Source organism: Glutamicibacter uratoxydans (assembly GCF_050753455.1).
GTDB lineage: Bacteria > Actinomycetota > Actinomycetes > Actinomycetales > Micrococcaceae > Glutamicibacter > Glutamicibacter uratoxydans_A.
Map to the genome: position 1 here is coordinate 799,154 of NZ_CP192736.1, position 57,671 is coordinate 856,824.

Annotated in this window: 47 protein-coding genes and 1 tRNA gene (2 of these 48 running past the window's edge); 26 read left to right on the forward strand and 22 right to left on the reverse strand. The window is 59.2% G+C overall.

Annotation, left to right across the window (positions count from 1 at the left end; all coding sequences use genetic code 11):
- Both ACQQZ8_RS03775 and ACQQZ8_RS03780 read right to left on the reverse strand, forming a co-directional pair.
- On the reverse strand, nucleotides 1-1,073 hold the 5' portion of the coding sequence (locus ACQQZ8_RS03775) for a DUF58 domain-containing protein (RefSeq protein WP_431711364.1). 256 nt of this gene lie to the left of the window's left edge; 1,073 of the gene's 1,329 nt are visible here — the first part of the coding sequence; it begins with the start codon at nucleotides 1,071-1,073; the stop codon falls past the left edge of the window.
- Nucleotides 1,074-1,076: 3 nt separating this feature from the next.
- Complete coding sequence (locus ACQQZ8_RS03780) at nucleotides 1,077-1,976, reverse strand: AAA family ATPase (RefSeq protein WP_431711365.1); 900 nt, start codon at nucleotides 1,974-1,976, stop codon at nucleotides 1,077-1,079.
- A gap of 285 nt (nucleotides 1,977-2,261) precedes the next feature.
- Here ACQQZ8_RS03780 and ACQQZ8_RS03785 point away from each other — a divergent pair, with 285 nt between their 5' ends.
- The 6 genes from ACQQZ8_RS03785 to ACQQZ8_RS03810 all read left to right on the forward strand — a co-directional run bounded on the left by ACQQZ8_RS03785 (nucleotide 2,262) and on the right by ACQQZ8_RS03810 (nucleotide 8,740).
- Complete coding sequence (locus ACQQZ8_RS03785) at nucleotides 2,262-3,233, forward strand: TatD family hydrolase (protein ID WP_431712125.1); 972 nt, start codon at nucleotides 2,262-2,264, stop codon at nucleotides 3,231-3,233.
- A 261-nt stretch (nucleotides 3,234-3,494) separates the two neighbouring features.
- Complete coding sequence (locus ACQQZ8_RS03790) at nucleotides 3,495-4,664, forward strand: transglycosylase family protein (protein WP_431712126.1); 1,170 nt, start codon at nucleotides 3,495-3,497, stop codon at nucleotides 4,662-4,664.
- A 99-nt stretch (nucleotides 4,665-4,763) separates the two neighbouring features.
- The gene (gene rsmA, locus ACQQZ8_RS03795; RefSeq protein WP_431712127.1) at nucleotides 4,764-5,651 is read left to right on the forward strand and encodes a 16S rRNA (adenine(1518)-N(6)/adenine(1519)-N(6))-dimethyltransferase RsmA; all 888 of its coding nucleotides are present in this window, start codon (nucleotides 4,764-4,766) and stop codon (nucleotides 5,649-5,651) included.
- Complete coding sequence (locus tag ACQQZ8_RS03800; RefSeq protein WP_431711366.1) at nucleotides 5,648-6,580, forward strand: 4-(cytidine 5'-diphospho)-2-C-methyl-D-erythritol kinase; 933 nt, start codon at nucleotides 5,648-5,650, stop codon at nucleotides 6,578-6,580. The genes rsmA and ACQQZ8_RS03800 overlap by 4 nt, the downstream gene beginning before the upstream one ends.
- 329 nt (nucleotides 6,581-6,909) lie before the next feature.
- The gene (locus ACQQZ8_RS03805) at nucleotides 6,910-8,280 is read left to right on the forward strand and encodes an NAD(P)/FAD-dependent oxidoreductase (RefSeq protein WP_431711367.1); all 1,371 of its coding nucleotides are present in this window, start codon (nucleotides 6,910-6,912) and stop codon (nucleotides 8,278-8,280) included.
- A gap of 181 nt (nucleotides 8,281-8,461) precedes the next feature.
- Complete coding sequence (locus ACQQZ8_RS03810) at nucleotides 8,462-8,740, forward strand: hypothetical protein (RefSeq protein WP_431711368.1); 279 nt, start codon at nucleotides 8,462-8,464, stop codon at nucleotides 8,738-8,740.
- A 271-nt stretch (nucleotides 8,741-9,011) separates the two neighbouring features.
- Here ACQQZ8_RS03810 and ACQQZ8_RS03815 read toward each other — a convergent pair whose 3' ends face one another.
- Both ACQQZ8_RS03815 and ACQQZ8_RS03820 read right to left on the reverse strand, forming a co-directional pair.
- Nucleotides 9,012-9,722 (reverse strand): PIG-L deacetylase family protein, encoded by a 711-nt coding sequence (locus ACQQZ8_RS03815; RefSeq protein WP_431711369.1) that lies wholly within the window; start codon nucleotides 9,720-9,722, stop codon nucleotides 9,012-9,014.
- Nucleotides 9,723-9,840: 118 nt separating this feature from the next.
- Nucleotides 9,841-11,628 (reverse strand): ABC-F family ATP-binding cassette domain-containing protein, encoded by a 1,788-nt coding sequence (locus ACQQZ8_RS03820; protein ID WP_431711370.1) that lies wholly within the window; start codon nucleotides 11,626-11,628, stop codon nucleotides 9,841-9,843.
- A gap of 409 nt (nucleotides 11,629-12,037) precedes the next feature.
- Between ACQQZ8_RS03820 and ACQQZ8_RS03825 the strand changes: the two genes are divergently transcribed.
- From ACQQZ8_RS03825 to sufU, 7 genes are all read left to right on the forward strand, one after another.
- Nucleotides 12,038-12,109 (forward strand) — tRNA-Gln (locus ACQQZ8_RS03825).
- Nucleotides 12,110-12,233: 124 nt separating this feature from the next.
- Nucleotides 12,234-13,685: a bifunctional UDP-N-acetylglucosamine diphosphorylase/glucosamine-1-phosphate N-acetyltransferase GlmU gene (gene glmU / locus ACQQZ8_RS03830; RefSeq protein WP_431711371.1), complete on the forward strand. Its 1,452-nt coding sequence runs from the start codon at nucleotides 12,234-12,236 to the stop codon at nucleotides 13,683-13,685.
- Nucleotides 13,686-13,758: 73 nt separating this feature from the next.
- On the forward strand, nucleotides 13,759-14,739 hold the full coding sequence (locus tag ACQQZ8_RS03835) for a ribose-phosphate diphosphokinase (protein ID WP_431711372.1): 981 nt from the start codon (nucleotides 13,759-13,761) through the stop codon (nucleotides 14,737-14,739).
- Nucleotides 14,740-15,008: 269 nt separating this feature from the next.
- Nucleotides 15,009-15,293 (forward strand): 50S ribosomal protein L25, encoded by a 285-nt coding sequence (locus ACQQZ8_RS03840; protein WP_431711373.1) that lies wholly within the window; start codon nucleotides 15,009-15,011, stop codon nucleotides 15,291-15,293.
- A 28-nt stretch (nucleotides 15,294-15,321) separates the two neighbouring features.
- Entirely contained in the window at nucleotides 15,322-15,903 is a 582-nt protein-coding gene (pth, locus tag ACQQZ8_RS03845) for an aminoacyl-tRNA hydrolase (RefSeq protein ID WP_431711374.1), read from the forward strand.
- 301 nt (nucleotides 15,904-16,204) lie between these two features.
- On the forward strand, nucleotides 16,205-17,494 hold the full coding sequence (locus tag ACQQZ8_RS03850) for an aminotransferase class V-fold PLP-dependent enzyme (RefSeq protein ID WP_431712128.1): 1,290 nt from the start codon (nucleotides 16,205-16,207) through the stop codon (nucleotides 17,492-17,494).
- Nucleotides 17,495-17,944: a Fe-S cluster assembly sulfur transfer protein SufU gene (sufU, locus tag ACQQZ8_RS03855; protein WP_431711375.1), complete on the forward strand. Its 450-nt coding sequence runs from the start codon at nucleotides 17,495-17,497 to the stop codon at nucleotides 17,942-17,944.
- Nucleotides 17,945-18,103: 159 nt separating this feature from the next.
- Here the strand turns inward: sufU and nhaA are convergent, their stop codons facing one another.
- Both nhaA and ACQQZ8_RS03865 read right to left on the reverse strand, forming a co-directional pair.
- Nucleotides 18,104-19,435, reverse strand: a complete 1,332-nt coding sequence (nhaA, locus tag ACQQZ8_RS03860) for a Na+/H+ antiporter NhaA (RefSeq protein WP_431711376.1) — start codon at nucleotides 19,433-19,435, stop codon at nucleotides 18,104-18,106.
- A gap of 157 nt (nucleotides 19,436-19,592) precedes the next feature.
- Nucleotides 19,593-20,087: a DUF2505 domain-containing protein gene (locus ACQQZ8_RS03865; RefSeq protein ID WP_431711377.1), complete on the reverse strand. Its 495-nt coding sequence runs from the start codon at nucleotides 20,085-20,087 to the stop codon at nucleotides 19,593-19,595.
- A gap of 225 nt (nucleotides 20,088-20,312) precedes the next feature.
- On the opposite strand from ACQQZ8_RS03865, the gene mfd reads away from it, so the two are divergent.
- Complete coding sequence (gene mfd, locus ACQQZ8_RS03870; RefSeq protein ID WP_431711378.1) at nucleotides 20,313-23,915, forward strand: transcription-repair coupling factor; 3,603 nt, start codon at nucleotides 20,313-20,315, stop codon at nucleotides 23,913-23,915.
- 172 nt (nucleotides 23,916-24,087) lie between these two features.
- On the opposite strand, the gene ACQQZ8_RS03875 is transcribed toward mfd, so the two are convergent.
- Genes ACQQZ8_RS03875 through ACQQZ8_RS03890 form a run of 4 tightly spaced genes read right to left on the reverse strand, consistent with a single transcriptional unit; the run spans nucleotide 24,088 to nucleotide 27,694 of the window.
- Nucleotides 24,088-24,333, reverse strand: a complete 246-nt coding sequence (locus ACQQZ8_RS03875) for a hypothetical protein (RefSeq protein ID WP_431711379.1) — start codon at nucleotides 24,331-24,333, stop codon at nucleotides 24,088-24,090.
- 34 nt (nucleotides 24,334-24,367) lie between these two features.
- Nucleotides 24,368-25,054, reverse strand: coding sequence for a deoxyribose-phosphate aldolase (gene deoC / locus ACQQZ8_RS03880; RefSeq protein ID WP_431711380.1), 687 nt, complete (start codon nucleotides 25,052-25,054; stop codon nucleotides 24,368-24,370).
- Nucleotides 25,055-25,067: 13 nt separating this feature from the next.
- Nucleotides 25,068-26,831 (reverse strand): phospho-sugar mutase, encoded by a 1,764-nt coding sequence (locus tag ACQQZ8_RS03885; protein ID WP_431711381.1) that lies wholly within the window; start codon nucleotides 26,829-26,831, stop codon nucleotides 25,068-25,070.
- Nucleotides 26,832-26,884: 53 nt separating this feature from the next.
- Nucleotides 26,885-27,694 carry a purine-nucleoside phosphorylase gene (locus tag ACQQZ8_RS03890; RefSeq protein WP_431711382.1) on the reverse strand — a complete coding sequence of 270 codons (810 nt, stop codon included), beginning with the start codon at nucleotides 27,692-27,694 and terminating at the stop codon, nucleotides 26,885-26,887.
- A gap of 100 nt (nucleotides 27,695-27,794) precedes the next feature.
- Here ACQQZ8_RS03890 and ACQQZ8_RS03895 point away from each other — a divergent pair, with 100 nt between their 5' ends.
- Together ACQQZ8_RS03895 and ACQQZ8_RS03900 are read left to right on the forward strand one after the other, a co-directional pair.
- The gene (locus ACQQZ8_RS03895) at nucleotides 27,795-29,207 is read left to right on the forward strand and encodes an NAD(P)H-quinone dehydrogenase (protein WP_431711383.1); all 1,413 of its coding nucleotides are present in this window, start codon (nucleotides 27,795-27,797) and stop codon (nucleotides 29,205-29,207) included.
- Nucleotides 29,208-30,197: 990 nt separating this feature from the next.
- A complete protein-coding gene (locus ACQQZ8_RS03900; protein ID WP_431711384.1) occupies nucleotides 30,198-31,586 on the forward strand; it encodes an MFS transporter in 1,389 nt (462 codons plus the stop codon).
- Nucleotides 31,587-31,803: 217 nt separating this feature from the next.
- On the opposite strand, the gene ACQQZ8_RS03905 is transcribed toward ACQQZ8_RS03900, so the two are convergent.
- The 6 genes from ACQQZ8_RS03905 to ACQQZ8_RS03930 form a co-directional block, all read right to left on the reverse strand.
- Complete coding sequence (locus ACQQZ8_RS03905) at nucleotides 31,804-33,120, reverse strand: ISL3 family transposase (protein ID WP_431711385.1); 1,317 nt, start codon at nucleotides 33,118-33,120, stop codon at nucleotides 31,804-31,806.
- A 347-nt stretch (nucleotides 33,121-33,467) separates the two neighbouring features.
- Nucleotides 33,468-35,255: an acetyl/propionyl/methylcrotonyl-CoA carboxylase subunit alpha gene (locus tag ACQQZ8_RS03910; RefSeq protein ID WP_431711386.1), complete on the reverse strand. Its 1,788-nt coding sequence runs from the start codon at nucleotides 35,253-35,255 to the stop codon at nucleotides 33,468-33,470.
- Between the two features lie 277 nt (nucleotides 35,256-35,532).
- Entirely contained in the window at nucleotides 35,533-36,159 is a 627-nt protein-coding gene (locus ACQQZ8_RS03915) for a Maf family protein (protein ID WP_431711387.1), read from the reverse strand.
- Entirely contained in the window at nucleotides 36,159-39,602 is a 3,444-nt protein-coding gene (locus ACQQZ8_RS03920) for an MMPL family transporter (RefSeq protein WP_431711388.1), read from the reverse strand. The genes ACQQZ8_RS03915 and ACQQZ8_RS03920 overlap by 1 nt, the downstream gene beginning before the upstream one ends.
- Before the next feature lie 5 nt (nucleotides 39,603-39,607).
- Nucleotides 39,608-40,288 (reverse strand): TetR/AcrR family transcriptional regulator, encoded by a 681-nt coding sequence (locus ACQQZ8_RS03925; RefSeq protein ID WP_431711389.1) that lies wholly within the window; start codon nucleotides 40,286-40,288, stop codon nucleotides 39,608-39,610.
- A gap of 166 nt (nucleotides 40,289-40,454) precedes the next feature.
- Entirely contained in the window at nucleotides 40,455-41,123 is a 669-nt protein-coding gene (locus ACQQZ8_RS03930; RefSeq protein WP_431711390.1) for a cyclase family protein, read from the reverse strand.
- A 194-nt stretch (nucleotides 41,124-41,317) separates the two neighbouring features.
- Between ACQQZ8_RS03930 and ACQQZ8_RS03935 the strand changes: the two genes are divergently transcribed.
- Both ACQQZ8_RS03935 and ACQQZ8_RS03940 read left to right on the forward strand, forming a co-directional pair.
- Complete coding sequence (locus tag ACQQZ8_RS03935; RefSeq protein ID WP_431711391.1) at nucleotides 41,318-41,710, forward strand: VOC family protein; 393 nt, start codon at nucleotides 41,318-41,320, stop codon at nucleotides 41,708-41,710.
- A complete protein-coding gene (locus ACQQZ8_RS03940) occupies nucleotides 41,707-42,336 on the forward strand; it encodes a shikimate kinase (RefSeq protein ID WP_431711392.1) in 630 nt (209 codons plus the stop codon). Before ACQQZ8_RS03935 ends, ACQQZ8_RS03940 begins: the two co-directional genes overlap by 4 nt.
- Before the next feature lie 87 nt (nucleotides 42,337-42,423).
- Here the strand turns inward: ACQQZ8_RS03940 and ACQQZ8_RS03945 are convergent, their stop codons facing one another.
- From ACQQZ8_RS03945 to ACQQZ8_RS03965, 5 genes are all read right to left on the reverse strand, one after another.
- A complete protein-coding gene (locus ACQQZ8_RS03945; RefSeq protein WP_431711393.1) occupies nucleotides 42,424-44,091 on the reverse strand; it encodes a DUF885 domain-containing protein in 1,668 nt (555 codons plus the stop codon).
- Between the two features lie 131 nt (nucleotides 44,092-44,222).
- Nucleotides 44,223-44,684: a hypothetical protein gene (locus ACQQZ8_RS03950; RefSeq protein WP_431711394.1), complete on the reverse strand. Its 462-nt coding sequence runs from the start codon at nucleotides 44,682-44,684 to the stop codon at nucleotides 44,223-44,225.
- A 147-nt stretch (nucleotides 44,685-44,831) separates the two neighbouring features.
- Nucleotides 44,832-45,965: a hypothetical protein gene (locus ACQQZ8_RS03955; RefSeq protein WP_431711395.1), complete on the reverse strand. Its 1,134-nt coding sequence runs from the start codon at nucleotides 45,963-45,965 to the stop codon at nucleotides 44,832-44,834.
- Between the two features lie 157 nt (nucleotides 45,966-46,122).
- Nucleotides 46,123-46,341 carry an acyl-CoA carboxylase subunit epsilon gene (locus ACQQZ8_RS03960; RefSeq protein ID WP_431711396.1) on the reverse strand — a complete coding sequence of 73 codons (219 nt, stop codon included), beginning with the start codon at nucleotides 46,339-46,341 and terminating at the stop codon, nucleotides 46,123-46,125.
- Nucleotides 46,342-46,401: 60 nt separating this feature from the next.
- The gene (locus tag ACQQZ8_RS03965) at nucleotides 46,402-48,012 is read right to left on the reverse strand and encodes an acyl-CoA carboxylase subunit beta (RefSeq protein ID WP_431711397.1); all 1,611 of its coding nucleotides are present in this window, start codon (nucleotides 48,010-48,012) and stop codon (nucleotides 46,402-46,404) included.
- Between the two features lie 226 nt (nucleotides 48,013-48,238).
- Between ACQQZ8_RS03965 and ACQQZ8_RS03970 the strand changes: the two genes are divergently transcribed.
- The 7 genes from ACQQZ8_RS03970 (at nucleotide 48,239) to ACQQZ8_RS04000 (ending at nucleotide 56,240) form a co-directional block, all read left to right on the forward strand.
- Nucleotides 48,239-49,096 carry an SDR family oxidoreductase gene (locus ACQQZ8_RS03970; protein ID WP_431711398.1) on the forward strand — a complete coding sequence of 286 codons (858 nt, stop codon included), beginning with the start codon at nucleotides 48,239-48,241 and terminating at the stop codon, nucleotides 49,094-49,096.
- Between the two features lie 159 nt (nucleotides 49,097-49,255).
- The gene (locus ACQQZ8_RS03975; RefSeq protein WP_431711399.1) at nucleotides 49,256-50,122 is read left to right on the forward strand and encodes a biotin--[acetyl-CoA-carboxylase] ligase; all 867 of its coding nucleotides are present in this window, start codon (nucleotides 49,256-49,258) and stop codon (nucleotides 50,120-50,122) included.
- A gap of 94 nt (nucleotides 50,123-50,216) precedes the next feature.
- Nucleotides 50,217-50,765 carry a hypothetical protein gene (locus ACQQZ8_RS03980; RefSeq protein ID WP_431711400.1) on the forward strand — a complete coding sequence of 183 codons (549 nt, stop codon included), beginning with the start codon at nucleotides 50,217-50,219 and terminating at the stop codon, nucleotides 50,763-50,765.
- Nucleotides 50,765-51,979 (forward strand): adenylate/guanylate cyclase domain-containing protein, encoded by a 1,215-nt coding sequence (locus tag ACQQZ8_RS03985; RefSeq protein WP_431711401.1) that lies wholly within the window; start codon nucleotides 50,765-50,767, stop codon nucleotides 51,977-51,979. The genes ACQQZ8_RS03980 and ACQQZ8_RS03985 overlap by 1 nt, the downstream gene beginning before the upstream one ends.
- Nucleotides 51,979-52,995 (forward strand): PP2C family protein-serine/threonine phosphatase, encoded by a 1,017-nt coding sequence (locus tag ACQQZ8_RS03990; protein ID WP_431711402.1) that lies wholly within the window; start codon nucleotides 51,979-51,981, stop codon nucleotides 52,993-52,995. Before ACQQZ8_RS03985 ends, ACQQZ8_RS03990 begins: the two co-directional genes overlap by 1 nt.
- Nucleotides 52,996-53,094: 99 nt before the next feature.
- A complete protein-coding gene (gene ligA / locus ACQQZ8_RS03995; RefSeq protein ID WP_431711403.1) occupies nucleotides 53,095-55,374 on the forward strand; it encodes an NAD-dependent DNA ligase LigA in 2,280 nt (759 codons plus the stop codon).
- The gene (locus ACQQZ8_RS04000) at nucleotides 55,374-56,240 is read left to right on the forward strand and encodes an inositol monophosphatase family protein (protein WP_431711404.1); all 867 of its coding nucleotides are present in this window, start codon (nucleotides 55,374-55,376) and stop codon (nucleotides 56,238-56,240) included. Before ligA ends, ACQQZ8_RS04000 begins: the two co-directional genes overlap by 1 nt.
- A gap of 125 nt (nucleotides 56,241-56,365) precedes the next feature.
- On the opposite strand, the gene nagB is transcribed toward ACQQZ8_RS04000, so the two are convergent.
- On the reverse strand, nucleotides 56,366-57,154 hold the full coding sequence (gene nagB, locus ACQQZ8_RS04005; protein ID WP_431711405.1) for a glucosamine-6-phosphate deaminase: 789 nt from the start codon (nucleotides 57,152-57,154) through the stop codon (nucleotides 56,366-56,368).
- A gap of 432 nt (nucleotides 57,155-57,586) precedes the next feature.
- Here nagB and ACQQZ8_RS04010 point away from each other — a divergent pair, with 432 nt between their 5' ends.
- A protein-coding gene (locus ACQQZ8_RS04010; RefSeq protein ID WP_431711406.1) for a GNAT family N-acetyltransferase crosses the window boundary here: on the forward strand, nucleotides 57,587-57,671 show its beginning. Its footprint extends 446 nt past the window's final position; only the first 85 of its 531 coding nucleotides appear in the window; it begins with the start codon at nucleotides 57,587-57,589; its stop codon lies off the right edge, out of view.

Below are 57,671 nucleotides of genomic sequence, written 5' to 3' on the forward strand. Positions count from 1 at the left end.
ATTTCCGGCTGGGACTGCATTGCACCGGGAGACTCGGTGAGCTGCAAGGAGGCGGTGGCCGCATGGAAAAACTCAAACTCCTCCAGACTTGAGCGGGAAGTTGACTGAGCACCGCGCACGCTGCTCAGATCCTCTCCGTGCGTATCCCGAACTAACAACTGGTAGCCATGGCTGGCATGTAGCTGCGCAATACTGCACGCCAGTGACAGAGCTTTTTCAAAACGCTGGGTGCTAAGCCGTGCTGGAGCTTGAGCCTGCGGTAGTTCCACGCTGTGGTCTGCGGGAGTATTCCAAGCCGTCAAACGACGATCCAGCACGATCAGGCTACGTGCGGTCGCCACGTAGTTCTCCTGCCGCACCATTAACTTCCCGTGTCTGGCGGTGGCCTTCCAATGCACCTGGCGTAAGGAGTCACCACTTTGATGCTCGCGGATGCCCACATCGTAGTAATCCACTTCGGTGCTCCGCGTATGCTGTGCCTCTCCGGTACGCAGCCGTTCGCCGAGAGCTCTGCCACTGCCAAGCATCTGAAATTGTGCGCGCACGGACACCTGATCAACGGCCCGGGTACTGACCAACTCTTCCACCACGTTGCAGGGATCACTTAGCATCTGCTGGGCAGGCCCCAGCCGGTGGATGCCACGGTGGCGGAAAAGGATCTGGTAGTCGAAAACCCCCGGGGCGTGGAAGGTCGGGGCCACAGGGTAGCCCGGCGGCAGTAACTCACGGATTGCGGTGTGCTGCTCACAGTGAAGCTGAACGTCGACAACCTGACCCACACTGACCGGCTCCTGAGGTAGCTGCCGTGTCACCTCGATGCGCGAAGGCGTGAAACGCACCAAAATCCAAGCTCCCAGAACTAAGGCGAATAAAGCACACCCCAACGCCATGAGCTCATGGCGCCCCAACATGAATGCGAGGAGGAGACACAAACCGGCCGAGCCGAGCACCACCCAACCGCGGGACGTGATGAAACCCCAGAGTCGCTGCCCGAGAACAAGCGTACTTTTTGAACTGGTGCGGGCCGCTCCTGGCAGAACCTGATGGGGATCAAAAAGTGGTGGCTCGGGCATGGTTTATCGCCCTCCACCCACCGCGGTATGATTCAGCACTTCGGAGATCACCGTGCTAACTTCAACACCTTCTGCTAAAGCCCTGCGGGAGAGTATTAGCCGGTGGCTCAAGAGCATCGGCGCCACGTCGCGAACATCCTCGGGCAACACATGGTCTCGGCCCGAGACCGCCGCGTTGGCCTTGGCCGCCCGGACCCACTGAATCAGCGAGCGTGGAGAAGCGCCGACGCTCACTTGTGGATGGGTGCGCGTCGCACGGCCCAGATCGACGACATAACCCGCAAGTCGCGGACTCACTTCCACCTGCTGCACCTGCGCAATCATGTCGCGAAGCTGTTCTAAGCTCAAGGCAGGGGACAGATCGTCCAAGGGGCTGCGCTCATGATGGGTTCGCAATATCTGTATTTCGGCATCGCGCTCGGGGTAACCCATGGAAATCCGCGCCATGAACCGATCGCGTTGCGCTTCGGGCAAGGCGAAGGTGCCTTCAGCATCTAGCGGGTTCTGGGTCGCCATCACCATGAAGGGGCGCTGCAACCGGTGGGTCACCGAATCGACGGTAACCTGTTGTTCTTCCATACATTCGAGTAGCGCAGCCTGGGTTTTGGCGTTGGCTCGATTGATCTCGTCGGCGATCACAATATTGGCGAAGATCGGGCCGGGGTGGAAGCTGAAATCTTGATTCTGCACCGAAAAAATCGACACACCGGTCACGTCACTGGGCAGCAAGTCAGGGGTGAACTGGATCCGGTTGACTGTACATTCAACACTGCGTGCCAAGGCCTTGGCTAGGACCGTTTTCCCTACGCCAGGCACATCTTCCACCAGCAGGTGCCCGCCAGCGAGCAATACCACCAAGCTGGTGCGGATCGCTTCGGGTTTCCCGTCGATGACTTGAGCCATTGACTCCATGATTTGCTGACAGTTCGCGGAAAAATCCGCGTCTAGCGTAGGCAACGTCCGGTGCACGCTCATTCAAACCCTCCCGGTGAACTCGGTGAAAGGTCCAGCTCAGTTACGACACGGCCAGAACCGTGTCATTGGGGTTAACCCTACCAACTAGTTGTGTCGCGGATCATAGCTCGGGGCTAATCGTACGCCCGCTGCCTAGATGTTAGGCCTTCAGCCGGGGTGCTGCGGCTCCGGAATATAAGGAAAGTGGCAGAATCGGAGAAGAACAAACACGTCATGGGAAGGAATAGCGGGTTGTCGGAACGTGAACAAAGCCAATATGAGGGAATCCCCGACGCCTACCGGCCAGCGGTCGACCCTGCCGCGGAAATCGCTGGGCGTCATCGATCCACGACGGAGGAAAAGGGCGGAAGTAAACGAAACCTGCTCTACCCGCAGGCACCAGAGCCGCTTCCGGCTGCGGTGATCGACAATCACACCCACCTGGATTTCCGTGATGGCAAGGTTAACGTGAGCGTTCAGCAGGCCATCGACGCTGCCGCCGCGGTGGGCGTCAGTGGCCTGATCCAGGTCGGTTGCGATGTGGCTTCGTCGCAATTTGCCGTGCAGGCAGCCAAAGAGCACCCGCAGGTATTGGCTGCGGTGGCTATTCACCCCAATGATGCTGCCCGCTTGGCTGCGGTGGGGCAGCTGGATGCGGCCATCGCGCAGATTGACCTGTTGGCCGCGGAGCCGCGGGTGCGGGCTATTGGCGAAACCGGGCTGGACTATTTTCGGACCGGTGCCGAAGGTCGGCCAGCCCAGGAAGACTCCTTCCGCCGACACATCGAGATTGCGGTGAAGCATGGCAAGGCCTTGCAGATTCATGACCGGGATGCGCATGCGGACATCGTGCGTGTACTCACCGATTGCCAGCTGCCCGAGAAAGTGGTGTTCCACTGCTTCTCGGGGGATGCCGAACTAGCGAAGATCTGTAATGAGCATGGCTGGTATATGTCCTTCGCCGGGACGGTAACTTTCAAAAATTCCACAGGGATTCAGGAGGCTCTGGCTTTGGCAGACCCGGAATTAATACTTGTGGAAACCGATGCCCCATTTTTGACTCCGCACCCGTTTCGCGGACGACCAAATGCGAGCTACATGATCCCCTATACGATGCGGTTTATCGCAGATCACCGGGGAGAAACGCTGCGAGAGAGCTGCGAGCAGATCATGGCCAACTCGCTCGAAGTGTACGGGGTATTCTAGACCCTCTACCATGTGTTTTGTATCATTCTCGCTTGCGCCATTATTACAATTCGGTTACGGTACTAAAAGTGTCGTGCGCTGGAACGTGGTCAAGTTCTTCGTTCCGCGGTGATGCCATGATCGCCCTTCTGATTATCGGAACCGGGTCGATCGAGAAGACTTGTTAGCACCTTATGGCGGTCAGGGGGCCGCCGGATCGGATCACGCCTTCAGACGAACGCGCAACACCGGTCACCTACCGATGGGGAACCACACACTGTGATGCACTTGCTCAAGAAACGCTCGGTCAAATTTTTGGCCCAGGCCGTAGCGGTCGCCGTAATTATTGCCGGCGCCGTGTTCTACATTGCTGGACAAAAATCTGTCACGATCGCCATTGATGGCAGCAGCCAAGAGATTACGACTCGCGCCGCGACCGTTGAAGATCTGCTGGCTCAGCAGCAGATCACCTTGGACGAACGCGATGAAATTTCTACCGGACTGGACGCCCAGGTGCATGATGACCAGGTCATCGACATCAAGCGCAATAAGTCCATCGAGATTTCCGTCGATGGCACCGACCGGGTTGTGCATACCACCGGGATGACCGTCGCCGACGTCATTGCCCAACTGGACTTGGCAAATGGTTCGGAGGTGTCCCTTGATGGTGACATCGAATTGGTTTCGCTCAAGGAAAGCATTGAGATCCTCACCCCAAAGACCGTCAACCTCAAGGTTGGCACCGAGGATAAGCAAGAAGTTCAAACCACTGCCGTAGACCTGGCCGAATTCTTAGCTGCCCAGAACATTAAGTTGGGCGCCGACGACGAACTGAACGTCAAGGTAGACGGCGAACTGAGCCGTGACGTGGAGAGCTCCGTCGCCATTTCGAACAAGATGAATCTCGATGTGATCCGCGTCGAGTACAAAACTTGGGAAGAAACTCGCGCAATCGACTTCGAAACCAAGAAGACCAACGACTCGAAGCTCGAAAAGGGCAAGACCAAGGTTGAAACCAAGGGTAAGAAGGGCGAACGCGAGCTGACCCTGCGTCAGGAAATCCGCAATGGCGAAAAGGGCGAGGAAGAAGTCCTGAAGTCCAAGGTGACCGTTGAGCCAGAAGCTCAGGAAGTCCGCGTCGGTACCAAGAAGGCCGAACCGAAGAAAACTTCGACCCCGAAAAAGACTTCGACCCCGAAGAACATCTCCGCAACCTGGGCCGCCCTGGCCAAGTGTGAATCCGGGGGTAACTGGTCGATCAACACCGGTAACGGCTACTACGGTGGCTTGCAGTTCTCGGCCTCGTCCTGGCGTGCGGTGGGTGGCACCCAATATGCGCCGCTGCCACACCTAGCGACCCCGCAGCAGCAGATCGCCGCAGCAGAGAAGCTACGTGCCAACGGTGGCTGGGGCCACTGGCCAGCCTGCTCCCGTAAGCTGGGCCTGCGCTAAAAAATAAATTTGATCCACAGCGACGCGACCACCGGGATTCGGTGGTCGCGTCGCTGTGTCAGCGCGCAGTGCTGGTGCTGAACTAGAATTGGAATCGTGATGTCTCAGGAACCTTTGCCGCTGCTCGGAGCCACCGAGATCCGGCGTCTCGCCGCGGAATTGTCCATTCGTCCCACCAAGACCTTGGGGCAGAACTTCGTTATCGATGGGAACACTATTCGGCGGATTGTCGCTGCGGCGAACGTGGGCGCCGAGGAAACGGTCTTAGAGGTGGGCCCCGGGCTAGGTTCGCTCACCTTGGGCATCATGGATGCCGCGGCAAAAGTCGTCGCGGTAGAAATCGACCCACCGCTGGCCAAACGGCTACCACAGACCATGGCCGAATTCCGTCCGGGACGAGAAGCAGATCTGACCGTCATTCTCAGTGACGCCATGAAAGTCACTGAGCTACCAGGAAACCCGACGGCCTTGGTCGCGAACCTGCCGTATAACGTTGCGGTGCCGGTTGTCTTGCACCTCTTGGAGCACTTCCCCTCCATCCGACACGGTCTGGTGATGGTTCAGGATGAAGTTGCTGACCGGATGAGTGCGAGCCCGGGAAGTAAAATCTACGGTGTACCGTCGGTGAAGGGTGCTTGGTATGGCACCATGCGTAAGGCCGGAATCATTGGGATGAATGTCTTCTGGCCGGCGCCGAAGATCCAATCCGGACTCGTCGCCTTTACCCGAGACGCTGATCGCAGCCAAGCCCCAGATCGCAAACTCGTTTTCCAAATCATCGACGCGGCTTTTGCGCAACGTCGCAAAACACTGCGCGCCGCTTTGGCAGGCTGGGCAGGATCCGGTGCGCGCGCCGAGGAAATTTTGCTGGCTGCCGGAATCGATCCGAAAGAACGCGGTGAGAAACTCGATATTGAGGGGTTCATCGCCATCGCTCGCGCCTGCGAAAATATACCGCTGCCGCACACCACACAGGAGCAACTGTGAGTAAACAGCGGGTGATTGCCCGGGCCCCTGGAAAAATCAACTGCTATTTCCGGGTGGGTCCGCCACGAGCCGATGGCTATCACGATGTGGCCAGCCTATATGTTGCCGTGTCACTTTTCGAACAGATCGAAGCGACGCTGCGCACCGATGGGGAGCTACAGCTACGTTTAGATGAATCCTCCACCGTCGTCAGTGAACCGGAAACTTTCCCCTTGGGGGAAGGAAATTTGGTGTATCAGGCCGCGCAAATGTTGCGCGAACACACCGGAATCAGTTTGGGTGCGGATCTAAATATCGTCAAACGGGTACCGATTGCCGGTGGTATGGGTGGCGGATCGGCCGATGCGGCGGCCACCCTCGTGGCTTGTAACGAGTTGTGGCAGGCCGGGCTGGATCGCGAAGAACTCGGTCGACTCGGTGCCCGGCTCGGCGCAGACGTGCCCTTCGCACTGATGGGCGGGGCGGCCATTGGGCTGGGTATCGGTGATCAGTTGGCACCGCTACTCACCCGGGCACAAACCGATTGGGTATTGATTCCCGCCAGTTACGGACTCTCCACACCCCGGGTGTACGCGATGCTGGATCGGCTCCGGATGGGGCAGGACATTGCCGTGCCACAGGAAATCGATCCTGACGTCATCAAAGCGCTGCTAGCAGCAGATGCCGAGGCTTTGTCGGAGCTGCTGGTCAACGACCTGACTCAGGCTTCTTTAGCTTTGGCTCCGGAACTAGGGACGGTGCGAGACCTGGCCGAGGGCGCTGGGGCACTGCGAGCCATGGTTTCTGGCTCGGGCCCTACCTTGGCCCTACTGGTGCGCGATGCCGAGCATGCCACGGAAGTGATGGCACAACTGGGCGATGAGGTGGGAGTGGCTACCTTGGCGGTCACCGCACCGGCGCCCGGCGCTCGGGTACTCCTGAGCGAATAACCTTTACGTCTCTGACCCGGTTCGTGACACTCAGTGAATCGCCGGGAGTTTGCATGAGTCTGCTTTACCGCTTAGTCGGAGCCGTAGTGTGCAAGGGTGTAAATACTGGCTGAAAACAAGTCGTGCCGCTTAGCAGCTCAACTCACCGCTGAACTGCCTGGGCCGCTTAGCAGCTCAACTCACCGCTGAACTGCCTGGGCCGCTTAGGAAGCTAAACTCCACAACCCCGTAGCCGACCCTTGTCTGCCGCGGATGCCTGGCCATACAGTTAGCTGCACGCGGACGGAATCCACCGTTTACTCTCCTTGCAGCAAGGGCGGTCAAAGCAGATGCACAACGGTCGAGTATCCCACTGGTTCGAACAACACGGGCACCCTGCCGTTAGGCCTCCCTTGCCCGGCGATCTGACTAGTGACGTAACCATTGTTGGTGGCGGTTTCACCGGGTTGTGGAGCGCGTATTACCTGAAACAAATGCGTCCGCAGTTACGTGTGGTGGTGCTTGAACAACGCCACGTAGGTTACGGGGCGTCCGGCCGTAACGGTGGCTGGTTGACGAATTCGATTACCGGTGGCCGTGAACGCTATCTCGTGTCGCATTCCAAGACACAGATCGAGAACTTCCAGCGGTTGATGAATCAAAGTGTTGATGAAGTCATGTCGGTTTGTGCGACCCACGGCATTGACGCGGACATCAAACGCGGTGGCGAGTTCGAGGTCGCATACACTGCCGCGCAGGAAGGACGACTGCGCCAGAGCTATGCCCAAGAACGATTGTGGGCGCATACCGACCTGCGACTTCTCGAAGCGGCAGAAGCACGCTCCACCATCAACGTTGCCGGCACGCGTTGTGCTCTCTGGCATCCGCATGCGGCACGAGTTCATCCGGCCAAACTCGTGTGCGGACTCGCCCAGGTGGTAGAAGAACTTGGCGTGGAGATCTATGAAGGAACCATCGTCAGCGAGATCCGACCACATACGGTACAAACTTCTCATGGTGTGGTCAGCTCCGAATTTGTCATCCGGGCTACCGAGGGGTTCACTTCGTCACTGGCCAAGCTACGCCGACTCTGGCTACCGATGAACTCCTCGATGATCGTGACCGAGCCGCTGGATGCCAAAATTTGGCAGGAACTGAACTGGTCACAAGGCGAAGTTTTAGGCGACTTTGCGCACGTCTACATGTACGCCCAACGCACCGCTGACGACCGGATCGCACTCGGCGGGCGTGGGGTGCCCTATAGGTTCGGATCACGTACCGATGTCGATGGACAAACTCCGCAACGGACCATCGATGAACTGGCCGGAATCATGCATCGACTCTTTCCCGTTACCCGCTCGGCTGAGATTGACCACGCCTGGTCAGGGGTCTTGGGGGTGCCACGTGATTGGGCGGCGACGGTTGGATTTGATCGGGCGACGGGTGTCGGCTGGGCCGGGGGATACGTTGGAACCGGGGTGAGTGCCACGAACCTTGCCGGGCGTACATTGCGCGATCTGATCCTCGGTGAGGACAGCGAATTGGTCCGGCTCCCGTGGGTGAATCGACGCGCACGATTATGGGAGCCAGAACCGTTACGCTGGATTGCCACCCGGGGGCTCTACGCGGCCTACCGGCTAGCCGACCATGTCGAAGCTCGGGGCTCCACCGGCACCTCCGCGATCGCCAAGGCAGCAGATATTTTGACTCGTAAACCCTAATTCTCAGCGCCAAATCCGCCGCTCATCCAAAAGGAGGATGGAAGTTTTCACTAATCACCGGTAGTGTGACCACAGTAAATTTATTGTCTTGACCTATAGGAACTATCTGAGCCGCCAATAAATCTCACCGAAAGTTCACTCGTGAGCGATCACGTACTACATAGGAAACGAAGGAGTCACCATGGAGTCTCGCGTTGCGCCAACCCGGCGGCCGTATCCCGCTTCGACCCTCGTCATGATGGGTCTCGCGGTGGTTTCCGGATTGAGCTTGTTGGATTGGAGCGGAAGTGGCGTTGCCAAACCAGTATGGATGTTCGCCTTGCCAATCCTCTGCGGAATCGCTGGATCGCTACTGGCTCTGCGTAAAGGGGCCTTTAGCTGGGCGACGGCCTCGGCAGTCCTAGGACTGAGCCTTTTACCGATCTTGATTATTTGCACCACGCTGATCGCCGGTCCCTGAATCAAACACGCAACGCGGCCGCAACGTGCTTCTTCAGTCGCCGCAGTAGCAGAGGCCGCAGGGTGAATTTACTCTGAGATATTTTCGATTCCCAACCAACACCTGGCCCGTCAGCAACACGGCGTGCGCGTATTACAAAAACTTCTTGGTCGGGGCTGAAAATCCCAAACCACACCGCGGGCCATGCCAGCTAGGCCCCCTGTGGCTCGCTCCATGGGATCTGCGCTATTTTTAGCAAGCAAGCGCTTGCACAGTTCTCGGTGCCCGTTGGCTATCGGTAAACGCGGAAGGCCACCCGAGCATCGTCCGACGCACCCGTGCGGCTCAGCACGGACTGAACCTGATGGTGTGCTTGCTGTTCAATCGGATCCGGACTCAGCCGAGCCAAGTACTCCCGGTGTTCACTCAATGCCTGGGTAGCGGCGGCGATATCTGTCTCACTCACTGGGACATAGTGAGTGGGATGCTCATCGGCAAACACGGCAATCAGTTGCACCCCAGACCAGACCGGTTCGCTCAGATCCTCAAAGATCCATGAATTCGCGGCATCCGACACCGCATCTAAGACTGCGCGACCCACTGCTTGGTGGTCAGCCGAGTTTCGGTAGACCCCACCAAAGGCACGTTCAAAGTTCAGGGTGATGACCACCTGTGGACGGTACTTGCGGATCATCCGGGCAAACTCGCGACGCAACGGCAAACCGTATTCCACGCGGCCATCGGCAAAGCCCAAGAATTCGAGATTTTTCACTCCCACATGTGCAATGGCTCGTTGCTGCTCAATTTCCCGCAAGGGACCGGATTCGGACGGCGGGAGCCCCTCAATGCCAGCCTCCCCAGAGGTGGCCAGAACGTAGCTGACTTCCTTGCCTTGTGAGGTCCAACGGTTCACCGCTAGGGCCGTACCGTATTCGGGATCATCCGGGTGAGCCATCAGCACCAAAGCGCGGTCCCAGTCTTCTGCCAACAATTCAAGGTTCATGCTCTGAGTCTGCCCGATCCAGCAGGACTTTCCAAGAGAAAAGCTGCCCGGGAAGACACTGAGTGACGCATACCAGCGAGCGTAGCTGACCTGGTCGCTAGGCTCGCTGGCGGTGCGACTAGCCGGTGATTTCTGAAAGCTCCAACCAGCGTTCCTCTAGGGTTCCGACTTGATCCTCTAAATCCTGCAGCTGGGCGGTGAGCTGACCCAGTGCCTCATAATCCGACTGATCGTGCGCGGCCATCTGTTCATGCAAGGCCGCGATTTGTTTGCTGAGGGTCTGTACCTTACGCTCGTTGGCGTTCATTTCCTTCTGCGCGGCTCGAACTTCGGCACCTGAAGGACCGGCGGGCTTGGACGCTACCGCACTCGGACTCTCGGTCTTAGCTGAGGGAGCAGCGTTCTGCGCTTCACGCAAGCGCAGATACTCATCCACCCCACCGGGCACGTGACGGAAGTGACCATCGAGGATGGCGTATTGCTGATCGGTGACGCGTTCGAGTAGATAGCGGTCGTGCGAGACCACGATCAAGGTACCGGGCCAGGAGTCCAACAGGTCTTCCAACGCCGCCAACATGTCGGTATCCACATCGTTGGTAGGTTCGTCCAAGATCATCACATTGGGTTCGTTCATGAGGATCATCAGCAGTTGGAGTCGACGCCGCTGACCACCTGAGAGCTCGATGACCTTGGTGGACAGGTGCGCCCGCGAGAACCCCAGTCGTTCCAGCAACTGGGATGGGGTCAGATCCTTACCGTCTACGTTAAAGGTGGTACTGAAGCGAGCGAGAACTTCACGAACCCGATCTTGACCGATCTTGTCCAATTCACGGAACTGCTGATCAAGCACCGCTAATTTCACGGTTTTACCGCGCTTGATCTTGCCTCCGGTCGGCTCCACGGTACCGGCCACCAGCCCCAGCAAGGTGGATTTACCAGCGCCGTTAGCACCCAAAATGCCGGTTCGCTCGCCCGGGCCGATCCGCCAAGTGAACGGCTTGAGGACCTGTTTGTCCCCGAAACGCACCTCGGTGTCCAACAAGTCGACCACATCCTTGCCCAAGCGGGCGGTGGCCATCTTCTTCAGCTCAATGGGGTTTCGCACTTCCGGCACGTCGGCAATCAACTGATTTGCTGCCTCAATACGGAATTTTGGTTTTGCGGTACGGGCCGGTGCGCCGCGGCGCAACCACGCCAGCTCCTTTTTCATCATGTTCTGTCGTTTGGATTCGGTAACCGCGGCGATCCGGTCGCGCTCCACACGCTGGAGCACGTAAGCGGCATAGCCACCTTCGAAGGGTTCAACGATCTGATCGTGAACTTCCCACGTGCTGGTACAGACCGCATCGAGGAACCACCGGTCGTGGGTGACGACCATTAATCCGCCAGCGTTTTTCGCCCAGCGGTTATTGATGTGCTCGGCTAACCAGGCGATGCCTTCCACATCCAAATGGTTTGTCGGTTCGTCGAGGATGATGACATCCCATTCGGCCACTAGGAGTGCCGCCAGCGCGACGCGGCGCCGCTGCCCGCCGGAGAGCGTGGAAATTGTGGCTTCCCAATCCAGGTCCGCTACTAACCCGTTAATGATGTCGCGGATTTTGGGGTCGGATGCCCATTCGTGGTCCTGTGCCTCGCCTACCACCGCCTGGCGCACGGTCATCGTCTCTTCTAAGGTGTCGGCTTGATCCAAGACGCCGACGCGCAGACCATTGCGTTGGGTGACTCGACCCGAGTTCGGTTCGAGCTTGCCGCTGAGCATACGCAACAGCGAGGATTTGCCGTCGCCATTGCGTCCAACCACGCCAATCCGGTCCCCGTCGGCAATGCCAATAGTGACCGATTCGAAAACGGTATGTGTTGGATATTCCAGATGCAGGGCTTCGCCCCCGAGTAAATGTGCCACACCTCTACTTTACGCGGGGCACAGAATAACTCTGATTATGCGAAGTGAGCGCGCTGCGCCGGATAGCTCTACTGGTGCGGTCCGGACGGATGGCTTGGGAGAGTCAGGAGGGTCGACGGACCGCTGGGAATGGTTACCGGTAACCGGTACGAAGGAAAAATGACGCGATGAATATTGTGGGTCTACTCACAAGTATTTATTCGGAGCATCTAGTTTGCAGGGTTAGCGTCCCGCACGCAGAGGGGCGTGGCCGGATGAAGTGCTCGCAGAATCGATCACCAAGAATCGTGCTGTGGCACCGAAGCGGAAGAACCCGTAGCTGTCGCGGCGTTTTACGATTTCACACTGGCGATTGATCGTGGCAGAATAATGTACTGTGCTTCACGGCAACTCTGCCGCAGAAGCACGATCCGCCCTGGTGTAATGGCAACACGCCAGCCTTTGGAGCTGTGCATTCTAGGTTCGAATCCTAGGGGCGGAACTCGTTGCCTTTCTTGGCCTTCATCACTTTGTTCATCTCATATTCATTTGGCGCGTTAGACTATCTCATGGGTTTTTCATTCCAGTCATGAGCTTCTTGAATCTATCTCGCAGGAGAACAAAACTTGAGCGATCAGGTCAACGCACCAGCAGCTGTCATTGTCCTTGCCGCAGGCGCCGGTACCCGGATGAAATCGGCCAAGCCGAAGATCATGCATGAAATCGCTGGACGCTCCATGGTCGTTCACGCACTGCATGCCGCCGCAGCCCTGGAACCAGAGAATTTAGTCGCTGTGGTGCGTCACCAGCGTGACCTCGTTGCTGCGCACATCTTGGATCATTTTCCTCAGCTGACCATTGCCGATCAGGACGACATTCCTGGCACCGGTCGCGCGGTGCAACAGGGTTTGCAGGCGCTGCCGGCGGGTCTTGAAGGAACCGTCGTGGTCACCTACGGGGACGTACCGTTGCTCACCAGCGAGGTTCTGAGCGACCTCGTTGCCACCCATGAGCGCAGCGCAAATGCCGTCACCGTGCTGACAACCGAACTCGATGACCCCAGCGGTTACGGACGAATCCTGCGTGATGCCAACGGTGATGTCACCGCGATCCGCGAACAGAAGGACGCCTCGGCCGAAGAATTGGCTATTAGGGAAGTTAATTCCGGCATTTACGCCTTCGACGGGCAAATGCTCAGCAGCGCACTGGAGGAAGTGACCACCGACAACGCGCAGGGCGAAATGTACCTGACCGACGTGTTGGAAATCGCCCGGGATCGTGGCGGTCGCGTGGCTACCGCGCAGATCTCGGATCGTTGGCAGATTGAAGGGGCCAATGACCGGGTGCAGGTCCAGCGTCTGGCTCAGGTGTTGAATTCGCGTCTGTGCGAGCAGTGGATGCGTCAGGGGGTCACCATCATCGACCCTGCCAGCACCTGGATCGATGTCAGTGTCGTCCTGAGTCAAGATGTCACGATTAAACCTGGCACTCAGCTGCACGGTGACACCATGATTGGTACCGGAGCGGTGATCGGGCCGGACACCACTTTGACCAACGTCATCGTGGGACAAAACGCCACCGTGAAGCGCAGCGATGCCACCGACGCTCGGATCGCCGACGGTGCGACCGTGGGGCCGTTCTCTTACCTGCGTCCGGGAACCGATCTGGGCTCCGACGGTAAAATCGGTGCCTTCTACGAAACCAAAAATGTCACCATTGGGCGTGGCTCTAAACTCTCGCACCTTGGCTACGCCGGGGACGCTGAAATCGGTGAATACTCCAACATCGGTTGTGGGAATATCACCGCGAACTACGACGGCGAAAAGAAGCACCGGACCAAGATTGGGTCCCATGTGCGCACCAGCTCGAACACCGTGTTCGTGGCCCCGGTCGAAATCGGGGATGGCGCGTACACTGGCGCCGGTGCCGTCGTACGCAAGAACGTCCCAGCCGGTGCACTAGCACTGACTGTGGCTCCGCAGCGGAACTCCGAAGGATGGACTCTGGCCAAACGGCCCGGAAGCGCCTCGGCCGACGCTGCATTCAAGGCGGCCCTCGACACCTCGGATGCCGAGTAAGCGAAGACCGCCACAAGTTTCCTCGGAACCCACCTCTTAACGTGAATAGCGAAGCGAGCGAGAAAGCAAACCCATGAGTGAAATTAGCCATAACGTCGACAAGAAGCTGGTGTTGGCTAGCGGCCGCGCACACCCCGAACTAGCCAAGGAAGTAGCCAAGGCCCTAGACACGGAGCTGCTGCCGTTGAACGCCTACGATTTCGCTAATGGTGAGATCTACGTTCGCTCGGATGAATCGGTCCGTGGTAAGGACGTCTTCCTGATCCAGTCCTACCCAGCGCCGTTGAACAACTGGCTGATGGAACAGCTGATCATGATCGATTCGATGAAACGTGCTAGCGCGCAGCGGATCACCGTGGTAGCCCCGTTCTACCCCTACGCTCGTCAGGACAAGAAGGGCCGCGGCCGCGAGCCCATCTCGGCCCGTCTGGTCGCAGACCTGTACAAGACCGCTGGTGCGGACCGTGTGATCTCCTGTGACCTGCACACCGCACAGATCCAGGGTTTCTTCGACGGCCCGGTGGATCACCTCTTCGCTTTCCCACTGCTCGCCGACTACATCCGCGATCTGGTGGGCGACGACGCGATTACCGTGGTCTCCCCAGACACCGGGCGCGTGCGGGTCGCCGAACAGTGGGCTGAGCGTCTTGGCGGCGCACCGCTGGCCTTCGTTCACAAGTCTCGCGATCTGACCGTCCCAAATCAGGCCGAGTCCAAGACTGTGGTTGGTCAGGTTGAGGGCCGTACCGCGATCTTGATCGATGACATGATCGACACCGGTGGCACCATTGCCGGCGCCGTGCGTGTATTGAAGGAAGCCGGGGCAAAGGATGTCATCATTGCCGCGACTCACGCAGTGTTCTCCGATCCGGCCGCGCAGCGTCTGGCCGAGTGCGGTGCCCGCGAAGTTGTGGTCACCAACACCCTGCCAATCCCGGAAGAGAAGCGTTTCGAGAACCTGACGGTGCTGTCCATCGCTCCGTTGCTGGCTCGAGCCATCAGCGAAGTCTTTACCGATGGTTCGGTGACGAACCTCTTCGACGGTCGCGCCTAAAGAATTTTGATGACACCGCGGGTGTAACCTCAGCCAGTTCTGGGGTTGCGCCCGCGGTGCGCTTTAACACGTTCCCTCGGTTCGAGCTGCCGGGCTCGGACTGGTATGATATATGACTGTGCCCAGGCGAGGGAAAAGACTCATAAGAGTCTGGACCGTTATCGACAAGGCCGGAAACGCTCGGTGGTTGCCCAAATCGGACTCCGCCAGGTGCTTCCTTGGTCCACACGAGGGCAACAAAGAAGCAACCTGAATCAAAGGAGAAAACCATGAGCTCGATTAACCTCGATGCAGTCGTCCGCACCGATTTCGGTAAGGGTGCAGCCCGCCAGGCTCGCCGCAATGAGCAGATCCCTGCCGTGATCTACGGTGCCGGCTCGGAACCAGTGCACGTGCTGCTGCCAAACCACGCCACCACCCTGGCTGCCCGCGACCGCTCGATCGTGATGATCCTGAACGTTGATGGCAAGGAAATCAAGACCACCATCAAGGAACTGCAGATCAACGCGCTAACCCGCAACATCGATCACATCGACCTGATGGTCGCTGCCTAAGTTTTTCCAGGCAAAAAAGCTAGTCATCATGAGCGATGAAACCTGGCTGGTAGCCGGGCTCGGGAATCCCGGGCCCGGCTACGCTGGTAATAGGCATAATGTCGGGCAGATGGTGCTCGACGAGTTGGCCGCCCGAGTCGGCGGCAAGTACAAATCACACCCCTCGCGGGCCCAAGTTATTCAGGGACGAATGGGGATCGGTGGTCCACGACTGGTGTTGGCCAAACCCGGAACCTATATGAACCTCTCTGGCGGCCCGGTGGGTCAACTGGCCAAGTTCTTCAACGTCAACCCCGGACACGTGATTGTCGTACATGATGAGGTGGACATCCCCTTCGAACAGATCAAATTGAAACTTGGCGGGGGAGAAGGCGGTCACAACGGTTTGCGGGATATTTCCAAGGTGCTGGGCACCAAGGACTACTTGCGGGTCCGCGTGGGAGTCGGACGTCCTCCGGGCCGGATGGATACCGCGGCTTGGGTGCTGAAGGACTTCTCGAAGGACGAACGCTCGACGCTGCCGCTACATCTGGATCGCGCCGCCGATGCGGTGGAGAGTTTGATCACCCTTGGGTTAGCCAAAGCCCAATTGAAGTTCCATACCAGTTAGTGAAAGCATAGGCCTGCGACGGCGGGCAGTGCTTGGCTGGCATTCCGGGAAGATCCGACAGAATTCCAGTGCCGTGACAAGGTTACGGCGCAGAATTAGCCGGTAGCAGTGCGTTAGATCCACCATGTACGAACGCCTGTTACCGGCTTTTCGTATACCCCTGCGCAACCTAACTAAGGTGCGACTTAGGTGTCAGGCCACGCGATTGGTGGAATAATTAGACTACTTATGCATCTCCTAATCGAAATCTTGTGGATGATGCCTCACTCCGACCTCCGGAAGGCGCGTGCAATTGGCCCAGATGACCGATTCAACCCTGCAGAATCCGCTGACCAGTGCCGAAGTTGCGCGGATCAAAGCCGACTTTGAAATTCTGGAGCGTCCGGTGGGCGGCAATGAACTGGTCTACCTCGATTCAGGTGCAACCAGTCAAAAGCCGCGCTGTGTTTACGAAGCCGAGCAGCACTTTTATGAAACTGCCAACGCCGCGGTTCACCGTGGTGCGCACAGCTTAGCGGTTGAAGCTACCGATGTTTTCGAACAGGCCCGCAGCACCGTGGCGTCGTTCATTGGTGCCCAACCCGAAGAGTTGATCTGGACCTCTAACGCCACCGAAGCCATCAACCTGCTGACTTATTCATTCTCCAACGCGAGTCTCGGTCGTGGCGGGGAAGCCGCCGCCCGATTCGCCCTGCGTGAGGGCGATGAAATCTTGGTCACCGAGCTAGAACACCATGCCAATCTGATTCCCTGGCAGGAGCTAGCTTTTCGAACCGGGGCGACGCTGCGTTACGTACCGGTGGATCCGCAGGGCGGGCTACGTTACGAATTGCTTGACGAACTGGTCACCGAAAAGACCAAAATCGTGGCCTTTACCCACGTGTCCAATGTGTTGGGAACTATTACCGAGGTTGGACGATTCGTCGCCGCGGCCCGCCGTGTTGGTGCGCTGACGGTACTGGATGGGTGCCAGTCGGTTCCACATCTGCCGGTAGACGTGAAACAGCTGGACGTGGACTTCATGGCCTTCTCCGGGCATAAAATGCTCGGGCCCACCGGAATTGGCGGACTTTACGGGCGCCTTGAGCTGCTCAATGACATGCCCCCATTCCTCACCGGCGGATCAATGATCACCTATGTTGATATGGAAAGGGCAGAGTACCTGCCAGCACCGCAACGTTTTGAAGCGGGCACCCAGCGCATTTCGCAAGTACATGGCTTAGCCACTGCGGCTAGCTACCTTGCCGAAACCGGCATGCAGCGCATCGCCGACTGGGAAGAACACCTCGGCCACCTGCTGTACCAAGGCCTTTCCGCTATTGAGGGCGTGCGAGTTTTCGGACCACAGGACGCCGCCCGGATTGGCACCGTACCCTTTGAAGTCATTGGAGTGCACCCACATGACGTGGGACAGTACCTTGATTCTCGGGGCATTGCCGTGCGGGTGGGCCATCACTGTGCACAGCCGCTACACCGCGCCTTAGGTGTCACCTCGACCACCCGAGCCAGCACCTACCTTTACAACACTGAAGAAGACATTGCTCGACTGCTCGAAGTGGTTGGGTCAGTTCGTGAATATTTTGGAGTCTAAGTGAACGATCTAGATCAGCTCTACCAACAGGTGATCCTGGACCATTCCAAAGCGCGTACCGGTAGCCCGTTACAAGCGGTAACTGCTGGACACCGTAACGGTGAATCGCACCAGCACAATCCGATTTGCGGTGACCAGATCACTGTCCGGGTGGAACTTGCGGACAGCGGCACCCTAGAGACGGTTAGCTGGGAGGGTGACGGATGCTCAATCTCCATGGCTTCGGCCTCGGTACTCACCGAGCTAGTCACCGGGCTGAACCGCGACGAATTCTTTGAAAAGCTTGAGGTTTTCCGAGAAATGATGCGTTCGCGCGGAGCCATGGAACCGGATGAAGAGGTACTTGAAGATGCGGCCGCCTTTGTGGGGGTCTCGAAGTTCCCCGCACGCGTCAAGTGCGCGATGCTCTCTTGGGTCGCCGCTGAAGCCGCGCTACTCGCCGCCCAGTAGCTCGCTGCGAGTGTCTGCGGATCGCAGTTTGGCCTAAGAGCTGGCTAAACGGAACGCGACAGGTGGACTCAAGCTATTTTCATAAAGCTGTGCCCTCGTGAACCCCGGCGTGAAAGTGGGGTGCACGAGGGCACAGCTTTAGATCCTTAGCTCAGTACGCTAGTCATCTTCTTGGTACACATCCGGGATACCGTCCTTGTTGGCATCCCTAGTTTCCCGAGCCTGAATCTCCCGGTAGCGGCGGTTGCGCGGGATCAACCACAGCGCGCCGAGCACGGCAGCAACTACGGAGCCGGCAAGAATTGCGACCTTGGCGTGCTCATAGTGGGCAGATTCTAGACCGAAGGAAAGCTCCGAAACCAACAGTGAGACGGTGAATCCGATAGCGGCCAAGAAGGTCACCCCGAGCAGATCTCCCCACTTGGTATCTTCGGACAGTGATGCCTTGGTGAACTTCGTTAGTACCCAAGTGAAGCCCATGATACCGATCGGCTTACCGAGGATCAGACCCAAAACAATACCCCAGAAGACCGGGTCAGTGAACAGCTCCGATGCCGACTCCATGGAGATCACCGAGACACCGGCGGCAAAGAAGGCGAACACCGGAATGGCAAAACCAGAAGACAGCGGACGGAAACGGTGTTCGAACTCCTGTGCCAGACCTCGCCCTCGACCGGGGTGGCGACGCTTAACCGGAACACAGAACCCAAGCACCACACCGGCAATGGTCGCGTGAATGCCGGAACCGTAAACAAAGATCCATGCAACCATACCCAGCGGGAGCAGCAACAACCAGGCCGCCCATGCACGGTTGGCGAAAAGCTTCCCGAAGGCATAGGCCAAGATCGTAAAGATCACGATGGGGATCAACGCGAGACCTAAGAAGTTGATCTTTAGGTCATCGGTGAAAACGAAGGCGATGATGATGATGGCGATCAGGTCGTCAACGACGGCCAACGTGAGCAGGAAAATCCGCAAAGGGGTTGGGAGTGAGGACCCGATAACGGCCAAGACTGCTACGGCGAACGCGATATCTGTTGCGGTCGGGATCGCCCAACCCCGCAAGGTTTCTTCGCCAGCATTAAAGTTGATTGCCACATAAATCAGCGCTGGAACTAAGACACCGCCGAAAGCGGCTGAAACCGGCACAATAGCGGTCTTGAAATGCCGCAAGTCGCCAATCACGAATTCTTTCTTCAACTCCAAACCGGTGAGGAAGAAAAAGATCGCCAAGAGCGCATCCGCAGCCCAATGGCCGAGTGAAAGTTCAAGGTTGACTCCGAAAATTTCGGGACCAAACTTGTAGTCGCGCAATGCGAAGTAGGATTCGTGCCATGGGGAGTTTGCCCAAATCAGGGCCAAAACGGCGCCTGCGATGAGCAGCATGCCGCCCACGGTTTCCTTGCGCAGGATCTTGCCAATTCGAATGAACTCTGGGTAACTCGGCCGAGAGAACAGCGGTTGCTGTTCTGGTGTCGGTGGTTTCGCCATTAAAAACTCGCTAACTACTTAAATCAATATTTACCGCCGACCAGACTTCCCGGCACACCAAGCTCTACAGTATCGATAGGGGGCCTAGGTCACAAGAAAGAGCCCGGTTCCCCCGAAAGTGTCGAGGGAAAACGGGCTCACTCTCACCTAGCTATCGCTACTTTGCTAACCAGCTGTTGACCTGCGCGGCTTGCATATTCAGTGCCTTGCCCAGGTAAGGCTCAGCCGCCGAGGCGATCTTTCCCCCGATGAAGGGGATGGAGGAGGAAACCTTGGCATCGATCGCGAAGACACTACCTTCGGCATTAGCGGTGAGGCTTTCGGAACCGCTCACGCTCACGGGCACACCTGCTACCGAAATATCGACGGTCGCGGTCCGATTGCCGGCCGCGTCCGGAGCGCTCCACTTTTCGGTCTGCGTGACTTCCACGGAGGAGCCCACAAATTTCTTGGCCATGTCAGGGACCCGATCGGTGGGAAGTGCCCGCACCGTGATCAAGGTAAAAGCGCTAGCCGTATCACCTGACACCGAGAAATCCGTCAAGGTTCCTTTGGCCATGGTGGTTAGATGCTCGGCGAACCCGCGGTCGGTGAGCGTATTGATGACGTCTTGTGGTGCGTGGGGCATATGGGTACTTGCGTTCAGTGCCATGGAGCTGTTGCCAATCCTTTGTAAACCTCAGCGGGTATTGGCCGGTTCATCCGAACCGGTCAATCGAACAGAATCAAGCCTACCGGCCATCTCTTGTTAGGTAGGCTAGGAGAGCATGATGAAACACCATTTGTTCCCATTCGCGACCGCCACTTTATTTGCGGTCGCTAGTGGTGTTGGGCAGTGGTGCATGAGTTACCTGTTGCGAGAGGACCGCCAACTCTAATGAACCTGCACGGATTACATGACTTCCTGCGCGATGAGACGTCCTTCAAACGAATTCATGAGAACGCGGTTCGTCCGTACTCCACACGGAGCAATGAAATCGAAATAGCCGCGCCAGCGGGTATGCGCGCGATCCTCGCGGCTCACGTCAGCGATGCGCTGGCCGCCAGTAAAGAACGCGGTCTGGTGCTAGTGGTGACTGCGACCGGTCGTGAAGCCGAAGACGTGTCTACCGCGTTGAATGCTTACTTGGAGCCCGGAAGTGTTGCCGAATTCCCTTCTTGGGAGACTTTGCCGCATGAGCGACTTTCACCTCGCAGTGACACGGTGGGGCGTCGCTTGGAGGTGTTGCGCCGCTTAACAGACCGAGACCCGAACCTGAAAGTCGTGATCGCCCCGATTCGTGCCGTGCTACAACCCTTGGTGGAAGGGTTGGGAGAGTTACGTCCGGTTAAGCTCGAACTGGGTAGTGAACCTGGTTTTGAGACGGTGATCCGTGACTTGACCGCCGCCGCATACGCGCGCGTGGACATGGTGACCCATCGAGGGGAGTTCGCGGTACGTGGTGGGATTATCGATGTGTTCCCGCCCACCTTGGACCACCCGATTCGCATCGATTTCTTTGGCGACGAGATCGACACCATGCGTTACTTCTCCATCGCCGATCAGCGTTCGACCAAAGAAGCAGCTCCGTCATCGGTGATCGCGACTCCGTGCCGCGAATTATTGATTACCCCGAATGTCATGAGCCGGGCCGCTAAACTAGCACCGAACTTTCCTGCAGCGGCTGAGATGCTGACCAAGATCGCCGGCGGCATCGCGGTGGAGGGCATGGAATCGTTGGCACCACTTTTGGTCGATAATATGGTGCCGCTGCTCTCGCTGTTGCCAGCGCACTCCATCGCCTTGGTGATGGAACCCGAACGTGTCCGGACCCGGGCACATGACTTGAACGAAACCAACGCCGAGTTCCTTGCCGCGGCGTGGGCTTCGGCCTCTGACGGGGCCGCGGCACCGTTGGATCTTTCTACCGCTGCGGAGGGCCGCCAACTCAGCGCCGGTGACTTCGTTTCCCTGGCCGAAACCGTGCAAAACGCCGAACAGGCAGAGGTGTCGTGGTGGGCGGTGACATCGCTGGGCGGCGATGAGGATCTAGCAATAGGTGCCGAGACCATTCGCGTGCAAGCTCGTGAACCACGCGGCTACCAAGGCGATGTCGAAGAAATGATGAAGTTCATTTCCGGTCGAATTAAGGACCAATGGCGGGTTGTGGTGGTGACCGACGGACCGGGGCCCGCCGCACGTCTTTCGGAGCTTTTTGCCGAATACCAGATTCCGGCGCATCGGGTGGAACAGATCAGCCAGAGCCCTGCGCAAGGGCTAATCGAGATCACTCAGGCTCAGGCTGGCCGTGGTTTCGCTTTCGACGAGTTGAAGTTTGGCCTGTTAACCGAAGCCGATTTGCTCGGACGCAGTAGCGCCTACAGTCCACGCGGTGGAGCAAAGATGGGGGCTAAACGGAAGCGCAACGCGGTGGACCCGCTGTCCTTGGTCGCCGGTGACTATATTGTTCACGAACAGCACGGTATTGGAAAGTTCGTTGAACTGGTGGCGCGCAAGGTCGCTGGCTCCTCACAAGATGCTAAGCGTGAGTACCTGGTGGTGGAGTATGCCCCGTCCAAACGTGGTGCACCGGGGGACCGGTTATTTGTGCCGATGGAGCAACTGGATACCATCACCCGCTATGTCGGTGGTGAAGCACCAAGCCTGTCGAAGATGGGCGGCTCAGATTGGGCCAGTACCAAGTCCAAAGCGCGTAAGGCCGTTAAGGAGATCGCTGGGGATCTCATCAAGCTCTACTCAGCGCGCATGGCCAGCAGGGGACACTCCTTCGGGCCGGATACCCCGTGGCAGGCGGAACTGGAAGAAGCCTTCGCCTATGTGGAGACCCCTGATCAGTTGACCGCGATTAACGAGGTCAAGGCCGATATGGAAAAAGAAATCCCGATGGACCGGCTGATTTCTGGAGATGTCGGTTTCGGTAAAACCGAAATCGCGGTCCGCGCAGCGTTCAAAGCGGTCCAGGATTCCAAACAAGTGGCCCTGTTGGTGCCGACGACCTTGTTGGCTTCGCAGCATTACCAGACCTTCACCGAGCGTTACTCCGGGTTCCCCGTGCGAGTTAAGGCGCTTTCACGCTTCCAAACCCCAAAACAGGCCAAAGAGGTATTGGCCGGTTTGAAAGATGGCAGCGTGGACATCGTCATCGGCACCCACCGGCTACTGTCCAAATCCATGGAGTTCAAGAACCTCGGTTTGGTTATTATCGATGAAGAGCAGCGCTTCGGGGTGGAACACAAGGAAGAGCTGAAGAAAATGCGTACCAACGTGGATGTGTTGGCCATGAGCGCGACACCGATTCCACGAACTCTTGAAATGAGTCTGACCGGAATTCGTGAAACCTCAACCTTAGCCACCCCGCCCGAGGAACGGCATCCGGTACTCACTTATGTAGGTCCCCGCACGGATAAGCAGATTTCCGCGGCGATTCGTCGTGAACTGATGCGTGATGGGCAAGTTTTCTTCGTCCATAACCGGGTCTCGTCCATTGACCGGGTTGCTGCGGAGCTGCGCGAACTGGTTCCAGAAGCGCGGGTTGAAGTCGCCCACGGCAAAATGAGTGAAGCGCGACTGGAGAAAATCATTCAGGATTTCTGGGAGCGCAAGTTCGATGTGCTGGTTTCCACCACCATTATTGAAACCGGTCTGGACATCGCCAACGCCAACACGTTGATTGTGGACCGCGCGAACAACTATGGCTTGTCTCAGTTGCATCAGCTCCGTGGCCGTGTGGGACGTGCCAGGGAACGCGCCTACGCGTACTTCTTGTGGGACGCCGAAAAGCCGTTGGGTGAAGTGGCTCTGGAACGCTTGAAGGCGGTGGCTGCGCACAACGAATTGGGTTCGGGCTACCAGCTGGCGATGAAGGATCTAGAACTGCGCGGCGCAGGAAATCTGTTGGGCGGAGAACAATCAGGGCATATTGCCGGGGTAGGGTTCGACCTTTACTTACGTTTGGTGGGCGAAGCCGTGGCCGATTTCAAGGGCGAGGGTGAAGCCGAAAGTACCGAAATGAAGATTGAGCTACCGGTTAACGCTCACCTCCCGCACGATTATGTGCCTGGTGAGCGTCTGCGGCTAGAGGCCTACCGCAATATCGCCTCGGCAGAGACCCCTGAGGCGCTGACCGAGGTGAGCGAGGAACTGGTGGACCGGTATGGCAAGCTGCCGTTGCCGGTCGAGAACCTGTTGCGGGTTGCTGCCCTGCGTATTCGTGCCCGGGCCGTGGGGCTAAGTGACATCCAGCAGATCGGTAACCATATTAAGGTGGCTCCAGCGAAGATCGAAGATCTTCCGGCTTCACGTCAGGTACGTTTGGAACGACTGTACCCGGGGGCTGCCAATAAGCCAGCGCTGCAAGCGATTTTCTTTGAGAAGCCACGCACCGCCCCAATTGGTGGTCGACCATTGGCCGACGAAGAAATTCTGGATTGGGCCGAGAAGCTCCTGTACAACCTCTTCGAACCGGCTCCGGCGAACTAGAAAGATCATCTTCATCCGCCGCCACACCCCGAGCTTTCCGGGTGTGGCGGCGGACCACTTGAGGCGAGACAAAGAAATCGGGGTGGGTAGTTCCTTAATGGAACTTACCCACCCCGATTTCTCGGAAGTAGCGCGAGATTACTGTTCCCTCGCTAGCACTAAAGTTTTGTGCTTACTTACTTTCCTCAAATGCTGGCTCCGAGGTATCCGCGCGACCCATCAGGTGCATTGGGATGGCGAAGGCCAGCGAAATCAGTGCAAAGCTAATAATCGACGGGATCCATGCCTGATCCAGCGACCAGAACGACAGGGCGTAAACGCCTGCGCCGAACATGACGAAGAAGATCACGAAGTTGATGATGTTGCCAGCCAGACGCCCCTCGCCGGAGTGGGCGACGTTCTTGCCGTTCGAGTACACTTTTTCTCCTTGTGGAACGAGTGATCGGGCCCGGTTAGTAACCGGATCCGCTTTGTCCTCCCTCTAGGATAGCAACTCCTGAGCTGGAACCCAGACGTGTTGCGCCAGCGGCAATCATGGCCCGGGCAGTTTCAGCGCTGCGCACCCCACCAGAAGCCTTGACGCCCAGCTCCGCGCCAACGGTACGGCGCATCAACGTGACGTCTTCAATTGTGGCACCACCGGTAGAGAAACCGGTGGAGGTCTTCACGAAATCGGCTCCAGCGGTCTTGGCCGCCTCGCAGGCCAGAACCTTTGCTTCTTCATCGAGAAGGCAAGTTTCGATGATCACCTTCAGGATGGCACCCCCATCGTGGGCTGCCTGCGCGATCGCGGAAATGTCATTGACTAGTGCCTCTGCGTCTCCACGCAGGGCGGCGGCAATATCAATGACCATATCGATCTCGTTGGCGCCATCGGCGACGGCCTGCCGGGTTTCGAAAACTTTGGTGGCGGTGGGAGTGGCTCCCAGTGGGAAACCGATCACCGAACAGGTCAGCACCTCGCTGTCGGCGAGCGCACCGGCCACCGTGGCAACCCACACGGGATTGACGCAGACCGATTTAAAGTTGTACTGCTTGGCCTCGGCACAGATCTGTAGGATTTGTTCCCGCGAGGCGTTGGGTGCCAGCAACGTGTGATCGATGTAACCGGCGATTTCTTGGACAGTCAATTCCGACATATTCATCCTTAGGTTAAATGGTTGGTAGCTCGGTGTTGCCCGCAGGTAGATCCGAGAAGAAAGTTGCTAATTCGTTCTTGATCAGAGCGCATTCATTTTGCGCTTCATCGCGTCGGGTCGTCACCGAGTCACCCGGGCCAACGTGGGCCACGGTTTCGATATAGCATTTCAGCTTCGGCTCAGTGCCCGAGGGGCGCACAATGACTCGGGCTTGATTTGCAGTGTGCAAAACCACGGCATCGGTGGCCGGAAGATCCGCGCTGGCGTGGCTCAGATCGATGACATTGTTGATCTTTGAACCCGCCAGTTGTAGCGGTGCGCTGATACGTACACGCTGCATCAGCACCCCGATGTGTGACAGGTCCGTAAAACGCAGGGAAAGCTGGTCGGTCACGTGCACACCGTGTGCCACCGCTAGCTCGTCCAATCGCTGCACCAAGGAGGAGCCCGCCTCCTTGAGCAGACTCGCCAGTTCGGCCAAGACCAGTCCGGCCGAAATACCGTCCTTATCACGCACCAGTTCTGGGGCCACGCAATAGCCTAAGGCTTCTTCATAGCCGAAGCCGAGATCCCGCACCCGGGAGATCCACTTAAAACCGGTGAGCGTTTCGCTATGCGAGCGATTGGCGGCCGCCGCGATGGAGGCCAGCATCCGTGAGGAAACGATCGAGTTAGCCAGCACCTTTTCCGGGGCCATCCGGATGGAGAGGTAGTCGCCGAGCAGCCAACCTACTTCGTCGCCGCGTAACATCCGCCAACCAGCCTCGGTTGCTACCGCTGCGGCACAACGATCCGCGTCTGGGTCATTGGCGATCACCAGATCTGCATCGAGTCGCTGGGCTAAGGCGAGCGAGCGGTCAATGGCACCGGGCTCCTCGGGGTTCGGGAAGCGTACGGTCGGGAAATCCGGGTCTGGCTGCGCTTGCTCGGCCACCTGATGCACATCACTAAACCCGGCGTCGCGCAGAGCCTGTTCCATCGTGTGTCCACCCACACCGTGCATTGCGCTGAGCACAATGCGCAGCTGTTCCCGGGTCTGCGTGTTCTCGGCTGCCGGAGCTGGAATCACCGACGCGATCGACTTCAGATAAGCGGCTTCAATGTCTCCGGGTTCCCCGGCTGCTGGAAGTACTTCCCACCCGTTTTCTGCCAGTTTAATGGCAGAAATGGGTTCGTCGTGGCGGATGAGCGACGCGATTTCCGAGTCGATGGGAGCTACGATCTGCGCCCCGCGACCTTCCTCGTCGCTCACTCTGCCGCCGACATAGACCTTGTACCCGTTATCTTCCGGTGGGTTATGGCTGGCGGTAACCATCACTCCGGCTTCGGCTTCCAAACTTCGCACGGCCCAGGCCAACACGGGGGTGGGTAGCGCCGCGGGCATCAGATAGACGCGGAATCCGGCCGCGGTGAAAATTGCGGCAGAGTCTTCGGCGAATTCGCGCGAGTTGTGTCGGGCATCGAAACCGACGACGACCTTGGGCTGATAGCTTTCAGCGGCGCGATTGCGCAGGAAACGGGCGATGCCGGCCGCCGTCCGGCGCACCACCATCCGGTTCATTCGCATCGGTCCGGCACCCAAGGCCGCACGCAATCCCGCGGTGCCAAAAGCCAGGTTTCCGCTGAAACGATCGATCAGCTCGGCTCTGGCGGCGGTGTCGGCCGAGCGTACCCGGGTGAGCAGTGCGTTGAGTTCGCGGCGCGTCTCGGGGTCCGGGTCGTTCGATGACCAGTTGCCGGCGGTAGCCAGTAACTGCTCAAGTTCAGGGGTGTGCATCGAAAGGTTCCTGCCTTTGCGGTCCTACGGGAGTCTGTGGGGAGGTTCCCCGACTAGAAACGGGCGATAATCTCGGCCAGCAGTTTAGAGATGCGTGGGCCTGCAGCCTGTCCGGCGTCGATGACTTCGTCGTGGCTCAGCGGTACTTCACTGATGCCGGCGGCAAGGTTGGTGACCAACGAGATCCCGAAGATCTCCATCCCGGCGTGGCGAGCGGCAATGGCTTCTAATGCGGTAGACATCCCCACCAGATCCGCTCCAATTACTTTGGCGAAATGGACTTCGGCCGGGGTTTCATAGTGCGGGCCGGTGAACTGTGCGTACACGCCGTCGTCAAGCGTTGGGTCAACTTCGCGGGCGATAGCGCGCATCCGTGAGGAGTACAGGTCCGTGAGGTCTACGAAGGTCGCACCCTCTAGCGGGGAAGTGGCGGTCAGATTGATGTGGTCGGAGATCAGTACCGGGGTACCGGGGGACCAGTTGGGATTCAGTCCTCCACAACCGTTGGTCAGTACCAGCTGCGTACAACCGGCCGCAGCAGCGGTACGGATGGGGTGCACCACCGAACGGACACCGCGTCCCTCATAGAAGTGGGTACGCGCGCCCAATACCAGTACGCGCTTGCCTTCCGGGGTCAGGATTGAGGAGATATGGCCCTTGTGACCAGGAACCGCAGGTGCATGGAAACCTGGAATATTCACCGCATCCAGTGTGTGCGTGGTTTCGCCGATGAGCTCTGCGGCTTGCCCCCAGCCGGAGCCAAGTACTAAGGCGATGTCGTGCTTAGTTACACCGGTGGCCTCAGCGATGGCGGCGGCTGCTTCGCTGGCCAGAACAGTAGGATCAGAATCAAAAGTAGTCACTGTATTACGCTACCGCCCGGTAGGGATTTTGTCAGTTGTGTTCAGTGCTGTAATCGACGGTTCTGGACGAAGATGCGCCGAAGCCGCCAAATGAGAGACAATGGGCATCGTGAGCACACATCGCGAGAATGAAGCAACCAGACTTGTCATTATTGGCGGAGGTCCCGGAGGTTATGAAGCCGCTATCGGTGCCGCCCAGCTCGGTGCCAACGTCACCGTCGTAGAGCGGGCCGGGATGGGCGGGTCAGCGGTGCTAACCGACGTCGTTCCCTCCAAAACTTTGATCGCCACGGCCGATGTGGTGCGCCGGGCCAAACACTCTTCAAGTTTCGGGGTGAAAATTGAGGGTCTCGACAATGCCGAAACCGACTTCGGTGTGGTGAACCGGCGCTTGTTGAGCTTGGCCAAGGAGCAGTCGGCAGACATCCGCAACGGTTTGGAACGCGCCGGAGTGCGCATCATTATCGGCGAGGGGCGTCTGCAGGATTCCCACACCGTTGAAGTGAACCGCCCGGATGGAAGCACTGAAATCCTTGACGCGGACGCGGTTCTATTGGCCACCGGCGCCCACCCCCGTGAGCTTCCCACGGCCAAACCAGATGGCGAACGAATCTTTAACTGGACGCAGATTTATAACATGAACGAGGTGCCTGAGCACCTGATCGTGATCGGTTCCGGTGTGACCGGTGCGGAGTTTGCCTCGGCATATAACGTACTCGGCGCCAAAGTGACTCTTGTCTCATCGCGTGATCGGGTGCTTCCAGGTGAGGATGCGGACGCCGCCGCTGTGCTGGAAGACGTCTTTAAGCGCAATGGGCTGAACGTCGTCGCGCAGGCACGCGCTGAAGCAGTGCGTCGTGAGGGGGACAAAGTCCTAGTTTCCCTGGCCGACGGTCGGGTACTGGAAGGTAGCCACTGTTTGGTCGCGGTTGGCTCGATCCCAAACACCAAGGACTTGGGGCTGGAAGAAGCCGGAGTGCAACTGACCGAGTCCGGTCATATCAAGGTCGACGGGGTATCTCGAACCACCGCCAATAACGTGTATGCGGCCGGCGACTGCACCGGAGTCTTTGCCCTGGCCTCTGTCGCAGCCATGCAGGGGCGTATTGCGGTGGCCCACCTCTTAGGCGATTCGGTCAAGCCGATTAACCTGGATCTCGTCTCCTCAAACATCTTCACCTCACCTGAAATCGCCACCGTCGGAGTGTCGCAGCGAGCCGTGGCAGAAGGTAAGTACCAGGCGAATATCGTCAAGGTCGACCTGGCCACCAACGCCCGAGCCAAGATGATGAACATGGAAGAAGGGTTCGTAAAGATCGTGTCCCGCAAGGGCTCGGGAACCGTTATTGGCGGTGTCGTGGTCGCGCCGCGGGCCAGCGAATTGATTTTCTCGCTAGCGCTCGCCGTGCAGAACAACCTACACGTGGATGATGTGGCCGAAACCTTTACGGTGTATCCGTCATTGGCCGGTTCCTTGGCTGAGGCCGCACGGCGCCTGCACCGACATATGTAAGTCCTGCTCCACAATAGTCGGGAGGGCTGGCCCATTGCTGTGCAAGCTATGGGCCAGCCCTTCAGCTTTAATGCCTGCGACTAGGTTCCCATCTCAGGTAATTGGGCATAGCATTTCGTTCGAGTCCGGGCTTTGCTGGTTGGCTCCAGGTTCGAGAACGTGCATCCGTGCACCCGTGTAGATCACAGCCGTCGCGATAAAATCGATCCCGGCCAAAAATTTGTTCTAGGGTGTCGCCGCTCCGCCCGCCGTAGCGGAAGGCGAAGATCTTCCCACCCGCGGCTCGGGCGAGAAGCTCAGTGCCCGTACGAGGAATGGGGTCCTTCCCCCTCAATAGCGAAACACAGCCCGACAAACCCTCTCGGGAGCATCGGCCCCAAGCCCGTGATCGGTATCCGCTGGCAGGGTATGAACTGAGGCTTTGGCGGACTTTCATGGTTCAACTAGCGTTGAGCTCGGACGTGCGGGGCTGAGTGTCCGCGCCGTTCGTCACCGGATCAGTAGGCGGTTGGGATGATGAAAGACCCTCCGCCGGAATCGCACAGAAGAAGAACGATGATATGGGTGCTAACTTGCGTAGGGGATTCGCGTTTCTCGCGGTAATCACGACCTCAGGCTACGCCCAGCAGATTGCTGACTTCCGGCAATCCGCAACCCACCTCTTGGTAGTTTCTTCGGTGTTCCGTGGTGTGCGGCTGTTGTATCGCGGTACGGCAGTATCGCCGGTGGGGGAGGCTGACCATAATCCCGGCCGTGACCTATATATGGATGGCCAATTCGTTGATATTGCAGTCACCCGCAGCCACCCCTCACACCATCTCGTGGCCCGAGGCAGAACTCCCGGGAACGCACCTTTGCTTGGGATGCGAGAAGCGTCACGTGAAATATGTCCAAATGCTGGACGCGACTATCCAGTGGATGGACATAGAGGGGTAGCCTAAATAAGTACGATTTATGATTCATCACGCACTTTCAAAGGAGACGCACCCCATGTCTCAGGTCAGCAACTCGTCGCCACCGAAGGAGAACACGCGCGGTCGCGTGCTTTTCGCTTCGATGATCGGCACCACGGTCGAATTCTTCGACTTTTACGCCTACGCCACCGCGTCGGTTCTGGTCTTCCCGGTATTGTTCTTCCCGAACGCCTCGACGATCAACGCGATTCTTTCGTCCTTCGCGATTTTCGGTGTGGCCTTCCTGGCCCGCCCACTGGGTTCGATCGTCTTCGGGCACTACGGTGACAAGCTCGGCCGCAAGGGCACATTGGTTGCCTCGCTGCTAACCATGGGTATTGCCACCTTCTTGATCGGTTTCTTGCCGCCAGCAAGCGGAAGCTGGGTAATCCTTGCTCCCACCGCACTGGTGCTGCTTCGTTTCGCCCAAGGCCTGGCCCTAGGTGGCGAGTGGTCTGGTGCAGCGTTGCTGGCCACCGAAAATGCCCCGAAGAACCGCCGCGCGGTCTATGGAACCTTCCCGCAGCTCGGTGCCCCGGTTGGTTTCATCCTGGCCAACCTGATGTTCGTCGTATTGCAGACCCAGCTGACCGATGAGGCCTTCATGGACTGGGGTTGGCGTGTGCCTTTCTGGTTCTCTCTGGTCATGGTCATCATTGGTCTGTGGGTGCGACTAACGCTGGTTGAATCCAACTCGTTCCAGAAGGTTATTGCGCAGAAGAAAGTCGTCAAGTCCCCTATTAAGGTGACTATGCAAAAGCATTGGCGTCCGGTAGTCGCCGGTACCTTCATCATGTTCGCCACCTATGTGTTGTTCTACCTGATGACCTCCTTCACTCTGACCTACGGCACGGCACCGGCCACCGAAGAGCAGGCCCGTGCGGCGGCTGAGGCCGCCGGTAAGACGTTCGATCCAGCCGGGTTCGTTCCGGGGCTAGGTATCGACCGTCCGGAGTTCTTGACGATGTTGATCATCGGTGTGGTCTTCTTCGGGATTTTCACCGTGGTCTCTGGTCCGCTGGCCGAGAAGTATGGTCGCCGGAAGTTCCTGATTTACGTTTCAATTGCAATCCTGATCTTCGGCTTGGCTTGGACTTTGTTCTTCGGTCCGGGCAAGGGCGCGGCGATGGCTGGGCTGATCGTGGGCTTCACACTCATGGGTCTGACCTTCGGGCCGATGGCTGCGTACCTGCCGGAGCTGTTCCCTTCGAATGTTCGGTACACCGGCTCAGCCGTAGCGTACAACCTGTCCTCAGTGCTTGGCGCGGCTCCGGCCTCCTTTGTGGCGATCGCGCTGTGGAACGCCGGTGCTGGTAGCACTCTGGGCGTGGGTATCTATTTGGCTGCCGGTGCGGTAGCAACGTTGATTGCCCTGTTCCTGACGCGAGACACCTCGGATATCGACATGGAGAATTTCGTGGAGTAGTTCACCCACAAACGATTCGTTATTGTGTCATGGCTGGCGGTTCAATACCGTCGGCCATGACAGGTTTAAGAGCACTTTTCCAGTGCGACCGATCAGTGCTCTCTGAGGCCGATAAAGGAGAATATGGTGGAGTTGGTCAAATGCGGGCGGTGAATGCGGAGCACATCATCGCGAGTGTTCCCACTGCCCTTGTCGGGGTTGAGGGGTTGGCGGCTCTTCAGGATTCAGAGTGTAACCGCGGCCTAAACCCGCCAGTCTCCAGCAACGACCGTGCGATATAGTGCGCCAGATTCCTGAACCCCAACGCGATACCTCGCAGGTGTTCTAGCCGGCCATTCAACGCTTCAGTAGGCCCATTCGAACTGCCCACGTGGTCAAAATACGCGAGGATATCAGCCTTCCTGCTCCGCAGGGTCCCGCCGAGCTTCTTCAGCTCCGGTAGACCCTTGGGCACTTTCGTACCGATGTCTTTGATGAGCTGTTCCATAGCCCACCGACCGATCTCGGGTTTCAGTTGCCGGTAGGCGTCCACCATCTTCTGATACACGCTCCACACCAACTGCACCTGTTCATGCGTCTTCGTTGCGAACAATGTTTCGAGCTTGTCCTTCTGCTTCTCCGTGGCCAAATCCAACCCGACGGTCAAGGTACGCCGGCACTGATACAGCGGGTCGTCTTTACGCCCGCGCCGCCCGTGCTGCTCACGCTGCTCACGCTGCACCCGCTGCCTGGTCTTGTCTAACGCGTCAGATCCAAGCTTGACCACATGAAAAGGATCCAAGACTTCCACCGCCGCTGGTAATTCTTCGGCTGCAGCGGTCTTGAACCCGGTGAACCCGTCCATCGCGACCACCTCAATGCCCTGCTTCCACTGCTCGTCACGTTCGGCCAGCCAGGTCTTGAACACCGCTTTGGACCGGCCCTGAACCATGTCGAGCAGGCGTGCGGTGCCGGTGCCGTCGCGCACAGAGGTCAGGTCCACGATGACGGTGACGTATTTGTCTCCAGTCTTGGTATGCCGCCACACATGCTCATCCACACCAAGGACTTTCACCCCGTCGAAACGGTCAGGATCATTGATCAGCAGGCGTTGGCCTTCAGCCAGTACGGCTTCGTTGGCGGTGTTCCAAGTGACCCCCAGCCCTTCGGCGATCCGGGAGACCGACAGGTGCTGGCAGACCAAACCGACCAACGCCCAGCGCAGCCCGGCCCGGCTGATTTTCTGTCGTGGCGCTACTGCTCGAGACAGGTCTTCACGCCATACTCGTCGGCAATGATTGCAGCGGTAGCGGCGGTGTTTGATGACCAAGACGGTGGGCCGCCATCCAAAGGGTTCGTGGGCCAGGCGCCGGGTGATCGTATCGCGGGGGACCCCGGGCTCACCGCAGGTGCGGCACCACGGGTCAGGACTGGTGACTTCGCAAAGGATCTCAGCTTTCGCCGTGCTGAGGTGCTGCCCGATGGCAGTCAGTCCCAGCTGGTCGAGGTTGGCGAACGTCGTGAGATTTGCGGGAGTATAGATAGAATGGTGCACGGTCGAGGTCTCTAGAAATGGCTTGTGTAGGAACTTCCATTCTTCTAGAAGGCCTCGACTTTTTCGCGCTTTGCGACATGCCCGGGATTCGAGGTGTCGGGTTCAGGCGGTTACACTCTCAATCCTGAAGAGCCGGGTTGGCTCATGTGCGATGGGACGCTCTCACCTTGGCCTGCTGGGCGTCTGGGCAAGATCAGCATTACCGAATGGCTGGCAGCGCAATATTCACTGCATGCCAGACAGTAGATGCCGGACTGATCGATGGTGCGGTTGCCCCTTATTGAGAAATGGAAAGAGTCCGGATCCCCGGCAAGGGCGGGAACCCGGACTCCTGATATCGCTAAATTTTAGCTTTCGTCGTTGATCAGCGCGATCACGGCCCCAGCGGACAGGGTCTCGCCCGGGGTGACCTTCAGGCCGGAGACCACACCATCACGGTGGGCGGTGATGGGCTGTTCCATTTTCATGGCTTCCAGAACTACGATCAGATCCCCAGCGGTCACCGGGCTACCGTCTTCCACCGCAACCTTCACAATGGTGCCCTGCATCGGGGACAGCAGTTCGGCGCTGTTGGAACCGCTACCGGCCGCACCCTTACGTGCACCCTTGGCGCGCGCCTTCTTCTTCGCCGTGCCGTTCTTCGTTCCGTTACCGTCGTTGAGCGAGCCGATGGAGGACGGCAAGGTGACTTCCAGACGCTTGCCGCCCACTTCCACCACCACGCTGGTGCGTTCAACGGATTCTTCGCCATCCACCACACCGGCGGTGAATGGTTCGATGTGGGTATCGAATTCGGTTTCAATCCAGCGGGTGTGAACGGTAAACGCGCCCTGCTCCGGGACGAAGGCCGGGTCGCTCATTACCGCGCGGTGGAATGGCAGTACCGTGGCCATGCCTTCGATCTGGAATTCTTCGAGAGCTCGACGGGCACGAGCGGCTGCGACTTCGCGGGTCGGGCCGGTGACGATCAGCTTGGAGATCATCGAGTCAAAGTTCCCCGAAACACTTTCACCAGCCTCAATACCCGAATCGATGCGTACCCCTGGCCCGGCCGGTACGGTCATTGAAGTGATTGTTCCCGGGGTTGGCAAGAAGCCGCGTCCGGCATCTTCACCGTTGATCCGGAATTCAAAAGAGTGGCCGCGGACCTCGGGGTCGGTGTAACCCAGCTCTTCACCGCGGGCGAGACGGAACTGTTCACGCACCAAGTCCAAGCCGGTGACTTCCTCGGATACCGGGTGCTCCACCTGCAGACGGGTGTTCACCTCGAGGAAAGAAATCACTCCGTCTTGGCCGACCAGGAATTCGCAGGTTCCAGCGCCGACATAGCCGGCTTCCTTCAAGATGGCCTTGGATGATTCGTAGAGTCGGGTGACCTGCTCTTCGCTGAGGAATGGGGCTGGGGCTTCCTCAACCAGCTTCTGGTTGCGGCGCTGTAGCGAGCAATCGCGGGTGGAAACTACCACCACATTTCCCGCGGCATCGGCCAGGCACTGGGTTTCCACATGGCGTGGGGCGTCGAGGAAGCGTTCAATGAAGCATTCACCACGGCCGAAGGCTGCGGTTGCTTCACGGACGGCCGAATCGTAGAGCTCACCAATGCTTTCGCGGTCGCGAACCACCTTGATGCCGCGCCCACCGCCACCATAGGCGGCCTTGATGGCCAGTGGTAGTCCATATTCATCGGCGAAGGCATATACTTCCTCGGCCGACGCCACTGGATCCTTGGTCCCGGGCACCAATGGTGCGCCGACCTTCTCAGCGATGTGGCGGGCCTGCACTTTGTCGCCCAGTTGCTCGATGGCGGCTGGGGGAGGGCCGATCCAGGTCAGTCCGGCGTTGATGACGGCCTGCGCGAAATCCGCGTTTTCGGCCAAGAAGCCGTAGCCTGGGTGAACGGCGTCGGCTCCGGAGCGTTCGGCCACGTCCAAAATCTTCTCAATGCGAAGGTACGAGTCGGCGGCAGTGGTGCCGCCCAGCGAGTAGGCCTCGTCGGCCAAACGCACATGCAGTGCATCGCGATCCGAATCGGCGTAAACGGCTACCGATTCGATGCCCTCGTCACGGGCGGCGCGAATGATGCGCACCGCGATCTCGCCACGGTTCGCGATCAGCACCTTCGTCAATGGGTTCATGGGTGAGCCTTGTCTTCAAAGTTACGGTTGACTTCCGTATGGGAGCCTATCGGCTTTGTGGGAACTATATGTACAAACCCGCCCTAGGCTGGTGAAAACGAAGAAATATTTGTAGGAAACCTACAAAGCGTTTCGGTTTGGCGTGAGATGTGGGCAGTATTTGCCCTGACGCTTGGTATCGCGGCATCGCGAACCGGATATCCCAGTGGAGAACAAAATTAAAAACCGGTGGCCTGTCCGCGTAAAAACGCTGACAGGCCACCGGTCAGGGCAGTGCCTAGACCCAGAGATCAGTAATAGCTACCCGATGTTGGGTCAACAAGTCGCGCAGCATGCTTACGTTCAGTCCGATCACGTTCTGGTAGTTACCGTCGATGGACTCGATGAAGGCCGCTCCCAGCCCGTCGACCGTGAAGCCTCCGGCGCAAGGCAGCGGTTCACCGCTGGCCACATAGGCCGCGATTTCCGCGTCGCTGACCGGTGCAAAGCGCACAATGGTACTGGATACCTGGCCGTGTCCGGCTCCGCTGTTGGCATCGATGAGCCAGTGGCCCGAATGCAGCACCCCGTAGCGTCCACGCATCTGTTGCCAGCGTTCGGTAGCCACTTGAGCGGTATGCGGTTTTCCGTAAGCGATCCCGTCGAACTCGAACACCGAATCACAGCCGAGGACCAGTGTCCCGGCACTCGCCTGCCCAGCCACATTCTCCGCCTTGGCGCGGGCCAAGAGCAGTGCCATGTCCTTGGCGTCCAAGGGCCCGTGAGCAGCCTCGGCCGCGGCGGTTACTGCCTGTTCATCTACCGTGGAGACTTTGGTGTCAAAACGGAGCCCCGCATCGGTTAGAACTCGACGGCGTCCCGGGGAAGCCGAGGCAAGGAGCAGGGTGTGGGTGGCTGTGCTCATCAGGCGTTCACATTCTCCTGGGTCTGCTTCGCTGGTTGTGTTTCCGCGGCCTGGGCATCGAGCATGGCGGTGAGGTTCTCACCTTCAACATCGACGTTGGGCAAGATCTTATCCAGCCACTTAGGTAGGTACCAAGCCTTTTCTTCCAACAGGTGCATGACCGCCGGGATGAGGGTCATGCGCACCACGAAGGCGTCGAAGAGCACCCCGACAGCCAAAGCGAAGCCCAGCGGCCGGATCATCGACAGGTGCGAGAAGATAAACCCGGCAAAGACCGAGATCATGATCAGCGCCGCCGCAGTGACCACCGGGGCGGTCATGGAGAACCCACTGCGCACCGCGTCGCGGGCCGACTCACCGTGCACGAAGCGTTCACGCATCGCCGAGACCAAGAAGACCTGATAATCCATGGCCAAACCGAAGAGGATACCGGTCAGCAGGATCGGCAAGAAGCTGAGCAGTGGGCCGGGGACGTTGACTCCGAACAGCTCGGAGAGCCATCCGAACTGGTAGACCGCGGTGCTCGCGCCGAAGGCTGCGGCCAGCGACAGGAGGAACCCGCCAGTGGCGAGGATCGGTACCACCAGGGATCGGAAGACCAGCAACAGCAGAATCAGTGACAGACCCACCACAATGGTCAGATATGGTGCCAGAGCGGCGGTGACTACCTCGGACACGTCAATCTGCGCGGCCACCTGACCGGTTACCGCGAAATCGGTGATTCCGGTGGCGTCCTGGATGCGTTGGGCATCGGCGCGCAAGTCATGCACTAGGTTTTCGGTAGGTTCCGAGGCTGGGCCATCAACCGGTACCACCTGAATGGCCGACAGGGTGCGGTCCTCAGTGAGCTGGACCGGGATTGCGGCAACGACCTGATCGTGGTTGCGTAGTTCATCGGCTACATCCAGCGCCAGAGTTTCGGCTTCACGCTCGTCCAAGCCCTCGGGCAGATCGGCAAGGACCAGCAGTGGGCCGTTGTACCCGGCGCCGAACTTGTCCGCGGTTTGTTCGTAGGCTTGGAAGGCCATCGAGTCGGCGGCCTCCGCGCTGCCGTCGGGGAGGGCGGTGCGCATCTGGGTGGCAGGTAGCGCGATGGTGCCCAAGATGGCCACCACCAGCAAGGTCACCGGGATGGCGGCCTTGGTCAGCCAGCCCACCCAGCGTGCGGACTTTGGTTCCTTGGTGAGCGCGGCTGCTGCCTTGGCGCGAGCCTTCTTGGACAGGATCTTGTTTCCGGCCAGCGAAAGCAAGGCTGGCAGCAGCGTGATGGATAGTAGTACGGCCATCAGCACGGTGAACGCGGCCGACAGACCCAGCACCGCGAGGAACGGCAACCCTGGAACCACCAGCGCGGATAGCGCGATGATCACCGTCAGGCCAGCGAAAACCACGGCATTGCCGCTGGTGCCCACCGCGCGGGCGATGGATTCGCCCACCTCCATGCCATCGAGCAGCTGGGTACGGTGTCGGTGAATGATGAATAGGGCGTAGTCGATCCCTACTGCCAGGCCGAGCATCAACGCCAGAGCGGGGGTAATCGAGGCCATATCCACTAGCGAGGAGAAGGCCAAGGTGGTACCCACGCCGGCGCCGACGCCGAGAATGGCCAGCAGCAGTGGCAACCCGGCGGCGATAAAGGTCCCAAGCATTACCAGCAGGACAATGGCGGCCACCACGATACCCACGACCTCGGCGGCGCCGAAGACCTCGGAAATATCCTGCAGGATCTCCTTGGAGAAGAGCACCTCCACACCGGCGGCCTGTGGCCCGGTCGCGATGGCAGTGATGGCTTCACGATCCGCCGCGGTCAACGCGTCGGTCTGCCCACGGAAAACTACCTGCGCCACGGCGGTAGAGCCGTCCTCGGAGATGAAACGCATATCAGCTGAGGCACCCACCTGCCGGGCGGCGAACTCCAGTTCGGCCCGACCACGTTCCAGTTCACGTTCAGCTTCTGGCAGTTTCGCCTCGGCCTCTGCTAATTCGGCGGTCTTCTCCACAATGGTTGCTTCGCCCTGCTTTAGCTGCTCCTCGGCGGCGGCCAGTTCGGCCTTCCCGGCCTCGAATTCAGCCTTCTGGGCATCAAACTCTGCCTGTCCGGCACTGAGCTCGGCCCGGCCAGCGGCTAGGTCACGTTTGCCGGCATCGAGCTTGGCCTGATTAGCTGCCAGTTCGGCCTGTCCGGCATCAAGCTGTGCCTTGGCTTCTTGCAACTGCTTTTGTGCAGCGTCCAGCTGGCCACGGTTGGCTTCTAAATCGGCGCGGCCTTTTTGCAACTGTTGTTGCCCGGCATCCAATTCCTTGCGTGCCTGATCCAGCTGCTTCAGCCCGGCTTCGGCCTGAGCGATCTGCTCCAGTGCCGCGGTAGCCTGCTGCTTGCCAGCAACAGCTTGCTCACGCTGTTCATTGAGCGTTTCAAGCTGCGCTTGGACGCTTGCGAGCTGCTGTTGCAGTTGGGCGATCTGTTCGGTGTTACCGGCTTCTTCGGCCGCGGCTAGCGCCTGTTGCAACTCAGCCAGCCCGTTTTCGGCCTGAGTGATTCCCTGATCCAGCTGGGCGATGCCCGCTTCGGCCTCTTCCAGACCTTGCTCGGCTTGGGTTTTACCCGCGGTGAGCTGCTGCTCAAATTCTTCGCGGGAAGAATCGCCAATGAGCTGATCCATCCCAGCGCGGTATTGCTTCTCACCGGCGGCAAGGTCCTTGGCAGCGGCATCCAACTGTGCTTCACCGGCTTCGAAGGCCTCGCGGCCCTCACGGTATTCGGCGTACCCCCTGTTGTATTCGGCCAGGCCGGATTCCAACTGCCGAGTTCCGGCATTTAACTGAGCCTGCCCATCACGCAGCTCGGCTTCGCCTTGGCGCAATTCTTGCCACCCTTGAGCCAGCTGACGCTCCGCTGCGGCGATCTGTGGCTCCGCGTCGGCGATGTCCTTCTGCCCGTCAAAGAGCTGGGCCCAGCCATCGGTTAATTCATCGCGAGCATCTTCGAGCTGAATCTTGCCGTCGGCAATCTGCTGCCGCCCATCTTCGAGCTGCTGCTCGCCATCTGCCAACTCTTGGCGCGCCTGATCAAGTTCGGGTTGCGCCGCATCGAGCTGCTCTTGCAATTCGAAGGGACGAGCCACCGAGACGACTTCGGGGTGATGTTCCAGCTGCTCTAAGGCGGCTTCCACCGACCGGGCCTGCTCTGCGCTCAGCTCGCGGTTACTGGATTCACGGAAAACGATTGCTCCGGAGCCACCTGCTAATTCGGGCAGCTCATCCTTCATCCGGTCCATGGTCCGCTGGGTTTCGGTCCCGGGCAGGGTGAAGGTATTGGAGAGCTGACCCATAAAGAGTGCGGCACAGGTGCCGATGGCGATAAAGATCGCCAGCCAGATGGAAATCATGCGCATCCGGTGGCGGTGAGCCCAGGAGGCCAGCCGGTAGAGGAAAGTTGCCATGGGTACTACTGATCCTTGTGGGTGGGGTCGGCGGTTCGCAGCAGGGCGGGGAAACCCTCACTGAGTTGTTCAAGAGCGTGGGTAATAAGCGAATGCAGCAGCCGAATGTGCGCGCTACTTAGCTCCAGGGGGGTGCTTCTGTGATCTGGTGATTGGGCTGCCAGCCGGTGGGTCCATTCTTCGAAAGCAGCCTGACCGGCTCCAAGCACCGTATGTGCGAAGATGCGAATCTCAAAAGGATCCACCTCGGGGGACAGGCGTTCGATGGCGTGCACGACGTCATCGGAGGCGTGCTGCCATTCATTGGACTGGCCGTCCGCAAGCGGTAAACCGCAGGCTTTAGCGTGCAGGTTGAGCTGGGCTACCGGGGCGAGCAGTTCGGGCACCCCGGCGCTGCGTAAGGCCTGAATAGCGGCGGTCAACGGATGCAGGTGGGGGTCGGCATCCAAGAGAGACTCCACCACCTTATCCAGCAGTCGACGCATCGGTTCGGCCATGATGGCATCCACGGTGGGGAAGTAATTAAACAGGGTACGACGGGAAATCCCGGCTGCCTCGGCGATGGCGGAGGCGGTAGTCGCCTCTCGGCCTCCGGTGCGCAACAATTCCAAAGTGGCGGCAACAATCGCCGTCCTGGTCGCCTGCTTATTTAGCTCACGGCGGGTGCCGCTAGTTTCAACAGTCACAAGTTTTACACTACGTGCAAGTTTGCACTCAGTGCAATTCATGGCTTGGTGATCTGCCTCTCAAATGCGAAAGCGGCAAACCTAGTGTGGTTGCTCGCGCCCCACCTGTGACTGAGGAACCATTGCCGCCGCAGCGTCAGCGCAGTTCCTGCTCACCCACCTGTGACTAGCCTGCATCCGTTGTTCGATCGGTGGGAACCCAGGCTGCGGCACGTACCGGAGCTCCATCGCCTTCGGCTAACGGTAGGGGAAAGAAGCCCACTTGGCAGTGCCGCGGTAGCGCCTGCAAGCCGCGCAGATTCTCCACAAGCAACCCATCGGAACCCAGCACAATCTCATGCACCGCAAACTGCTGTTCCTGCGCGGTGTTCACGGTGGCATCCGGGCTCAACGTGTCGACTCCCAGGATCCGCATCCCGCGCTGGCGTAGTTCGGCCGCCGCCTGCGCCTGAAGTACAGGGTGCCGGAGATATAGCTCGGTGCCGTAGTGGCGGTCCCAGCCGGTGGCCAATAGGACGATGCGTGGCACCTGTTGCGGTACCTGGCTGTGCAGCCGCTCCCAACTCACCAGTTCATCTGGCTTCAGTCCGGGCAACTGTAGCACTAGCGCTGGCCCGGTCAGTTCGTCCAAGGGGATCTCTAGGATGCTGCGACCGGCGGCGAAGGAATGTCGTGGCGCATCCAGATGCGTGCCGGTATGCGAGCCCAGCTGGAGGGCGCTAACTAGCACACCGTGGGTGGCGTGGGTCAACGCCGCTTGCACGCTGACCCTTGGGTCGCCCGGGTAGATTTGCATGCCCGAATGGATGGCTTGACTCAGATCAACTACTTGCATGTGGTCTTCTTCCGATACGCCGCTGCTCTAGGCAAGGAAACGCTCCCCGCACTTCAGCCTAGAGGCTTGTCCGACCTGTTGAAAGTACCGGGATAAGTCGCATAGATTGAGCTGGACTTGGCTTTACCAGCGCCCTCGTCACTGACTCACCCGTCCGCGACCCAAACCACCTACACCTCACCCAGGAGAATGGCATGCGTATTTCCCTCACCAGCATTTTCGTCGACGATCAGGCCAAAGCGAAACGCTTTTATACCGAGGTGCTCGGTTTTCAGATCAAACACGACATGCCGGTAGGAGAGCACAGCTGGCTCACCGTCGTTTCGCCTGAAGCGCCCGACGGACCGGAACTCTTGCTGGAGCCGAGCGTGCATCGTGCCGTCCCACCCTATAAACAGGCTTTGTTCGAAGATGGTATTCCCGCAGCCTCCTTCGCTGTTCATGACCTAGTGGCCGAACATCGTCGTTTGAGCGAGGCGGGGGTGGTTTTTACCCAAGAGCCAACCCCCATGGGCCCGGTATCCACCGCGATCTTTAATGACACCTGCGGCAACCTGATCCAGCTGACCAGTTTGACCGATAAATGACTGATGAATTAGCGCAAACGGCAGGGCCGCCCAACGGGCCACGCATTGTGCTGCTTGGGCCGGCTGGGAGTGGGAAAACCACGGTAGCGCAGTTGCTGGCCCGGCGACTGGGGTGCCCTCTGGTCGACCTCGATGCCGTGGCCGAACCCTATTATGCCGAGGCGGGCTGGAGTATGCGCCGGCTGAGCGAGCGGATTGCGCGTGACGGGCGGGTGGCCGCCGAGCGCGCGTGGGAGCCAGCGCGCGCCCATGCCGTGCAGCGAGCGATCGAAGACCATCCCGGGAGCGTACTCGCGCTGGGTGCGGGGCATGGCTCCTTCCATAGCCCGCAAGCGCAGGCGGTGGTGGCCCGCGCCTTGGGGCAGGTGGAATCCGTGGTGCTGCTCTTACCCAGCAGGGAGCGAGCCCTGGCCTTGCGGATCCTGCGGGAACGCTGCAAAGCATCCAAGGGGACCGATTGGATTAGTGAAGGTCATGATTTTCTGGCCGAGTGGCATGATGACCCGTTCACCCGGCAGCTGGCCAGCACCACTGTTTACACCGCGAACCAAACTCCTGCGCAGAGCGCCGCAGCCGTGCTGGCTGCCTGTCAACTGGAGGCCGGTGCGCGCGCCACGCATGCTTAAGCAGAGCGGCATTGGGTGACAGGACGCTGCACGTGCTGTCACCCAATGCCGGACGCTGCCCGCTTCGGCGAGGCGGCTTATGCGCGCTTAGCCCAAGAGTGCGCGCTTGAGGGTATCTAGACCCACCGATCCGATCTTCAGGGCACGGGTGTGGAAGGCCTTGATATCGAACTGTTCGCCTTCGCGGGCGGAGAGCTCATCGCGGATCTGCTCCCACAGGCGCTGACCGACCTTGTAGCTCGGGGCCTGGCCGGGCCATCCCAAATAGCGGGTGAATTCGAATTCCAGCTGACCGGGGGAGTCGTCAAAATTCGCGCGCAGGAACTCAAAGCCCTTCTCACTCGTCCACGTTCCCTCGCCCCAAGTTTCGGGAATCTCCAATTCCAGGTGCACTCCGATGTCGAAGACCACGCGGGCGGCCCGCATCCGTTGGGCTCCGAGCATACCCATATAGTCGCCCGGATCATCCAGATAACCCAGCTGTTGCATGAGTCGTTCCGAATATAGCGCCCAGCCCTCACCGTGCCCGGAAACCCAGCACAGGTTTCGGCGCCAATTATTCAGGGTTTCGGCCTGCAGCTGTGCGGTGCCGATCTGTAGGTGATGGCCCGGCACACCTTCGTGATAGACCGTGGTCAGCTCCGACCACGTGGAGAACTCTTCTTCCCCCGGCGGGATCGACCACCACATGCGGCCCGGGCGCGAAAAGTCCTCGGACGGGCCGGTGTAGTAAATCCCGCCATCCTGGGTAGGGGCGATCATGCATTCGATGCGGTTCATCGGTGCGGGAATCTCAAAGTGGCTTCCGGCCAGCTCGGTCATCGCCGCATCGGCCTTCGACTGCATCCATTCGCGCAGGGCTTGGGTGCCGTGCAGTTTCCGCTGGGGATCGGCGTTGAGGACCGCTTTGGCTTCCTCGATCGTCGCGCCGGGCTTGATCAGCTCAGCCACGCGTTGCTGCTCGGCGATGATCCGATCCAATTCGGCCACGCCCCAGGCATAGGTTTCATCCAGATCCACGGTGGCCCCAAGGAACTGCCGGGAGGCGAGCGCATAATATTCGCGTCCGACGGCATCCTGCTGCGGAGCGAGCGGCAGCAGCTCAGTGTCTAACACCCGGGCCAGCTCACGGTAAGCCTGCTTCGCCGCGGCCGCACCGGTCTCTAGTGCTTCGCTCAGCTCAGGAGCCACCTCGCTGCCAGCCCGGGCTAGCGTGTCGAAGAAGCCGCCGTCCTTGGCATAGTCGGTAGCCTGATCGCTGACCGTCTTCACTTGGCGTTGTGCCGCAATTAGGTTCTTGCTGGCCGAGTGGCGCAATGAGGCGATATAGCCGTCGATGGCCGGCGCCACCCGCGCAAGACGAGCGGCAATGTGGCCGTAGTCAGTGGCGGTTTCTTGGGGCATGAGGTCGAAAATGGAACGGATTTCCTGTGCGGGGCTCGCTAGATTGTTTAGCTCGGTGCGCCCGGTCGCGATGATTTCCAGCTCCAGTCCTAAGCGCTCCCGCATGGCGTCGAGGGTGACCTCGTCCACCTGATCCACCGGATCCAAAGTTTCCAGACGGCTCAGCGTCTGACGGTTGAGTTCTGCTAGGGCTTCGGTGCCCGCCGGGGAGTAATCCCCGTAGCGACTCTCATAACCGGGTAGACCCATGTCGGTGCCCAGTTCCGGGAACAACTCGAGGTACCGGTCAAAATATTCATTCGCGACGGCGTCGATGGCTGAAATCGCGCGCGAGGGTGTGTCGATGCTCATAGTTCAAGAATAGATGACGTGAAACGTATATTGAATAGTTTCTGCGTGGAACATCAGAAATATCTGGCCGCCAAAAATCAGCCTTCGCTAAAGTTGTTCCCGAGTGGGTAAGCGAGCGGCCGGGACGGTGCTCAGCTAGAGAAGTCGCGGATCCCGATATTCGGGTGGATTTCACTCCACGCTGCGTCGCTCAAGGAACTAGTCTGGGCGCCGTCAGGTATCAGCGAGGCCGCCCCGCCAAGAGCCTCCAGGGTGACAATCGGGATACCGGAACCCGGTCGAGTATCGTCAAGTGCGCCACAACCGCCCACGAACTGTTGGGTCCTGTCTTGCGGGACAACAAGGAGGCAGCCCAAAGCACCGGCTTGGGCGGTGGCCAAGTAATAGTCCCGCCCCTGATGGGTGGTCGCCAGTCGAGTGCTTGCCTGGTCAAGATCGGGCACCTGGCTCTGTTGGACTTCCACCGGGAGATGATCTTCGGGAAGCTGTTCGCGTTCCATCGAGAGGAAGGTGCCGGAGCTAGCGGTACATGCGCTCACCGAAAGCAGGGCGGCCGCCATAAGAGCCGTAAGTGCAGGTACGCTGTGTCGCATGATTGTCCCACCTTTACTCCGTGGCACCGACTCAACTTGACCTAGCGAAGTTTGACACCTAGTCAGCGTCAATATCTTGCAAACAGTCCTCGGGCACCAGCTAATGCGGTCAATGGGGCGAGCATGTTTCTGCACGGGGAAGAAGGCTCAGATCTCCAGAATCCCTTCGCGAGCTTCGGACAGAGGGGGAAGATCATGGGTGTCTAGATCTTCCATCAGATGAATGCTGACATACTCGTGAGAGTGAATTCGTCCGGCACTATCAAAGACTTCGATCCGCCGAAGTATACGTCCTGCCGGATAGTACGGGTGAGTAAAACTGACCTCGACCGTGGTTTGTGGCCAAGCGCCGGTCACCTGCAGTTGGGCGTTGGCTAATCCGTCGCTCAGCGGACTGAGCTCATTAGTTTCACTCCGCCAGTACTGTTCGAGATGTTGCAGTTGATCGGTAATAACGGTCAGCGCCTGTTCGCGCTGAATAGCGCTGAGCTCGATCAGTTCCCAGGTGGGAAGCGATGTTGGTGGCAATTCCAGAAATTCTGGCTCGGTGTCTTCGATCTGCAGAAATTCGGCTTCCAAAAGTTCAAAATCCTCCGCCTGCACTGGTTTACCCCAGCCCTGCGGAACCAGATCGCGGAAGCGTAACCGGGCAGGTAGCTGCTCCAGCACAGGCAGCGGCACCGCGCTACAGCGGTATTCATAAGAGGCGCCGCCTTCGCCGTCGGGGTGAACGATCGGAGGTGAAGGATTGACCCAGAGCTCAACACCGTGCTCGTGTTCACGCACGAAATCCAGATGACGATCGAATTCGACGCTGACTGTCGGCTGCTGCGGTCGATGTAGGCACAACGTATCGGGATGGGCGAAAGAATCGGGGAGCTCTCCTCCGTCGTATACGTCATCGATCTCTTGGCTCAACGAACTGCCAGTCCATAGACCATGGCTGGTCATGCCCAAGAATTTCACCCCCTCGGCGCGGACGTAGCCGCGGCTGCCGTCCAAGCCCAGACGGACCGCGGCAAGCACCGCGGGGCTACTTAAGGCCGGATACCGCTGCTCATCGGCCCGCTGGCCATCGGCGCGATACAGCACCCAGAGTGCGTTTGCTGTCGGATGCAGACTCAGCTCCGGGCTGTGAATTCCGGTTTTGAGATCCGGCCAAGAGATCAATTCATCCGGTTGCTGCTCGCGCCGCAATAGCGCTACCGGACGCTCGGTATCGACGAAAAAGGTGCAGTGCTCGATGGTTACTCGTTGCATCGCTCGAATCAGCTCGGTCATTTCCCGAGCCTAGCAGTTGACTTGAGGTTTCCAATCCGACTGACCTCTGATTCCAAGCGATACAACCCACTGCGCTTGCGCATCGGAGGGTTAAAACACTCATCGCGCGAACCAGGTGAGGTTCGCGCGATGAGCAGCTAGCGGGGATACCGCCTAATTAGCGGCGGGCGATGGTCCACGGCAGGCGTGGGACGCTGAGCGCTCGCCGTTTCCGGATGCGGGCGACGCGTTCGGCCGGTTCTTGTTCCTGGGACGCTGCGGTCGCAGCCGAGCCGAGGGTGGTCAGAAGCGCGGTGACCGCGGCGAGCTCCTCGGTGGTCGGATTACCACGGGTGACGCTCAGCGTTGCGGTGCCAGCGGGCTGTTGCTGCTGCAAGGAATTCTCCTTCGGGACGGTGGGAATCGCAATTGAGCGGCCGAGCCGGCCGCTGGACGGTTACAGCGGGATGTTTCCGTGTTTCTTTGGTGGTAGTGAAGCATGCTTTTCGCGCAGTGCCCGCAAACCGCGCACCAGCTGTAGCCGGGTATCGCTCGGGGCGATGACCGCGTCAATGTAGCCCAGTTCGGCGGCCTGATAGGGGTTAAGCAGTTCGGCTTCGTAGCCGTCGATGATTTCCTTGCGGCGAGCTTCCACATCACCACCGGCAGCTTCGACAGCCGCCAATTCGCGACGGTAGAGGATATTGACCGCGCCCTGCGCACCCATCACACCAATTTGCGCGGTAGGCCAGGCGAGGTTCAGGTCGGCACCCAACTTCTTGGAACCCATCACGATGTACGCGCCTCCATAGGCCTTGCGCGTGATGACGGTCAGCTTGGGCACGGTGGCTTCGGCATAGGCATAGAGCAGTTTCGCGCCGCGACGAATAATGCCCTGGAATTCTTGGTCCTTACCCGGCAGGAAGCCTGGCACGTCTACAAAGGTGAGGATGGGATTGTTGAAAGCGTCGCAGTGACGCACGAAGCGGGCGGCCTTCTCGGATGCGGCGATATCTAGGGTGCCAGCGAACTGCATGGGTTGGTTGGCCACAATACCCACGGTGCGGCCCTCGACCCGGCCGTAGCCGATCATCACATTTGGGGCATAGAGTGCTTGCAGTTCGAAGAACTGGGCATCGTCCACCACGGATTCGATGACCGTACGCATGTCATAAGGCTGGTTGGCCGAATCCGGGATCAGGGTATCGAGCTCCAGGTCCTCGTCGGTCAGATCCAATTCCTCATCGTAGTCGGCCAGTGGCGCGTCGGTGAGGTTGGAGGAGGGGAGGAAATCCAGCAGTTCCTTGCAGAACTCGATGGCATCTTCCTCATCGTCGGCTAGGTAGGTGGCCGTACCAGTGTTCGCGTTATGCGCCCGCGCACCACCGAGGGTTTCCATGTCCACATCTTCGCCGGTGACGGTCTTGATGACATCCGGTCCAGTGATGAACATGTGGCTGGTCTTGTCGACCATGATGATGTAGTCGGTCAGGGCAGGGGAGTAGGCCGCGCCACCGGCGCTTGGACCCATGATCAAGGAAATCTGTGGAACGACGCCCGAGGCGTGAACGTTATTGCGGAAAATGTCGGCGAACATTGCCAGTGAGGCCACGCCTTCTTGGATGCGGGCACCGCCACCGTCCAAAATGCCGATGACAGGGCACCCGTTGCGCAGTGCAAACTCCTGCACCTTGACGATCTTCTCGCCGTTGACCTGTGAAAGTGAGCCACCATAGACGGTGAAGTCCTGGGAGTAGACGGCCACCAAGCGGCCATCCACGGTGCCATAGCCGGACACCAAGCCATCGCCCAAAGGCTTCTTTTTCTCCATCCCGAAGGCGCTGGAACGGTGGACCGCTAGCGCATCGAACTCTACGAAGGAGTCCTCATCGAGCAGCATCTCGATGCGTTCGCGGGCGGTGTGCTTGCCCCGGGCATGCTGCTTCGCGACGGCTTCGGCGCCGGAAGGAAGCTGCGCCTGCGCCTCACGGCGGCGGAACTCGGCAAGTTTGCCGGCAGTGGTGGACAGGTCAATCGCTGTTTCCGCCTCGGTTGGCCGCTGCGTCATGCCGTGAACTCCCTATGGTGTGTCAAAAACTCGTGAGCTGGTCCGACTAGTCGGCCCTTTGTGTAGGAATGGCACAAGAAAAATGCCACCTAGGTCAGTGTAACTGGGAAATTCCCCACTTCCTTTGTAGGAAGCCTACAAAACGCTGTGGTCGGTGAAGCGAACATTGCCAGAATAAGTTACTGGTCGGTAGCTAGAAATGTGGATTTACCGTAATCTGGATCACATGAGATCAGTAGAGCGAAATATTATTGCCCCGCAGCCGCAGTCCCTGGCCGGGAAGACCATCGTGATCAGTGGCGGTAGCCGCGGCATCGGACTAGCCATTGCACTCAAGGCCGCCGCAGCCGGGGCGAACATCGCCCTGCTGTCTAAAACCGACACTCCGCACCCGAACCTTGAAGGCACCATCCATACGGCGGTGGAGCAGATTAATGCCGCCGGTGGTCAGGGGTTGGCTGTGGTGGGCGATGTGCGTCAGGACGCCGATGTGCAACGGCTGATCACCGCGGCAGTGGAGCGATTCGGTGGAATCGACATCGTGATCAACAATGCGAGCGCGATCAATCTGGCCAAAACCGATGCCGTGGATATGAAACGCTACGACCTGATGATGGACATTAACGTGCGCGGTGCCTTCTTGCTATCCAAGACGGCATTGCCGCAACTGCGCGCCTCCGCGCACCCACATATCCTGACCCTTTCCCCGCCGCTCAACCTTGAACCACGCTGGGCGGGCGCGCACTTGGCCTACACCATGAGTAAATACGGGATGAGCATGACGACCCTCGGCTTAGCCGAGGAACTGCGCGAAGATGGCGTGGGGGTGAACTCGCTGTGGCCAGCCACCTTGATTGATACCGCAGCGATCCGGAATCTGCCCGGCGGATCCACCATGATTGCCGGAGCACGCGATGCCAGCATCGTGGCAGATGCCGCAGTGGCGATTCTTTCCAGCGACCCGCGGACTTGCAGCGGCAACTTCTTTACCGACGAGCAGGTACTCAAGCTTGCCGGTGTGGAGGATCTGTCCTCTTATGCCCTGGATTCGAGCCAAGAGCTCGTGCCCGATATCTTCCTCTAAATCCGCGAGTGAGCCCGAGTAGCGGGGCCGGGGTGGGTGGCCCAGTAGGTTAGTGAGCTAGCCCGCTGTGCAAAGCCGGTGCCGTGGATTGTGCTACATCTTGTAGAAATTGCGTCACGCTTCGAGGTCAGCACGCCGCGGTGGCCTAGGCTGGAAACTATGAATGCCACGACCGATGCCCCTCGTGCTGCCCTCGATGCCCGGATACTGGCTGCCACCACCGAGCGTTTAGGGATTAGCCCGGTACAAGTGGTGCATTCCACTGGCTCCACCAATGCGGATTTAATCGACGCGATCGTTCGCGGCCAGGCAGCGCATCTCAGTTCGCTCACCTGCGAGTATCAAAGCGCCGGCAAGGGACGGTTGGAGCGTGAATGGCAGGTGCCCGAAGGCGCTGCACTGACCGTGAGTATCGCTATTAACCCAAACCCGGCGCTACCGATCCCGGCACTGTCTTGGTACACGATGCTCGCCGCGCTGGCGTGGTGTCAGGCGATTGAAACTCAGACTGATCTGACGGCCAGCGTTAAATGGCCGAACGATGTACTGCTAGGCTCCCGAAAAGTGTGTGGAATTCTGGCCCAGTTGGCCAGCTCCACAACGGGGCCAGCACTCGTGGTGGGGACCGGGATGAATGTGGATCAAGAGCGGGCTGAGTTACCGGTGGCCACCGCAACCTCGCTACGTCTAGCCAGCGGCCAGCGGATCTCACGTAGCGAATTGCTTGCCAGCTATCTCAGTGCTTTCCACGGGCTGGATGCCGCTTTTCGTGCCGTTGCGGGAGACGCGGGCGCCGGGTTAGCCGCATACGGCGGAAAGAGTCTGCGTGAATTGGTGGCCGCGAAACTGGCCACCCTCGGACATTGGGTGCGGATCGAATACCCGGATGGGACCAGCTTAGAAGCCCAAGCGTTAAATGTGGCCGCCGATGGTGCCCTTGAAGTGCAGGACGCGCAAGGGGGCCAGCATCGGGTGTTGGCCGGGGACGTTCAGCATGTACGACGCAGTGATGGGCAGTATGCCTAAGCACCCTGCGGGCGGCATAACATTTCACGTCGGGACTAGTATTGGACAAGGACTAGGTCTGCGAGCAGGGCAGGAAGGAGCCAGCACGGCAACCATGAAGCTACAGTTAAGTGAAAATGAGCGCGTGGTCATCCGAACCCGCGCACATGCCCGGGTGCTGCTCCAACCACTGTTTTTATTGCTGTTACTCACCGCGCTGTGCGCTTTCGGGTTGGGATATTTCAGCCGCGAGAGCCTGCCGGAATGGTTGGCATCCAATAGCGGAGTGTTATCGTGGCTGTGCCTGCTGCTCTGGATCATGCTGGTGCTGATTTGGTGTGTGACACCGCTGTTGCGATGGGCGCGGGGGTGGATCGTGTTGACTACCGAACGCATCATGTACCGACCGGCCCAAACTTCCGGAACGATGCAATCCATTGGCTTGTATTCGGTGCGTGACCTCGTGGCGCATAGCCGTCGCAAGAACTCCCAAACTCTGTCGGGAAACCTAGATGTTTTGTTGAACCGCGGGTATGTGCGGATTTCCCACGTGCCGGCCGTAGCCTATTTTCGAGAGCTAACCATCGGTGTGATGCACGATGCGGCGGCCCGCAGACCGCTGCTGAACAACGACGGACCCGCAACCGGTGAGGGGAACAACTGATGAGCTCAGATCACACGCTCCCGGCGCGGAACGAAAATAGCCCTCAGGCCGCTAGCGATGCGGCCCTTGAGGCGCGCACCCAAGCGCTACCCAAAATCCGGGTGGCCATGGACCCAATCCAGGAACTGGCCCAAGCGATGGAAAACCCGCTTGAAGTGCCATCCGAAACTCCCCAGAGCGTCAAGGACTCCGTCGCGGAACTTGAACACCGACTCATCGGTGGGAAACGTGAATTCCGGCGCCGTGAGGTGGCCGCCGAAGCCGGGATTTCGATCCTTTCGGCCCGCAAACTCTGGCGTGCGGTGGGTTTCCCAGAACTGGGCGATGATGAGGTGTTCTTCACCAGCCGGGATACCGAAGCACTGCGCACCATGGTGGGGTTAGTGCGTGAAGGCAAACTCACCGAAGAAACCGCCATCTCACTGATGCGCTCGGTGGGACAGATGGCTGACCGGATGGTGGTCTGGCAAGTTGAGGCGCTGATTGAGGACATGGTGACCAATCAGGCAATGAGCGACCGGCAGGCCCGGCGCGAACTGATCAACATTTTGCCGCAGATTATTGAACCCATTGAGGAGCTGCTGCTCTACTCCTGGCGTCGCCAAATGAACTCGGCGATTCACCGGCTGTCGCTGCGTGCCGAAACCGGTGTGGCGGCCTACAACCAACAGACCGGTGAAGTGGACGATGACACCCCGCTACCCTTGGCACGTTCCGTGGGGTTCGCGGATTTGGTCTCCTACACTTCGCTGTCGCGGCGTATGAACGAACGGACACTGGCGCAGCTGGTGCAGCGTTTTGAGGCTAAGAGCGCGGAAATCATCTCCATTGGTGGTGGCCGCCTAGTGAAAACCATCGGCGATGAAGTGCTGTATGTGGCTGAAACCCCACAGGCCGGAGCCCAGATTGCGCTATCGCTCTCACGCGAACTGGGCAATGATGAGCTACTGCCAAGAACTCGTGGCGCGGTGGTCTGGGGCCGACTGCTCTCCCGCTTGGGTGATATTTACGGACCCACCGTGAATCTGGCCGCCCGCTTGACCTCATTGGCCGAACCCGGCACGGTGCTCACCGACGCGAACACCGCGAATACGCTACGTAACGACGCGCGTTTTATTCTCACCGCCCAAGAGATCACCTCGGTGCGTGGATTTGGCGAAATACAACCCTACGAACTTTCCGATGGTGAAGGTGGAAGGCTGGTGATTGACTAATGGACGCACATATTCCAGATAACTCGGCCGCGCAGGCTCGCAGCGAAGAGCTAGAAGCTGGTTTCCGTTTAGCCGCGGCCGGTACCACCGATGTGGGATTGCGCCGCAGTGAAAACCAGGACGCCATCTTGATCACCCCCACCATTTTCGCGGTGGCCGATGGGATGGGCGGGCATGAAGCGGGAGAGTTAGCTAGCGCTCTGGCGGTCGAAACCCTTGAGGAATTGATCTTCCTGAGCGACCGCACCCCGGAGAAACCGTTGCCCACTCAGGAGCAGGTGCGCAAGCAGATTCAGCTTGCCGATGACCGGATCCGCGAGGCCCTAGATGCCCGCGGCGGCACCACGCTGTGTGCGCTGCTGCAGGTCCGTGGCAGTGAAGCGGCCCGTGACACCGTCACCGCCCCGATATCGGTGCCACCGTGGACTGCCAGCTTCTATCGGGAACAGACCCGCACCGACGTGTTGCCTCAGGTCAGTGCGAGCATGATACGTGAACAGTCGGCCACTGTCAGTAGGGCAATGCCGGTCGGACCGCAACCGAGTTTGCTACTAGTCAATGTCGGGGACTCGCGTGGTTACCGGCTGCGCGCCGGTTCCCTGCAACAGCTCACCCGGGATCACTCGGCGGTGCAGGAAATGGTCGACGCCGGACAGATTACCGAACTCGAAGCCCGGAACCACCCGCATCGCAATCTGATCACCCGAGCTCTCGGGGCCGGCGCGGATAGTCAACCAGACACCATGATGCTCAAGGCGCACATCGGGGACCGCTACCTGTTATGCAGCGACGGGCTCAGCGGGGAACTGAGCGAAGAACATCTGCACGCGTTGCTGGAGTCTTATCATGACCCGAACGCGGCAGCCCAGGCTCTCACCCAGGCCGCTTTGGAGGCTGGCGGACGAGACAATATTGCGGTCATCGTCATTGACGTACTGCCGCTGCTTGCCGCGGATCCCTACCCCGACACCGCCGAACTGTCCCTCACCCCAGAGCAACACCCCACCCAGGACTAATTGCCGTCCCGCTCAAACCGCAGTGTGTGACGGCACTATCGCTGACTGCTGGTGTCGTCACAGGTGAACTGTGCGGCTAGCTGAGGCAGAATAAGGGGTGTGAGTCAAAACCCTGTTGCCCCAGCAAATTCCGCCACCACCCCGCCGGTCGAGGTGCGCGAAAAATACGACGAACTTGCCGAGCAGATCCGCACCCATCGACAGGCCTACTATCAGCAGGACGCCCCGCTGATTTCCGATGCCCACTACGATGAACTGTTCCGCGAACTGCGCCTGATCGAGGGGCAATACCCGATCTTGGCCGGGGCCGATTCACCCTCCACGCAGGTCGGGGGCGAGGTCTCTGCGGCATTTTCTCCGGTCACTCACGCCAGCCGAATGTACTCGCTGGAAGACGTGTTTTCGCTTCAGGAGTTGCAGGCCTGGCTGACCCGTGCCGAGGCTAATGCGTTGCGATTACATCCGGATCGCCCGGTGCGTTGGCTATGTGAAGTGAAAATTGATGGGTTAGCGCTCAACCTGAGCTACCGGCAGGGCAAATTGGTGCGTGCGGCCACGCGCGGGGACGGTACCACCGGTGAAGACGTCACCCACAATGCGTTGACTATCCCCGATATCCCGCGTGAACTCAGCGGCAGCGGCTGGCCCGACGAACTTGAGGTGCGCGGTGAGGTGTTCATCGCCACCGCAGACTTCAACACCTATAACGAGGGGCTGATCGAACAGGGGAAAGCCCCGCTGGCCAACCCACGCAACGCCGCAGCAGGTTCGTTACGGCAGAAGGACCCGGCGCAGACTGCGAAGCGGCCGCTGCGAATGTTCGTGCACGGGCTGGGCCGCAACGCAGGACTGGGGATCGAGAATCAGTCCCAAAGTTATGAGCTGATGGCGCAATGGGGGCTGCCGGTTTCGCCCTACAGCAAGGTGGTGGACAACCTTGACGCGGTCAACGAGTTCATCGCCGAACATGGCACCAAACGTCACGAACTGATCCATGACATCGACGGCATCGTGATCAAGGTCGATGACCTAAGCACCCAGGAACAACTGGGGTACACCTCCCGAGTGCCGCGTTGGGCGGTGGCGTATAAGTACCCACCGGAGGAAGTGCACACCCGACTGCTGGACATCGCGGTGCAGGTCGGACGCACCGGCCGGGTGACCCCTTTTGGGATTATGGAACCGGTTTTGGTGGCAGGATCCACCGTCGCTCGCGCCACCTTGCACAACCAAGAGGTGGTCAAGGCGAAGAACGTGCTGATCGGGGACACCGTGATCTTGCGCAAGGCCGGGGATGTGATCCCGGAGATCGTCGGACCGGTGCTGGCGTTGCGTGAAGGCAATGAGCAGAATCTGCGCGAATTCGTGATGCCCACCCACTGCCCGAGTTGCGGGCAACCTTTGGCGCCGGCGAAGGAAGGCGATGTGGACATCCGCTGCCTGAACGCCGAAACATGTCCGGTACAGCTCACCGAACGTGTCGCGTATTTGGGTAGCCGCAGCGCGTTGGATATTGAGGCATTGGGTTATGAGGCTGCCGCCGCACTGACTAGCGGGCCCGGGGAAAACCCGGCTGAACAGGGTGGGATGATCCTACCGGCAGGTCCGGGGCCACTGAAAAATGAGGCCGATCTCTTTGGGCTGAAGGACCGGCTCGACGAGTTGGCCCAGGTACGGGTCTGGCGCGAAAAACGCTCCAAGGGCCAAGGCACCGGCAAATTTGAGCTGGTCCCGTACTTCTTCACCCGGGGCACCGCTGCCAAGCCGCCAGCGCCTACCAAAATGACCTTGAAACTGTTCGACGAGCTGGAAAAGGCCAAGGAACAGCAGCTTTGGCGGGTGCTGGTGGCGCTGTCTATTCGCCATGTGGGCCCCAACGCTTCGCGTGCGCTAGCCACCCGATATGGTTCGATGCAGGCTCTGCTTGAGGTGGTGGACGCCCCGGGTGCCGTGGAAGAACTTTCCCAAATCGATTCGGTCGGATCGATCATCGCAGAGGCAGTGGTGGACTGGTTCCAAGTGCCTTGGCACCGCCAGATCGTCGAGTCCTGGGCCGCGGCCGGGGTGAAGATGCGCGATGAGGTGGATGCCAGTGTGGTAAAACACCTCGAAGGACTGGCCATTGTGGTCACCGGAACCCTGGAGAATTACAGCCGGGATACCGCCAAGGAAGCGATCATTATCCGCGGGGGCAAGGCCACCGGCAGCGTGTCGAAGAAAACCGATTTCCTCGTGGCCGGACAGGCCGCCGGGTCCAAACTAGAGAAGGCGCACTCTCTGGGTGTACCGGTGCTAGACGAGGCGGGGTTCGCTACTTTGTTGGACGCAGGACCAGATGCCGCCCGGGCCGTGGCCCTGCGGGACACCGAAGGAGAGTAATGGGACCGAAACACGCCATCGAGCATGACCCGCTGGTGCTGCTGGCCCGCCGGGCTGCAGCGGCCGGGGCACAGGTGCTCGCCTCACGCACCGGGACTTTTTCGGCGCTCAACACCAAGAGTGAGGCCGGGGACTGGGTGACCGAATTTGATCGCAACGCCGAGGAAGCGATTCGTAACACCATCATCACCATGCGTCCCAACGACGAGTTGACCGGGGAGGAATTCGGGCATCACCGCCCGCTTAAGCCCAGTGGCTACCGCTGGAGCATCGACCCACTGGACGGGACCGCGAACTTTGTGCGCGGCATCGCCTACTACGCATCCTCCGTGGCTGTTTGTCACACCGATGCGTCGGGACAGACCCGCTGGCTGGCTGGGGCAGTGTCCGCTCCGGCGCTCGGGGTGGAGTACTACGCCGGACACGGTTTGGGCGCCTGGAAGCTTGAACACGCTAGACAACAGGTCACCGCGCTGAACGGTCCGCGCGATAGCGACGCGAAGGTGATCGCCACCGGGTTCGGTTACGATGTGGCGCGCCGCCAATTTCAGAGCCAGATGTTAGGTGAACTGCTCACCGACTATGTCAACGTGCGGCGGCTAGGATCCGCAGCGCTGGATCTGTGCCTGGTGGCCGAGGGCGCGCTGGAGGCCTACGCCGAATTCGGAACCCAGGAATGGGATTGGGCCGCTGGGGCGCTGCTTGCCGAGGAGGCCGGGGCGAAGGTCGGACGCCCGCTGGGCTACCCGGGCTGGCAATATGCCGGGGTGATTGATGAAACGAAGCTACGCCTGCCGGACACACAATCCGCGGCACAAACGGAACAGCAGTCCGCAGCGCCCGCTGCGAAGGATGACGCTAGCTAAGACTGCCTCAGGTAGTGGGCAGAATGCGTAATGAGCGCGTGCAATAAAAAACCTCGTGTCCCATTGCCGGTGGGCGGGACACGAGGTTTTTGTTTATGCGGTGCGGGGCGGCCCGACCGGGATGCTTAGAGACTGAGCACCTGAGCGGCAGCGTCGTAGTATTCGCGATGCTTCAGATGCATGGCGGCTTCTTCGTCGATCACCAAGGTCACATCCTGATGTAGCTGCAAGACGGAGGCGGGGCAGGCTGCTGCTAACGGGCCTTCGATTGCCGCGGCAATGGCGTCGGCCTTCGCCTGACCGGTAGCGACCAACACCAGACGTTTGGCGTCCAGCACGGTTCCCAAGCCCTGGGTGACCGAATGGGTGGGAACCTCATCCAGCGAGCCGAAGAATCTGGCGTTGTCGGCCCGGGTGCGCGCGGTCAAACGGGTCATATGGGTGCGGCTGCGCAAGGAGGTTCCGGGCTCGTTGAAACCGATATGACCGTTGGAGCCGATGCCCAGAATCTGTACGTCGACGCCTCCGACAGCGCGGATCGCCTCGTCGTACTGACTTGCGGCGGCTTCCAGCACTTCTAGGGACTCGGCATCGCCCAAAGGCACATTGAGGTTGGCCTCGGGCAGACCCGTTACTTGGCAGAAATCACGAATCAAAGTCTGACGGTAGGACTGTTCATGGGATTGTGGCAGACCCACATACTCATCCAGTGCGAAACCGGTGGCCTGCGAGAAATCAAGCCGCCCGGCCTTAACCAGTTCGGCCAACTTCCCGTACAAGCCCAAGGGGGAGGAACCGGTGGCTAAACCAATGACCGGTGGCCGGTTGCTGACATATCGTTCCAGACCCTCCAGCACGCTGTTGGCCGCCAGTTCGGCGACTTCTTCGTGGGTGGAACCGATGAGTACCTTCAATACGATCTTCCTTAGAGAGTCATGATGACGTGGCTGCCAACGCGCGGCAGAGCATGCGTCCACAGTCCGGTGACGTCCGCGTCTCCCACACCTGCGCGCGAGGCACGCATTGAACCCATTATGTAGATATTACGCGGTTTCGACCGTGGCCGAGTGCGCTTTACCGCACGTTAGCCTCCTTCCAAGCGCTCACTAGGATTTATTCTGCAGTGAGATGCCGCACAGGATCCGATGACAAATCCGAAAATGCGTCCTGCGTGGCGGCTCTAGAACTCGCAGCGGAAGCTGCGGTGACCTGCTTTTTCAAGGTTCTGGGCCGAAGTTCTCGGTGATCTGAATCGCCCGCTAGTGACAAAGCATGACGCGGCGGGTTGTATTCTGGCTCACCTTGTGCGTGTGCGAGGCAGCAAAAGGTGAAACACTGGTTAGATCATGACTGCCTTAGCACCAGATTCCGTAACCCCCGCAGATCTCAGCATCGTTGATGCCAGTGCCAGCGACTACACGCGCATCGGCG

Bases quoted from the DNA above. Each gene is read 5' to 3' on its own strand.
- ACQQZ8_RS03990 (WP_431711402.1), top strand. From the start codon at position 51,979: ATGGACGCACATATTCCAGATAACTCGGCCGCGCAGGCTCGCAGCGAA.
- ACQQZ8_RS03835 (WP_431711372.1), top strand. From the start codon at position 13,759: ATGAGTGAAATTAGCCATAACGTCGACAAGAAGCTGGTGTTGGCTAGC.
- rsmA (WP_431712127.1), top strand. From the start codon at position 4,764: ATGTCTCAGGAACCTTTGCCGCTGCTCGGAGCCACCGAGATCCGGCGT.
- ACQQZ8_RS03900 (WP_431711384.1), top strand. From the start codon at position 30,198: ATGTCTCAGGTCAGCAACTCGTCGCCACCGAAGGAGAACACGCGCGGT.
- ACQQZ8_RS03865 (WP_431711377.1), bottom strand. From the start codon at position 20,087: ATGGCACTGAACGCAAGTACCCATATGCCCCACGCACCACAAGACGTC.
- ACQQZ8_RS03815 (WP_431711369.1), bottom strand. From the start codon at position 9,722: ATGAACCTTGAATTGTTGGCAGAAGACTGGGACCGCGCTTTGGTGCTG.
- deoC (WP_431711380.1), bottom strand. From the start codon at position 25,054: ATGTCGGAATTGACTGTCCAAGAAATCGCCGGTTACATCGATCACACG.
- ACQQZ8_RS03955 (WP_431711395.1), bottom strand. From the start codon at position 45,965: ATGACCGAGCTGATTCGAGCGATGCAACGAGTAACCATCGAGCACTGC.
- ACQQZ8_RS03810 (WP_431711368.1), top strand. From the start codon at position 8,462: ATGGAGTCTCGCGTTGCGCCAACCCGGCGGCCGTATCCCGCTTCGACC.
- ACQQZ8_RS03885 (WP_431711381.1), bottom strand. From the start codon at position 26,831: ATGCACACCCCTGAACTTGAGCAGTTACTGGCTACCGCCGGCAACTGG.
- ACQQZ8_RS03975 (WP_431711399.1), top strand. From the start codon at position 49,256: ATGAATGCCACGACCGATGCCCCTCGTGCTGCCCTCGATGCCCGGATA.
- ACQQZ8_RS04000 (WP_431711404.1), top strand. From the start codon at position 55,374: ATGGGACCGAAACACGCCATCGAGCATGACCCGCTGGTGCTGCTGGCC.
- ACQQZ8_RS03850 (WP_431712128.1), top strand. From the start codon at position 16,205: ATGACCGATTCAACCCTGCAGAATCCGCTGACCAGTGCCGAAGTTGCG.
- ACQQZ8_RS03915 (WP_431711387.1), bottom strand. From the start codon at position 36,159: ATGAGCACAGCCACCCACACCCTGCTCCTTGCCTCGGCTTCCCCGGGA.
- ACQQZ8_RS03965 (WP_431711397.1), bottom strand. From the start codon at position 48,012: ATGACGCAGCGGCCAACCGAGGCGGAAACAGCGATTGACCTGTCCACC.
- ACQQZ8_RS03780 (WP_431711365.1), bottom strand. From the start codon at position 1,976: ATGGCTCAAGTCATCGACGGGAAACCCGAAGCGATCCGCACCAGCTTG.
- ACQQZ8_RS03985 (WP_431711401.1), top strand. From the start codon at position 50,765: ATGAGCTCAGATCACACGCTCCCGGCGCGGAACGAAAATAGCCCTCAG.
- pth (WP_431711374.1), top strand. From the start codon at position 15,322: ATGAGCGATGAAACCTGGCTGGTAGCCGGGCTCGGGAATCCCGGGCCC.
- ACQQZ8_RS03940 (WP_431711392.1), top strand. From the start codon at position 41,707: ATGACTGATGAATTAGCGCAAACGGCAGGGCCGCCCAACGGGCCACGC.
- ACQQZ8_RS03935 (WP_431711391.1), top strand. From the start codon at position 41,318: ATGCGTATTTCCCTCACCAGCATTTTCGTCGACGATCAGGCCAAAGCG.
- ACQQZ8_RS03910 (WP_431711386.1), bottom strand. From the start codon at position 35,255: ATGAACCCATTGACGAAGGTGCTGATCGCGAACCGTGGCGAGATCGCG.
- ACQQZ8_RS03840 (WP_431711373.1), top strand. From the start codon at position 15,009: ATGAGCTCGATTAACCTCGATGCAGTCGTCCGCACCGATTTCGGTAAG.
- ACQQZ8_RS03980 (WP_431711400.1), top strand. From the start codon at position 50,217: ATGAAGCTACAGTTAAGTGAAAATGAGCGCGTGGTCATCCGAACCCGC.
- ACQQZ8_RS03970 (WP_431711398.1), top strand. From the start codon at position 48,239: ATGAGATCAGTAGAGCGAAATATTATTGCCCCGCAGCCGCAGTCCCTG.
- ACQQZ8_RS03920 (WP_431711388.1), bottom strand. From the start codon at position 39,602: ATGGCAACTTTCCTCTACCGGCTGGCCTCCTGGGCTCACCGCCACCGG.
- ACQQZ8_RS03805 (WP_431711367.1), top strand. From the start codon at position 6,910: ATGCACAACGGTCGAGTATCCCACTGGTTCGAACAACACGGGCACCCT.
- ACQQZ8_RS03895 (WP_431711383.1), top strand. From the start codon at position 27,795: ATGGGCATCGTGAGCACACATCGCGAGAATGAAGCAACCAGACTTGTC.
- mfd (WP_431711378.1), top strand. From the start codon at position 20,313: ATGAACCTGCACGGATTACATGACTTCCTGCGCGATGAGACGTCCTTC.
- ACQQZ8_RS03945 (WP_431711393.1), bottom strand. From the start codon at position 44,091: ATGAGCATCGACACACCCTCGCGCGCGATTTCAGCCATCGACGCCGTC.
- ACQQZ8_RS03950 (WP_431711394.1), bottom strand. From the start codon at position 44,684: ATGCGACACAGCGTACCTGCACTTACGGCTCTTATGGCGGCCGCCCTG.
- nhaA (WP_431711376.1), bottom strand. From the start codon at position 19,435: ATGGCGAAACCACCGACACCAGAACAGCAACCGCTGTTCTCTCGGCCG.
- ACQQZ8_RS03785 (WP_431712125.1), top strand. From the start codon at position 2,262: ATGGGAAGGAATAGCGGGTTGTCGGAACGTGAACAAAGCCAATATGAG.
- ACQQZ8_RS03790 (WP_431712126.1), top strand. From the start codon at position 3,495: ATGCACTTGCTCAAGAAACGCTCGGTCAAATTTTTGGCCCAGGCCGTA.
- ACQQZ8_RS03930 (WP_431711390.1), bottom strand. From the start codon at position 41,123: ATGCAAGTAGTTGATCTGAGTCAAGCCATCCATTCGGGCATGCAAATC.